The 57,671-nt window shown below is 45.6% G+C and carries 50 protein-coding genes and 13 tRNA genes (2 of these 63 running past the window's edge); 35 read left to right on the forward strand and 28 right to left on the reverse strand.

The genetic code is table 11. The features are described from left to right. The 5 genes from ACH19P_RS06920 to kdsA all read left to right on the forward strand — a co-directional run. Positions 1-851, forward strand: the 3' portion of a protein-coding gene (locus ACH19P_RS06920) for a DUF3369 domain-containing protein (RefSeq protein WP_462157793.1). Its footprint begins 700 nt before the window's first position; only the last 851 of its 1,551 coding nucleotides appear in the window; its start codon lies beyond the left edge, outside the window; the stop codon is at positions 849-851. A gap of 8 nt (positions 852-859) precedes the next feature. After that, positions 860-1,231, forward strand: coding sequence for a SirB2 family protein (locus tag ACH19P_RS06925; RefSeq protein ID WP_462157794.1), 372 nt, complete (start codon positions 860-862; stop codon positions 1,229-1,231). Positions 1,232-1,431: 200 nt separating this feature from the next. Then, complete coding sequence (locus tag ACH19P_RS06930) at positions 1,432-2,229, forward strand: tetratricopeptide repeat protein (protein WP_462157796.1); 798 nt, start codon at positions 1,432-1,434, stop codon at positions 2,227-2,229. Positions 2,230-2,246: 17 nt separating this feature from the next. Next, positions 2,247-3,500, forward strand: a complete 1,254-nt coding sequence (locus ACH19P_RS06935) for a DUF819 family protein (RefSeq protein ID WP_462157797.1) — start codon at positions 2,247-2,249, stop codon at positions 3,498-3,500. A 10-nt stretch (positions 3,501-3,510) separates the two neighbouring features. Further along, complete coding sequence (kdsA, locus tag ACH19P_RS06940; RefSeq protein WP_462157798.1) at positions 3,511-4,365, forward strand: 3-deoxy-8-phosphooctulonate synthase; 855 nt, start codon at positions 3,511-3,513, stop codon at positions 4,363-4,365. 9 nt (positions 4,366-4,374) lie between these two features. Here kdsA and ACH19P_RS06945 read toward each other — a convergent pair whose 3' ends face one another. Then, a complete protein-coding gene (locus ACH19P_RS06945) occupies positions 4,375-5,262 on the reverse strand; it encodes a hypothetical protein (RefSeq protein WP_462157799.1) in 888 nt (295 codons plus the stop codon). Between the two features lie 243 nt (positions 5,263-5,505). Between ACH19P_RS06945 and ACH19P_RS06950 the strand changes: the two genes are divergently transcribed. Genes ACH19P_RS06950 through rlmM form a run of 4 tightly spaced genes read left to right on the forward strand, consistent with a single transcriptional unit; the run spans position 5,506 to position 8,492 of the window. Then, positions 5,506-6,405, forward strand: coding sequence for a transcriptional regulator GcvA (locus ACH19P_RS06950; RefSeq protein ID WP_462157801.1), 900 nt, complete (start codon positions 5,506-5,508; stop codon positions 6,403-6,405). Further along, entirely contained in the window at positions 6,406-7,035 is a 630-nt protein-coding gene (locus ACH19P_RS06955; protein ID WP_462157802.1) for an alpha/beta family hydrolase, read from the forward strand. Beyond that, a complete protein-coding gene (locus ACH19P_RS06960) occupies positions 7,032-7,397 on the forward strand; it encodes a DUF423 domain-containing protein (protein WP_462157804.1) in 366 nt (121 codons plus the stop codon). Before ACH19P_RS06955 ends, ACH19P_RS06960 begins: the two co-directional genes overlap by 4 nt. Positions 7,398-7,406: 9 nt before the next feature. Further along, on the forward strand, positions 7,407-8,492 hold the full coding sequence (rlmM, locus tag ACH19P_RS06965; RefSeq protein WP_462157805.1) for a 23S rRNA (cytidine(2498)-2'-O)-methyltransferase RlmM: 1,086 nt from the start codon (positions 7,407-7,409) through the stop codon (positions 8,490-8,492). Between the two features lie 25 nt (positions 8,493-8,517). On the opposite strand, the gene ACH19P_RS06970 is transcribed toward rlmM, so the two are convergent. The 5 genes from ACH19P_RS06970 to ACH19P_RS06990 form a co-directional block, all read right to left on the reverse strand. Continuing rightward, entirely contained in the window at positions 8,518-8,925 is a 408-nt protein-coding gene (locus ACH19P_RS06970; RefSeq protein ID WP_462157806.1) for a VanZ family protein, read from the reverse strand. An 18-nt stretch (positions 8,926-8,943) separates the two neighbouring features. Continuing rightward, a complete protein-coding gene (gene cysZ, locus ACH19P_RS06975; protein ID WP_462157808.1) occupies positions 8,944-9,669 on the reverse strand; it encodes a sulfate transporter CysZ in 726 nt (241 codons plus the stop codon). Positions 9,670-9,790: 121 nt separating this feature from the next. Then, positions 9,791-11,707 (reverse strand): hypothetical protein, encoded by a 1,917-nt coding sequence (locus ACH19P_RS06980; RefSeq protein ID WP_462157810.1) that lies wholly within the window; start codon positions 11,705-11,707, stop codon positions 9,791-9,793. A gap of 29 nt (positions 11,708-11,736) precedes the next feature. Next, entirely contained in the window at positions 11,737-12,750 is a 1,014-nt protein-coding gene (locus ACH19P_RS06985; protein ID WP_462157811.1) for a M48 family metallopeptidase, read from the reverse strand. Positions 12,751-12,754: 4 nt separating this feature from the next. Further along, positions 12,755-13,861 carry a YjgN family protein gene (locus ACH19P_RS06990; protein WP_462157812.1) on the reverse strand — a complete coding sequence of 369 codons (1,107 nt, stop codon included), beginning with the start codon at positions 13,859-13,861 and terminating at the stop codon, positions 12,755-12,757. A 206-nt stretch (positions 13,862-14,067) separates the two neighbouring features. Here ACH19P_RS06990 and ACH19P_RS06995 point away from each other — a divergent pair, with 206 nt between their 5' ends. The 7 genes from ACH19P_RS06995 to ACH19P_RS07025 all read left to right on the forward strand — a co-directional run bounded on the left by ACH19P_RS06995 (position 14,068) and on the right by ACH19P_RS07025 (position 22,440). After that, on the forward strand, positions 14,068-14,811 hold the full coding sequence (locus ACH19P_RS06995) for a TrmH family RNA methyltransferase (RefSeq protein ID WP_462157813.1): 744 nt from the start codon (positions 14,068-14,070) through the stop codon (positions 14,809-14,811). A gap of 56 nt (positions 14,812-14,867) precedes the next feature. Continuing rightward, a complete protein-coding gene (locus tag ACH19P_RS07000; protein ID WP_462157815.1) occupies positions 14,868-18,263 on the forward strand; it encodes a chromosome segregation SMC family protein in 3,396 nt (1,131 codons plus the stop codon). A gap of 29 nt (positions 18,264-18,292) precedes the next feature. Beyond that, the gene (gene zipA / locus ACH19P_RS07005; protein ID WP_462157816.1) at positions 18,293-19,039 is read left to right on the forward strand and encodes a cell division protein ZipA; all 747 of its coding nucleotides are present in this window, start codon (positions 18,293-18,295) and stop codon (positions 19,037-19,039) included. Positions 19,040-19,126: 87 nt separating this feature from the next. Then, on the forward strand, positions 19,127-21,145 hold the full coding sequence (ligA, locus tag ACH19P_RS07010; RefSeq protein WP_462159325.1) for an NAD-dependent DNA ligase LigA: 2,019 nt from the start codon (positions 19,127-19,129) through the stop codon (positions 21,143-21,145). Between the two features lies 1 nt (position 21,146). Then, entirely contained in the window at positions 21,147-21,491 is a 345-nt protein-coding gene (locus ACH19P_RS07015) for a DUF3392 family protein (RefSeq protein WP_462157817.1), read from the forward strand. Further along, the gene (locus ACH19P_RS07020; RefSeq protein WP_462157818.1) at positions 21,488-21,991 is read left to right on the forward strand and encodes a DUF2919 domain-containing protein; all 504 of its coding nucleotides are present in this window, start codon (positions 21,488-21,490) and stop codon (positions 21,989-21,991) included. The genes ACH19P_RS07015 and ACH19P_RS07020 overlap by 4 nt, the downstream gene beginning before the upstream one ends. Then, entirely contained in the window at positions 21,991-22,440 is a 450-nt protein-coding gene (locus ACH19P_RS07025; protein WP_462157819.1) for a hypothetical protein, read from the forward strand. The genes ACH19P_RS07020 and ACH19P_RS07025 overlap by 1 nt, the downstream gene beginning before the upstream one ends. Positions 22,441-22,469: 29 nt before the next feature. Here ACH19P_RS07025 and ACH19P_RS07030 read toward each other — a convergent pair whose 3' ends face one another. Both ACH19P_RS07030 and ACH19P_RS07035 read right to left on the reverse strand, forming a co-directional pair. After that, positions 22,470-22,805: a zinc ribbon domain-containing protein YjdM gene (locus ACH19P_RS07030; protein ID WP_462157821.1), complete on the reverse strand. Its 336-nt coding sequence runs from the start codon at positions 22,803-22,805 to the stop codon at positions 22,470-22,472. 125 nt (positions 22,806-22,930) lie between these two features. Then, complete coding sequence (locus tag ACH19P_RS07035; protein ID WP_462157822.1) at positions 22,931-23,431, reverse strand: lactoylglutathione lyase family protein; 501 nt, start codon at positions 23,429-23,431, stop codon at positions 22,931-22,933. 92 nt (positions 23,432-23,523) lie between these two features. Here ACH19P_RS07035 and ACH19P_RS07040 point away from each other — a divergent pair, with 92 nt between their 5' ends. Further along, complete coding sequence (locus ACH19P_RS07040) at positions 23,524-24,414, forward strand: LysR family transcriptional regulator (RefSeq protein WP_462157823.1); 891 nt, start codon at positions 23,524-23,526, stop codon at positions 24,412-24,414. Between the two features lie 45 nt (positions 24,415-24,459). Further along, a complete protein-coding gene (gene msrB / locus ACH19P_RS07045; protein WP_462157825.1) occupies positions 24,460-24,906 on the forward strand; it encodes a peptide-methionine (R)-S-oxide reductase MsrB in 447 nt (148 codons plus the stop codon). A gap of 4 nt (positions 24,907-24,910) precedes the next feature. On the opposite strand, the gene ACH19P_RS07050 is transcribed toward msrB, so the two are convergent. Together ACH19P_RS07050 and ACH19P_RS07055 are read right to left on the reverse strand one after the other, a co-directional pair. After that, entirely contained in the window at positions 24,911-26,209 is a 1,299-nt protein-coding gene (locus ACH19P_RS07050) for a sensor domain-containing diguanylate cyclase (RefSeq protein ID WP_462157827.1), read from the reverse strand. Between the two features lie 186 nt (positions 26,210-26,395). Continuing rightward, positions 26,396-26,845 carry an Lrp/AsnC family transcriptional regulator gene (locus tag ACH19P_RS07055; RefSeq protein WP_462157829.1) on the reverse strand — a complete coding sequence of 150 codons (450 nt, stop codon included), beginning with the start codon at positions 26,843-26,845 and terminating at the stop codon, positions 26,396-26,398. 100 nt (positions 26,846-26,945) lie between these two features. Between ACH19P_RS07055 and ACH19P_RS07060 the strand changes: the two genes are divergently transcribed. After that, a complete protein-coding gene (locus ACH19P_RS07060; RefSeq protein ID WP_462157831.1) occupies positions 26,946-27,548 on the forward strand; it encodes a LysE family translocator in 603 nt (200 codons plus the stop codon). A 62-nt stretch (positions 27,549-27,610) separates the two neighbouring features. Here the strand turns inward: ACH19P_RS07060 and ACH19P_RS07065 are convergent, their stop codons facing one another. From ACH19P_RS07065 to ACH19P_RS07100, 8 genes are all read right to left on the reverse strand, one after another. Beyond that, positions 27,611-29,467, reverse strand: a complete 1,857-nt coding sequence (locus tag ACH19P_RS07065) for a DUF885 domain-containing protein (RefSeq protein WP_462157832.1) — start codon at positions 29,465-29,467, stop codon at positions 27,611-27,613. An 89-nt stretch (positions 29,468-29,556) separates the two neighbouring features. After that, positions 29,557-31,188: a response regulator gene (locus ACH19P_RS07070; RefSeq protein ID WP_462157834.1), complete on the reverse strand. Its 1,632-nt coding sequence runs from the start codon at positions 31,186-31,188 to the stop codon at positions 29,557-29,559. 520 nt (positions 31,189-31,708) lie between these two features. Further along, positions 31,709-31,784: transfer RNA gene (locus ACH19P_RS07075), tRNA-Val, on the reverse strand. A 118-nt stretch (positions 31,785-31,902) separates the two neighbouring features. Beyond that, positions 31,903-31,978, reverse strand: a tRNA-Val gene (locus ACH19P_RS07080). A gap of 23 nt (positions 31,979-32,001) precedes the next feature. After that, a tRNA-Val gene (locus tag ACH19P_RS07085) sits at positions 32,002-32,077 on the reverse strand. A 128-nt stretch (positions 32,078-32,205) separates the two neighbouring features. Then, positions 32,206-32,281, reverse strand: a tRNA-Val gene (locus ACH19P_RS07090). Positions 32,282-32,389: 108 nt separating this feature from the next. Next, positions 32,390-32,465 (reverse strand) — tRNA-Val (locus ACH19P_RS07095). 32 nt (positions 32,466-32,497) lie between these two features. Next, a tRNA-Val gene (locus tag ACH19P_RS07100) sits at positions 32,498-32,573 on the reverse strand. Positions 32,574-32,859: 286 nt separating this feature from the next. Between ACH19P_RS07100 and ACH19P_RS07105 the strand changes: the two genes are divergently transcribed. From ACH19P_RS07105 to ACH19P_RS07155, 11 genes are all read left to right on the forward strand, one after another. Then, the gene (locus ACH19P_RS07105; protein ID WP_462159373.1) at positions 32,860-33,141 is read left to right on the forward strand and encodes a hypothetical protein; all 282 of its coding nucleotides are present in this window, start codon (positions 32,860-32,862) and stop codon (positions 33,139-33,141) included. Continuing rightward, on the forward strand, positions 33,086-33,340 hold the full coding sequence (locus tag ACH19P_RS07110; protein WP_462157835.1) for a DODA-type extradiol aromatic ring-opening family dioxygenase: 255 nt from the start codon (positions 33,086-33,088) through the stop codon (positions 33,338-33,340). Before ACH19P_RS07105 ends, ACH19P_RS07110 begins: the two co-directional genes overlap by 56 nt. Before the next feature lie 516 nt (positions 33,341-33,856). Then, positions 33,857-33,932 (forward strand) — tRNA-Ala (locus tag ACH19P_RS07115). A gap of 109 nt (positions 33,933-34,041) precedes the next feature. Beyond that, a tRNA-Glu gene (locus ACH19P_RS07120) sits at positions 34,042-34,117 on the forward strand. 52 nt (positions 34,118-34,169) lie between these two features. Beyond that, positions 34,170-34,245 (forward strand) — tRNA-Glu (locus ACH19P_RS07125). Positions 34,246-34,297: 52 nt separating this feature from the next. After that, positions 34,298-34,373: transfer RNA gene (locus ACH19P_RS07130), tRNA-Glu, on the forward strand. 52 nt (positions 34,374-34,425) lie between these two features. Next, a tRNA-Glu gene (locus tag ACH19P_RS07135) sits at positions 34,426-34,501 on the forward strand. A 52-nt stretch (positions 34,502-34,553) separates the two neighbouring features. Beyond that, positions 34,554-34,629, forward strand: a tRNA-Glu gene (locus tag ACH19P_RS07140). Between the two features lie 143 nt (positions 34,630-34,772). After that, positions 34,773-34,848 (forward strand) — tRNA-Glu (locus tag ACH19P_RS07145). A 297-nt stretch (positions 34,849-35,145) separates the two neighbouring features. Further along, positions 35,146-36,234 (forward strand): sugar ABC transporter substrate-binding protein, encoded by a 1,089-nt coding sequence (locus tag ACH19P_RS07150; protein ID WP_462157836.1) that lies wholly within the window; start codon positions 35,146-35,148, stop codon positions 36,232-36,234. Continuing rightward, complete coding sequence (locus ACH19P_RS07155) at positions 36,234-38,450, forward strand: ATP-binding protein (RefSeq protein WP_462157837.1); 2,217 nt, start codon at positions 36,234-36,236, stop codon at positions 38,448-38,450. The genes ACH19P_RS07150 and ACH19P_RS07155 overlap by 1 nt, the downstream gene beginning before the upstream one ends. 35 nt (positions 38,451-38,485) lie before the next feature. Here ACH19P_RS07155 and gloA read toward each other — a convergent pair whose 3' ends face one another. The 3 genes from gloA to ACH19P_RS07170 all read right to left on the reverse strand — a co-directional run bounded on the left by gloA (position 38,486) and on the right by ACH19P_RS07170 (position 44,402). Continuing rightward, positions 38,486-38,884, reverse strand: coding sequence for a lactoylglutathione lyase (gloA, locus tag ACH19P_RS07160; RefSeq protein ID WP_462157838.1), 399 nt, complete (start codon positions 38,882-38,884; stop codon positions 38,486-38,488). 195 nt (positions 38,885-39,079) lie between these two features. Continuing rightward, entirely contained in the window at positions 39,080-40,090 is a 1,011-nt protein-coding gene (locus tag ACH19P_RS07165; RefSeq protein ID WP_462157840.1) for an Ig-like domain-containing protein, read from the reverse strand. After that, a complete protein-coding gene (locus ACH19P_RS07170; protein WP_462157841.1) occupies positions 40,050-44,402 on the reverse strand; it encodes a S8 family serine peptidase in 4,353 nt (1,450 codons plus the stop codon). Before ACH19P_RS07170 ends, ACH19P_RS07165 begins: the two co-directional genes overlap by 41 nt. Before the next feature lie 193 nt (positions 44,403-44,595). On the opposite strand from ACH19P_RS07170, the gene ACH19P_RS07175 reads away from it, so the two are divergent. Genes ACH19P_RS07175 through ACH19P_RS07185 form a run of 3 tightly spaced genes read left to right on the forward strand, consistent with a single transcriptional unit; the run spans position 44,596 to position 48,310 of the window. Then, positions 44,596-45,711, forward strand: a complete 1,116-nt coding sequence (locus tag ACH19P_RS07175; protein WP_462157843.1) for a ligand-binding sensor domain-containing protein — start codon at positions 44,596-44,598, stop codon at positions 45,709-45,711. Continuing rightward, on the forward strand, positions 45,684-47,666 hold the full coding sequence (locus ACH19P_RS07180; RefSeq protein WP_462157844.1) for a sensor histidine kinase: 1,983 nt from the start codon (positions 45,684-45,686) through the stop codon (positions 47,664-47,666). Before ACH19P_RS07175 ends, ACH19P_RS07180 begins: the two co-directional genes overlap by 28 nt. Then, on the forward strand, positions 47,663-48,310 hold the full coding sequence (locus ACH19P_RS07185) for a response regulator (RefSeq protein ID WP_462157846.1): 648 nt from the start codon (positions 47,663-47,665) through the stop codon (positions 48,308-48,310). The genes ACH19P_RS07180 and ACH19P_RS07185 overlap by 4 nt, the downstream gene beginning before the upstream one ends. Before the next feature lie 41 nt (positions 48,311-48,351). Here the strand turns inward: ACH19P_RS07185 and ACH19P_RS07190 are convergent, their stop codons facing one another. After that, entirely contained in the window at positions 48,352-49,296 is a 945-nt protein-coding gene (locus tag ACH19P_RS07190; protein ID WP_462157848.1) for a GlxA family transcriptional regulator, read from the reverse strand. 134 nt (positions 49,297-49,430) lie between these two features. On the opposite strand from ACH19P_RS07190, the gene ACH19P_RS07195 reads away from it, so the two are divergent. After that, a complete protein-coding gene (locus ACH19P_RS07195; RefSeq protein WP_462157849.1) occupies positions 49,431-49,829 on the forward strand; it encodes a rhodanese-like domain-containing protein in 399 nt (132 codons plus the stop codon). A gap of 28 nt (positions 49,830-49,857) precedes the next feature. Here the strand turns inward: ACH19P_RS07195 and ACH19P_RS07200 are convergent, their stop codons facing one another. Beyond that, a complete protein-coding gene (locus ACH19P_RS07200; RefSeq protein WP_462157851.1) occupies positions 49,858-51,123 on the reverse strand; it encodes a sulfatase-like hydrolase/transferase in 1,266 nt (421 codons plus the stop codon). A gap of 133 nt (positions 51,124-51,256) precedes the next feature. Between ACH19P_RS07200 and ACH19P_RS07205 the strand changes: the two genes are divergently transcribed. After that, positions 51,257-52,276, forward strand: a complete 1,020-nt coding sequence (locus ACH19P_RS07205; RefSeq protein ID WP_462157853.1) for a YncE family protein — start codon at positions 51,257-51,259, stop codon at positions 52,274-52,276. 94 nt (positions 52,277-52,370) lie between these two features. Here the strand turns inward: ACH19P_RS07205 and nth are convergent, their stop codons facing one another. The 5 genes in view from nth to rsxC are tightly spaced (at most 43 nt apart) and all read right to left on the reverse strand, a layout consistent with a single transcriptional unit that may run on beyond the window. Then, positions 52,371-53,003 carry an endonuclease III gene (gene nth / locus ACH19P_RS07210; protein WP_462157855.1) on the reverse strand — a complete coding sequence of 211 codons (633 nt, stop codon included), beginning with the start codon at positions 53,001-53,003 and terminating at the stop codon, positions 52,371-52,373. 43 nt (positions 53,004-53,046) lie between these two features. Continuing rightward, positions 53,047-53,748 (reverse strand): electron transport complex subunit E, encoded by a 702-nt coding sequence (locus ACH19P_RS07215; protein ID WP_462157856.1) that lies wholly within the window; start codon positions 53,746-53,748, stop codon positions 53,047-53,049. Next, positions 53,741-54,385, reverse strand: a complete 645-nt coding sequence (gene rsxG, locus ACH19P_RS07220; RefSeq protein ID WP_462157857.1) for an electron transport complex subunit RsxG — start codon at positions 54,383-54,385, stop codon at positions 53,741-53,743. The genes ACH19P_RS07215 and rsxG overlap by 8 nt, the downstream gene beginning before the upstream one ends. Further along, positions 54,382-55,440, reverse strand: coding sequence for an electron transport complex subunit RsxD (gene rsxD / locus ACH19P_RS07225; protein WP_462157858.1), 1,059 nt, complete (start codon positions 55,438-55,440; stop codon positions 54,382-54,384). Before rsxD ends, rsxG begins: the two co-directional genes overlap by 4 nt. Then, positions 55,437-57,671, reverse strand: the 3' portion of a protein-coding gene (rsxC, locus tag ACH19P_RS07230; RefSeq protein WP_462157859.1) for an electron transport complex subunit RsxC. It continues 327 nt past the right edge of the window; the window shows 2,235 of its 2,562 coding nt (coding positions 328-2,562); its start codon lies off the right edge, out of view; it ends in the stop codon at positions 55,437-55,439. The genes rsxD and rsxC overlap by 4 nt, the downstream gene beginning before the upstream one ends.

The raw sequence follows: 57,671 nt of genomic DNA on the forward strand, positions 1-57,671 counted from the left end.
AATGCGAAGGCAAACCGCTTAAAGAAGTGCTCAATGACGAACAATATGCAGCATGCTCCCAAGCGCTATCAGAGCAAGGTATTGTCTATAAAGACAATTATCTTTTTGCTCATTGCCTTAGTAAATATAATAACAACGCCATGTTATACATGTCGGGTGTGCCCAAAGAACTCACCGCGACTCAGCGCAATTTAATCGAAATCTTCACTCAGAACGTGCAAATTGCGTTTGAAAATGTGCAGTTGCAGTCTGAAATAGAAAATACTCAGCAAGAGCTGGTGTGGCGTCTCAGTGAAGCACTTGAACAACGCAGTAATGAAACAGGTAATCACGTTCGTCGAGTGTCGCATATTTGCTATGAACTTGCTCAAGGCTACGGCTTGAGTGAACAAGAAATGGATTTGGTGCGCGATGCGTCACCATTACATGATGTTGGCAAAGTGGGCATTCCGGATGCGATCCTACACAAACCTGGGAAGCTAGATGATGACGAGTGGGTGGTGATGAGAAGTCATGCTCAGCGTGGTTATAATATTTTGGCTAACTCTAAACGACCGCTTGTTGAAGCGGGGGCAATAATCGCGAAGGAACACCACGAATGGTGGGATGGCAGTGGTTATCCAGACGGTAAAAAGGGCGAACAAATTCACATTTATGGCCGTATTGTTGCTCTGGCCGATGTGTACGACGCTCTGAGACATAAGCGTTGTTACAAAGAAGAGTGGGGTGTCGATGAGGTCGTCGCTGAAATCAAACGCCTCAGTGGCGTGCAGTTTGACCCTAAACTCGTAGAAGTTTTTGTAAGTAAATTAGACGTGCTTGAACAAATACTGGCACGTTTACCTGATTAAGGAAAAATATGGATTACATGGCATTGAAGCACACTCATATGATGTTCGTTGTATTGAGTGTAGTGCTGTTTTACACCCGTGCATTTTCGCGTTTAAGCTCTGGCAAATTGGCGGCCAACAAAGGCGTATTTATTACCAGCCACATAGTTGATACCTTACTTTTACTCAGTGCTATTGGTCTATTAATCGTAGCTAGCATGAATCCTTTGACCATTCCTTGGCTGTGGCAAAAAATCATTTTAGTCATTGCTTATATTGTTATCGGTTTTAAATTGTTAAAAGCGCAGAGCAAACAGCAAAAATTAATTTGGTTGGGTGTGAACACGTTAGTTTTATTAGGGATTGGCTATTTAGCGGGAACTAAATCTGCATTTTTCTGAGTGTCATCCCTCGCACAAAAAGCGCGGCATTGTGGCTGCGCTTTTTTGTTTGCTAACTCGCCTTCGTAGGAAGTGAAATACGCGGGTAGCCAGTGCTTAAAATCAGCAGCAATTTTCCCTTTATAGCATCCATATTGGTAACTTTGTGCGATCCTAGGTAAACTAGGCGCCAATTTACAGTGCGTGAGAAAGACCGATCTATGTCTGATGTTTGGTTAGATGACCAATTTGATTTAGAGCACAGCTACAGCGTGAGTGCGATTAAACAATGCATTGAGGCACAATCTCAATGGCAAGCGCAAGCTAAGGTGCAGGACGCGTATGACCAATTAGCGCAATTGACCCAAGAGGCGGCATCAATAAGCCAGCGTTTTGACGACCCGCATCAAGCGCTTAATGCAGTAGTGGATTGTTTTTATACCCATTGGGGCTTTAGTGGTACACACCAAGACGTCCCTGAATTTCGTTTGAACAGTGTGTATTTCACCTTGTTATACCGCACTGGTAATTCACTTGCGCTTGGTATCGTGTTACATGGAATTTTGAGTGATATCGGTTTCGACGCTGAATTAGTGCTTGTCGACCAAGCGGTGATGGTGCAAGTTAACTTCAGTGAACAAGAGCAGTACCTTATCGAGCCTGCATCGGGGCAACAGCAGTGGCATCTCCAACCGGAAAATGAAGAAGCTGAGCAAGGCCCAGAATTACTAGTCGATGAGGAAATTTACAAGCTGTATCTTGCGCACCAGAAATGGGCGTTTATTGCCGCCGAACGTTTTGGTAGTGCGTTAGCATGTGCAGATTTGTTGCTGGATTTAGTTGGTGACGATCCTTATGAACGTCGCGACAGAGGCTATTTGCTCAATCAAATAAATCGTCCCGAATTGGCAAAAGAAGATTTGCGCTTTTTTGTCGATGAATGTCCGGATAATCCCGGCATAGAAATAGTGCGTCATCAGATAGACGAACTCGAAAATAACAACAATACGCTTCATTAAGTTAGGAAGGAATTTTTATGACTCAACCTCATGAGGGTTTGATCACTAACCCTGCGGTGACCATGGGCTTGCTTGCCATCATCCTTGGGCTTATTTTTAAAACAGCACACAGCCAAAATCACTTCTGGCGCAAGTTCTATAAGTATGTACCTGCGCTACTTCTGTGCTATTTCATCCCGTCTTTATTGAACACCTTTGGTATCGTTGATGGTAAAAGTGCAGATGCCGTATACCACGTGGCTTCGCGTTATTTATTGCCAGCATGTTTAATTTTGCTAACAATCAGCATTGATTTAAAAGCCATTTTAAATCTCGGCCCAAAAGCATTGATTATGTTCTTAACTGGTACTGTGGGTATCGTTATCGGTGGTCCGTTAGCTATTCTCGTTACTAGTGCAATAAACCCAGAAATTGTGGGTGGTCATGGCCCTGACGCTGTATGGCGTGGTATGACGACTATTGCAGGTAGTTGGATTGGTGGCGGCGCTAACCAGGCATCAATGAAAGAAATGTTTGAAGTTGGCGGCGATATCTTCTCTGCGATGGTAACCGTTGATGTAATCGTTGCGAACTTGTGGATGGCCGTATTATTACTCATGGCGGGTAACCATAAAGCGATAGATGCGAAAACAGGCGCAGATACCTCTGCCATCGAAGATTTGAAAAAACGCGTAGAAGCCTACCATGCAGAACATGCACGTATGCCAACGTTGAACGACTACATGACTATTATTGCTATCGCCTTTGGTATTACTGGTCTCGCGCATTTCTGTGGTGATGTACTCGCTCCATACTTTGATCAATTTGCTTGGGCACAAGAATACAGCTTGAACAGTAAGTTCTTCTGGCTAATCGTGATTTCAACCACGATTGGTATTAGCCTATCGTTTACTCGCGTTCGCCATATTGAGGCATTTGGTGCGTCAAAAGTAGCGTCAAGTTTCTTGTATATATTGGTCGCCTCTATCGGCTTGCACATGAACATCACCGCAATTCTAGATACGCCTTGGTATTTCTTTATTGGTGTAGTTTGGATGCTTACTCATGCAGCCTTGATGTTGATTGTGGCTAAATTTATCAAAGCACCCTTGTTTTATATGGCTGTTGGCTCACAAGCCAACGTGGGTGGTGCAGCGTCGGCACCTGTGGTCGCTTCAGCGTTCCACCCATCACTGGCACCTGTGGGTGTGCTATTAGCTGTACTGGGCTATGGTGTAGGTACGTACATGGCCTATATTTGCGGGCTGATCATGCAATCAGTTGCTTCTTAAGGATATTAAAATGACGATTAAACAAATCAATATCGGTGCCATTGAACTGGCCAATGATAAACCGTTCGTACTGTTTGGTGGCATGAACGTGCTGGAGTCTCGCGATCTGGCGATGCGCATTGCTGAGCATTATGTAGAAGTGACCACCAAGCTTAATATTCCTTATGTGTTTAAAGCATCTTTTGATAAAGCGAATCGTTCATCTATTAATTCTTACCGTGGCCCTGGCATGGAAGAGGGCTTAAAGATTTTTGAAGAAATCAAAAAAACCTTTAACGTACCTTTGATCACAGATGTACACGAACCGTATCAAGCTGCACCCGTAGCAGAAGTTGTTGACGTTATTCAGCTACCCGCATTTTTAGCACGCCAAACAGACTTAGTGATGGCAATGGCAAAGACTGGCAACGTGATTAACGTCAAGAAACCTCAGTTTTTAGCGCCGCATGAAATGCGTCATATCATCACAAAGTTTGCAGAGGCGGGTAACGAGAAAGTGGCTCTGTGCGAGCGCGGCACCAGCTTTGGTTACAACAATCTTGTTGTGGATATGCTTGGCATGGATGACATGAAAACAATGGCTCCGGTTATTTTCGATGCAACGCATGCGTTACAGCGTCCAGGTGGTCGCAGTGACAGTGCTGATGGTCGTCGTGCACAAGCTGCAGAATTAGCACGCAGTGGCATGGCATTGGGTATAGCCGGCTTGTTTATTGAAGCGCACCCAAATCCGAATGAAGCAAAGTGTGATGGTCCTTGTGCACTGCCTTTGGCGAAGTTGGAAGGCTATTTATCGCAGATGAAAGCGATTGATGAATTGGTGAAGAGCTTTGCGCCTCTAGACACCAGCGCAAGCGATTTGTAATTCATAAAATTACTTTCGGTCTACTTCTAAACCAGCGCTTGGCGCTGGTTTTTTATTGAGTAATTGCTCGTCATAAAGCTGAAAGTAATTTGAAAAGTAGTGCCCTAGCCAGCTATTTTGATGTTTTCGATACTTTTCGCTCGGCAGGATGTCATTGACGAGAATAGTATTTATTTCATTTAAAAAGGATTGTGCAAATTGCCCTGGAGCTTGTTCTGAACAGCCAATTGCGCCAAGGACAAATTCATTTTCGGTGCCTAAAATACGGGTGCTAGCAAGTACATCTTTACCTTTTAGCTTATTGTAATAGTCAGCAATAAAAGGGTAGTCGATGCCATAGTCTATGCGGTTGTTAATCAACATATCCCCAAGTACAGCGGCTTGGTCAGTTGAGCGGTAATTAAAAGACACGGTGTCGTTGTCTTTGATGTTATCCAATAACCCTTGAACCCAATGTGTATATTTCCTTCCTTTAGCTTGCCCGTATCGAAAGTCTTTGTCTGCAAACAACGATTGCAAGGCGATAGGATCCTGGTGCTTTTGTGTCAGACTAGACTTCTTTTCTTCAGTGCTGATGACAGATAACTGAGGGTACACGTTGGTACTGACCGAAAATCTTACGACAGGTGTATTGGTACGTTTTATCAAGCACGGTGCGCAAACATTTTGACCTTGTTCGAAAAAGGCACGCAAACGTAGTTGTGGCAATGTGATGACCTTGTGATTGTAATTTGGTGTTCGCGCCACTAACTCATCAATGAGCAAATCACAAATACCACTTTGGCCTTCATCTTGGGCTATTGAGAAAGGGGGAGCGTCTATTTTTAGCCAAGTAATATCCTGACTAAGTGCAGCCAAGGGAAAGAGGGATAATAAAGGGACTAACACACACTTCATTTAGTCAGCCTATTTGCTAAGAATAAAAGGTCTAGCATTAATTGTGTTTACCAAAGAGGGTGTATACACAAATCACTTCCAGCTTATAGCGCGCAGCGGCTTTAAGCAAGTCGAGAGTGACTTACCACTGTTACTAACACCGGTATAAATTGCATCTGCATGTCGTCAATTTGGAGCGTAAACTGGCTTATAAATCTCCTTTGTATATAATCAGTTCAAATAAAAAAATCTAATGTGTAGAACATGGCTCGGCGACTCCCTCCTCTCAATTCTCTTAAGGCATTCGAAGCAGCTGCAAGGCACTTAAGCTTCACTAAAGCGGCTGAAGAGCTTTATGTCACTCAGGCGGCGGTGAGCCATCAAATTAAAACTTTAGAAGAACACCTTGGATTAAAGTTATTTTTACGAAAGAACCGCTCTTTACTGTTGACCGAAGAAGGTCAGGGTTACTTTTTAGACATTAAAGAGATTTTCGCCCAGCTGGTGGATGCAACGGATAAGCTTCTGGCGCGGGGGGCAAAAGGCTCTTTAACGGTCAGCTTGACGCCCAGTTTTGCTATTCAGTGGTTGGTACCTCGATTGAGCTTGTTTCATGAAAAACACCCTGACATTGACGTAAGAATTAAAGCCCAAGATCAAGACGAGAACTCTCTGCAAGACGATGTAGATGTGGCGATTTATTATGGGCGGGGCCATTGGAGTGGTGTGGAAACTCACAAGTTGCACACCGAATATTTAGTGCCCTTATGTAGCCCGATGCTACTTACTGGTCCTAAGCCGCTAAATGAGCCGCAAGATTTACAAAATCACATCCTACTGCACGATACCACGCGACGCCCTTGGAAAGTGTGGATGAAAACGGCAGGTGTGAGAAATGTGCAGGTGAACCAAGGCCCCATCTTCTCACATTCTTCAATGGCAATGCAGGCCGCGGCCCACGGTCAGGGTGTCGCGCTGGGTAACTTAGTGCTCGCCAAACCTGAGATTGACGCGGGGCGCTTGATTGTGCCTTTCAATCATTCTTTAGAAAGCAAAAATGCCTATTACTTGGTGTTCAGAGAATCACAATCTGAGCTGGGCAAAATTGTGTCCTTTAAAGAGTGGATGCTTGGGCTCGTTGAAAAAGAACAGGAACAATTTTAAATGCAGTGGATACACGCAGAAAAACCCGTCGCACAGTTTATTTTTGCCCATGGCGCGGGTGCTGGATTAGACAGTGATTTCATGCAGGAAATCGCGCGACTTATTGCGCAACAAGGCATCACCGTCGGGCTATTTGATTTTCCTTATATGCAAAGAGCAAAAGAAGAAAATAAGCGTCGCCCACCGGATCGCGCGGATAAACTTCTGGCGAGCTTTAATGATGCCTTGTCATCTGCACAGCAAGATTTACCACTGTTTATCGGTGGTAAGTCGATGGGCGGGCGCATGGCCAGTATGCTGGTTGCGGGCGGCGATATTGAGCTGACTGCAAGTGTTAAGGGGATTATCGCGTTTGGCTATCCATTTCACCCACCGGGTAAAAAAGACAAACTCCGCGTTGCCCATTTTGGTGATATCACGGTTGGGTTTTGTGTTATTCAAGGTGAGCGCGATACCTTTGGAAAACAAGATGAACTTAGCTCTCTTGCTGATACATCTCCGGCAATTATTCATTGGCTTGCGGATGGTGACCATTCATTAGTGCCGCGTAAAAAGAGCGGTTTTACCCAAGAGCAGAATTGGCAACAGGCGGCAGATATCGCCGCGGCATTCATTAAGGAGCAGCTGTGAGTCAGATATTTTTAATGGTAGGCGCGATTTTCGCCAGTCTCGGTGTTATACTCGGCGCCTTTGCCGCTCATGGCTTAAAAAGCCGTCTCAGTGAATATGCCCTTGGGGTCTTTCAAACCGCGGTAGAATACCAAATGTATCATGCACTTGGCCTCATATTAATTGGCGTTCTTGGAAAAATGGGGATGCAATTAAACATCAGTGGCTACTTTATGATCGCGGGTGTTCTATTATTCAGTGGTAGTTTGTATGCCTTAGCGTTAACAGGTATCAAATGGTTTGGGCCCATTACACCAATTGGCGGCGTGTGCTTTATTGTCGCTTGGGCGGCGATGGTTGTTAAACTTTTACAAATGAAATAAGTCATTACCATGTCCTGTATCGTTATTTATTGTCGCGCTGGCTTCGAAAACGACGCCGCTGCAGAAATTACTCATCACGCTGCCAACTTAGGTGTAGGCGGTTATGTGAAGACCAAGCCAAATTCTGCGCTGGTGGCTTATCACTGCTACAGCCACGATGAAGCTGAATATCTTTTGAAGAAAATCCCATTCAAGGACATGGTGTTTGCGCGTCAATGGTTCGTGGGCAAGCAAATTTCAAAAATGCCAATTGATGACCGCGTAGGCAGTATCTGTGAAGCTGCAAAAGAGTTCCCTTTGTGTGGTGAACTGCGTGTTGAAACGCCTGATACTAATGAAGGCAAAGAGCTGTCTAAATTCTGTAAGAAGGTCAGCAACCCGTTAGCGAAAGCACTTGAGAGCCAAGAAACGCTGTTACGTCAGCAAGTGAAAAACCGTCCAACCTTGCATGTACTATTCATTGCAAACGACACAGCATATGTAGGTTATTCATTTAGTTTCAACAACTCGCCGTTGTTTATGGGTATTCCGCGTTTACGTTTTCCTAAAGACGCGCCGAGCCGTTCAACGCTCAAGCTTGATGAAGCGTTTATGACCTTTGTGCCTGAAAGTGAGCGTGAAGATCGCGTGGCATCGGGTATGAAAGCGGTGGACTTAGGAGCATGTCCTGGTGGTTGGACTTACCAACTTGTTCGCCGTGGTATGTTTGTACAAGCGATTGATAATGGTCCGATGGACGATGCCTTGATGGAAAGTGGACAGGTGAAGCACTATCGCGAAGATGGCTTTAAGTTCCGCCCTGAGCGTCGTAACATCAGCTGGCTGGTGTGTGACATGGTTGAAAAGCCGAGTCGTGTAACCGAGTTAATGATTGATTGGGCGGTAAATGGCTTTGCCAAAGAGCTGATATTCAACCTTAAACTACCGATGAAAAAACGTTTTGACTGTGTGTATGAAAACATGCAGCGTATTCGTGATGAATTACATGAGTATGGCGTAAAGTTTAACCTCCAAGCCAAGCATCTGTATCACGATCGCGAAGAGGTCACTGTGCACCTAGAAGTGCTGCGCGTGCCACAGAACGTCTACAGTTAATAAATAAATTCAAAGAAAGCCAGCGTTAATGCTGGCTTTTTTTATGCCAAAACACCAGCTTGCTAACGAGCCAGCTGGCCACACAAATACCAAGGATATCGGCGCTTAAATCAATCAAATCAAAGGTGCGAGTGGCCACGAAGGCTTGGCTAATCTCTTCACCCAACGCAAATGCAAATACTGCTAAGGCTCCCCAATAGAGCTTAATTTTTTTGGCTATTAATAGGTACTTCGCTTTGAGTGCGATACTGGCAAGCACTGTTAAGGTGCCAAACAACACGAAATGGCCAATTTTATCGCCGTAAGGAAGCACCTTAACCAAATCGAAAAACACACTGGATTGGCTGGTATTGGCGAGGTAGATAATCCACAGCAGGAAGCCAAAAAAGCTCACTGCTGCGATAGCCACTAGCGGAAAAAACGTCCCTTTCATCATCGTCCTTTTGATTACCTAGCGGTAACTTGTGCGGTAGTTTTCAACCCATAGTTTGGTTGCGCCACATACGGCAACAGGCATCACTATCATGTTGAGGATTGGGATCATGGCGCACAGCATCACACCTGCACCGAAGCCGTAAGATAAGCCTTGATGTGCCTTTAAATCGCGCTTCATATCACGAAAACTCACTTTGTGGTTATCAAACGCATAATCTTTGTATTGAATTGCGAACATCCAACAGGTGAACAACGCCCATAAAATTTGCCCGATCACCGGTAGAATCCACAGCAGAATAAAAAAGCCGATTGCGCGTGGGAGGTAATAACAGAGTTTGGTCCATTCTCGACCAAGCATACGTGGTACATCACGCATAGTGTCCATCAAGCCGTCGTCATTGATGCGTTGGCCAGTTAAGTGCAACTCCACTTTCTCACTGAGAATGCCGTTGAATGGGGCTGCTATAAAATTGGTGATGACCGTGAAAATCATGGAATAGCTAAATAACACCACCATGAGTGCCAGTGGCCACAATAACCATTCAAGCCAGCTTAGCCACTCGGGTAATTGCGCATTAATCCAGGCAAACGCGTCGGTTAGCCAACCATAAATGAAAAACAGTGAAGTGCCGAAAATGACAAAGTTAATCAATAGCGGGATCAAAACAAAACGTTTTAAACCTTTTTCAGTGATCATCGAGAAGCCACTAAAAAAGTATTCGAATCCACGACCTAACTGCATGGTTTACCTCTAAGTTTGGTACTTTACTGTCGTTAGTATATCGAAGGTGCGGGTTTATTAAAGAGTTAAGTAGTAAACAAATATTGCAGAAAAAGCCCCGCGGTGCGGGGCTGTCTTCGAATCACTTGTCTTCTAGTAATTCATCACTTTGCTGTTCACGCTCACGATAGGCCCCAGCTTGCTCTGACTCGAGAGCTGGAGTGTGTGTTTGTGAACGCGACACCTGATTCATTTTCAAAATGTTTTCGGCATTTTGTAAATCCGAGGTATTACTGAATCCAGCAATGTTTTCACGCGCTTTTAAGAAGCTGTGAATCTCATCAACAATGGTGTTGAGCTCTTGCTCGTTCTTCTTCATGGTCATGACGTAACGAGGCATCTCGACGTTGTCTGCACCGCTGGTAGCGAAGGTGCTTGAGTTGATACGCGAGCTAATGATCCATGGTGTAATGGATGATTTGATCACCACGTTTTCACTGCGTGTTGAATCGTGAATCGACATACCTGTAGACACTTTAGACTCAGTAAAAGTCCCCTCGGTTTTAAGGTACAGCAATAGCGAGCTAAACTGCATTTCGGCCCAAAACACGTGGCTGAAGTTTTCCAACATCCGGCCAATCGTGCTGAATATCTGCCACATGAAGAAGGTACTTAGTAGCGCCACAACAAATGTCGATAATTCACCTAACCAGTTTTGTAAAGGCTCCATGACACCACGATTTGCTGCGCGAGTTAAGTCATTAAGTTGTCCGCCTTGTTCAGCCAAAAAGTGGTATAGCGCCACGATGTCACCAGCAAATGAATACAGCAGAGCGGCGCCAATCAATAAACAAATTTGCGCTGCAAAGGTGCTCACTAAGCGGGTAATTTTAAAGCCTTTGTTATCGTTGCGAGGGTTGTATTCTGGCTGCGTTTCAATCAATAGCTCTCCACGAAAATCGCCTTTACCATTGCTTTGTTCATTAAGTACTGGATCAAAGTCAATGTACGTACGGTTTGGGATCTCTTTGTAGCGGCGGTTAGCAAGGACTATGCTCTCAATATTGATAAAAATCTCGTTAGGATGCACTTCTTCTTGCAAGTTAGCACGATACTCACTGACCTCCGTGGCGACTTCATTTTGCTTTGAACGCGCGTTAATCAAATAGAAAACGGCCACACAACACAGCGCGCCCAAAACCAATAATGTGATTAGGCTAGGCCATGCAGAAAACACGTTCACTTGATTGGTCAATTCAGCCCATTTTGCCAACTCGCTTTGATTCGGAGCGAACACATGGTGGTAAACTAAGCCTATAGTGACAGGGAAGATGATCGAAAAGGCGATGATTTTTGCCAAAGATGCGGCACCCACGTCCTTGAGTTTTTTCACACTTTTGAGGCTGACTGCATTGGCAGCGCTTCGCCAACACATCAGTAGGTAGACCAAAATCAGCGCCGAGAATACCGGCACAATGATGTGGCCTGCTTGGCCCGCTAAACCTGAAGAGGATACGAAGTAAGTCAAACCAAAAGCCACGAATGCCAATAGTGTTTGCAGAATAACGGAAATCACTTCCTGAGCCACGTTACGCATTGGGTAGGGCAAGAAAATAAGCTTTGGTAACACTGAGTGGGCAAAACGACCGACCCAACCTTTGGGCTCGGTGAAAGTGGCATTCTTACGGCCCATCAACATAGATTCAAGGGTTTTCGAACTGTACGCCAATGACCCTTTTTTTTGTTCAAGCGCTGAATTCTCGAGTTCACTCTTGGTTAAATTAGGAGCCAAAGAACTTGGCACCGAGCGGCCAACAAAAAACTTAAATAATTGGAACAGCCCGCTGCCACAGCGCTTGAGACCTATGATCATAAGAATCAGGCCCACGCCAGCGTAAACCCATGCAGAGACCATGTCGGTTTGCGTTAACGATGTAACCTTAAAAAGGCTAAAAAGACCCAATAGCGCAATAATCGCGCCGCCCGCGGTACGCATCGTACCTTCAATTTTAAATGGATTAGAAATGCCTAGCCCTTTTGAGCCAAAATCATAAGCCATGTTGAGATTTCCTCGGTGTTTAAAATTCGTTATTGAGCTTGGTTTGCTCTTTCTATTCGTTCCGAAACAGATGGGTGAGAAGACATGTATTGAAGCAGTGTATTACCCAGTTCGCTATCCATTTTGTGCTCTTGTGCAAGTGCTTGCATGGCCTCGGCGAAAGCGGTGGGCGAATAGCCTAACTGCGATAATTGTTCGAGCGCGTAACTATCTGCTTCACGTTCCATGTCCCTAGAAAATTGCTGTTGTAACAACGTCGAACCGGTACCCAGCACGATTTCGGCAAAACCCTCTAGATCACCGAACAGCAATGCTAAAGCAACCGACGCACCCGCCGACTGCGCAGCCAGAGTAATACCGTGTTGGTACTCTACGTGGCCAATCTCGTGTAGTAAAATTGCCAGCAACGCTGTGTCGTTATCTTTTAGCAGCCTAGCCAATTCGTCCGTTAACACTACTTGTCCGTCAGGCAAAGCGAACGCGTTTGCACCAATTTCAGGCGCTTGATAGTGATGCAAAATAAGGTTAGGTGGTGGATTCTCAATGCGCTTAATGTGGCTTTGCCACAGTGATTGAATATGTTGCTGTTGGTGACTATCTAACTGTGTGGGCTCAAGATACACGAGCTCAATAGCTTTGAGTGTTTGCTCTGACGTTGTTTGTTTTACAGAATCAGGTAGTGCTTTGGCTGCTACCGCAGCACCGTTAGGTATGATTTTAAAAAACAGTAGCCAAACAAACACGGCACTTACTATTACACAGCTCAGCAACGCTAATTTATGGCGCTCGATTTTCTCCACCCACGCATCCCAACTTGATTGTGAAGGCCAGCGATGAGAACAACTATGTGGCACAAAGCGACTACCGTCTTCGAAGCTTATTTCTACAGGCAGTCCGCTAATTTGCTGCCCTTGTTGATACTCAGAATACTGCGCGAGCACTGTGCCATATTCATACAAGGTAACGCCGAGTTCGCTTAAGCGAAGCTCGACGTCTTTACTCTGGCTTTGATTCTTGGGGTAGTAGATACCACTGACATGCATGTGATTAACCCAGTGATAAGTCGATATCAAACATGTCAGCCGCTTCTTCTGCGAATGAAGACTGTTGTTCACCCAGTTGGTCGTGTAGTCGCTGCGGATCACATAACACCGTGATTTCAGTCGCGTTTGCCAACATGCGGGTTTTGCGCACTTTAGTCCATGGATAAGCCAAGCCTAGTGTAAACACGATGGCCAATGAGTTTGTGAAAATGAGCAGGGTGTAATCGATCATTTTTAGATCAGATTTGAAATTCGCAATGCCGTCAATTTCACTGCTATTTAAAATATGGTTACGAATGTGGGTTTGATAAATACCGGTACCTACAGCCAACGCCACCATATACACCACGGATATCATCACTAACACCACAATGCCCGCCGCGGTTGTCGCAGCTTCATTAGATTGGTCAACCTGAGCAAGCGCCTCAAGGCCCACACCAAATATGCCAGCAATCGCGAGCAAGATAACACCAACAATTGCCGCCGCCACATAGGCCATAAGCGCGGCTAAATAATATTCTCCGCCACGGGTTTCAACGGTAATAGGGGTGCCAGCAAACTCAATGTTACTGTGTAAGTACTGATCTATTCGTTTAAACACATAAGGAAGCAGCAAATACAGCGTGAACACACTTAAAAAAGGTAACAACAAGAACACTACGAAGGCTTCGCCATAACTGCCTCGGAAGTTAAAGCGAATGTTGCGATAGCGGCTCATGCGCATGTTGAAGCGCATACCTGTGTTGACAATCCACGGCATCAAAAACATGAGAACGAACACAGCGATTAGGCCAAGAACGGGCACAAAATTGACAAAGAACATATACAAAGCGAAACAAATAAACGCGAGTATACGACCTTTGAGAATTTGTATCGGTGTGGCGAGGTAATCAAAGCGATGACCATCAAATTGAGTGTGGCCATAAAAATAGCGATAGGTGCGTACTTTGGCCCATGCTGAATAGATACCGAAAGTGAGTAGGGTCAGCACGATATTCACAATCCAAATCGAGAAAAACTCGCTGGCATTACCGCTAAATTCTACGCGGCGAGAATAGGGCTGAAACGGGGTATTTTGCTGCTGGGTTGGGTCATTCGAATGTAAGTCCATTTAAAGCATTCCAATTATTTTTATTTTGCTTTCATTAATTTAACGTTAAGGAAGGCGTAATGCAACTAAACAGGACGTTGTACGCATGTTCGCTCCAAATCCACGCGCTTTTTGTGAAAAGTCCATCGTACCTGTGAAACATGTATTTTATGTTGTTTGCGTATACAATAGCGCGAACTCCATCTTCTCAGCTAGGTCAACGCTTCATGCTATCGAAAAATCAGCAAAAGTATTTGCGTCAATTGGGTCAAAAAAAATACCGTAAACAAACTCAAGAGTTTTTGGTACAAGGAACGAAGAACGTAGTGGAGTTACTGCAAAGCCAGCACCCTATTGCCCAACTATTTGCGAGTGAAGCGTTTATTGATGAGCATCGTGCGTTAATTTCATCACGTTTGGATGTTCGTAGCATCCATGAAGCTGATGAGACTGAGCTGTCAAAAGTGAGTACCTTAGTGACCAATAATGACGCTATTGCCGTGGCGCCCATGGCGCACACCGAGCTGCAGAATACACCTTGGCAAATTGCATTGGATGGCGTTGGTGATCCAGGAAACTTAGGTACGATTATCCGTTTGGCGGATTGGTATGGTTTTTCGCAAGTGCTTTTATCGGCAAATTGTGCCGACCCATATAACCCAAAAGTGATCAGTGCCACTATGGGATCATTTACCCGAGTATCGTGCCAAGAAGTGGATCTCCCTGCCTATTTGTCACACGCTAATAAGCCCATTTATGGCGCTTTTCTAGGTGGCGAGAACCTACATACCACACTCTTTTCAGAACAAGGTATTTTGGTAATGGGGAGTGAATCGCATGGTATTAGTGACGAGGTTGCTGAGCATATTAGCCAACGTATTACCATCATGGGGTACGGTGGTGCAGAGTCTCTCAATGTTGCTATTGCCAGTGGCATAATTTTAGATAATATAAAACGTTGTCGCGGTTAATTCTTTCTTACTAACTCTGGGCCGCTCAAAAGAATAATCATAATAATGAGGCGTGGATGCGCTTAAGCAGCATAAAACTGGCAGGGTTTAAATCATTCGTTGATGCCACAAAAATACCTTTCCCCGATGCAATGACTTGTGTCGTTGGGCCTAATGGATGTGGTAAATCGAACGTGATCGATGCTGTGCGTTGGGTGCTTGGAGAAAGCTCGGCCAAGAACCTCCGTGGCGATGCCATGACCGACGTTATTTTTAACGGCGCAGCCACGCGTAAGCCCGTTTCCCAAGCCTCAGTTGAACTTGTGTTTGACAACACCCAAGGGCGATTGCCTGGCACTTTAGCGTCACGCAACCAAGTCGCGATAAAGCGTGTGGTGACCCGTGACGGACAATCCCTTTATTATCTTAACGGCAGTAAATGCAGAAAACGTGATATCACGGATATCTTCCTCGGTACAGGGTTGGGACCGCGCAGCTACGCGATTATCGAGCAGGGAATGATCTCTCGTCTTATTGAGAGTAAGCCGCACGAACTTCGTGTGTTTATCGAAGAAGCCGCGGGCGTATCAAAATACAAAGAACGTCGCAGGGAGACGCAAACACGTATTAAAAGTACCAAGGAAAACTTGGAACGTTTACTGGATGTACGCGCTGAATTGCAAAGCCAACTCGACAAGCTAGAGCGCCAAGCGCAACAAGCTACCGACTATCGTGCGCTTAAAGCACAACAGCGCACGCTCAAAAGTGAATTAGCGGTCCTCAAATGGCAAAAATTGCACCAACAACAATTGCAGCAATCTGAGCAATTAGCCAAACTAAAAGACGAACTCAACTTTTTTAAAGATGCTCATCGCGGTGAACAAGATGTACTCGGTGCTTTTCAACAACGCCTGGATGACACTAATGCCGCACTGCAATTAACACAACAACACATTTTCCAAACCGATAACCAACTGGCGCGTCTAGAACAACAGCAAATTCACGCCAAACAACGAGCGCATCAGTTACAAACACTGATTGCCCAAAACCAACAACAAATAGAGCAATTGAGTGACGCGCAACTGCAGCAAGCTGAGCATGTACAAAGCCAAGAAATAAAGTGCGAAGAGCAGCAAATTGTCTGTGAGCAGCTAAATGACTCATTGATAGAAGCCCAGGCTGTGCGCGAAGAAGCCAGTGAGCAATTTGAATTACTGCAAGCGCAGCAACATGATAGCCGCGAGCGCCTATTTCAATCGCAACAGCAACTTCAGCAAAGTCGCCATGAGCACCAAGCCATCGCATCTAAATTACAAAGTGCACAGCAACTGCTCAGTGATAATTCTGCGGCTTTATCGCGTCACCACAGTGCAACCATTAAACAACAGTTGCAAGAAAGTGAAGTGCAAAGTAAGGAACTCACCGCCCGACTTGCTAAAGCGCAAAGCGAACAGCTGCAACACGAGCAAGCGTTGCAGGCAAACACCGAAGACCTCGCCCACGCTAACGACAATTACCAACGTACGGTGCAAAAGCGCCAAGAGCTAAAGGCAAAACACGATGCCATTCAATCGGTATTGTACAGTGATAGTGACGACCAAACTGACGACATCTTGTTTCAACTGGACGTACAAAAAGGCTTTGAACAGGTTGTTGAAGTTGCTTTAATGCAGCTCAAACACTTAAAAGTAAATGCCCAGCAGCAGGGAAGTTGGCTGAGTGCACCAAGCAGTGATGCGCCCAATCACAGTGTGGCGCAGTTGATAAGTGCAGGCTTATACCCAGACTTGTTACATCGTATCGCTTATCATGAACAAGGTGACACCGCTTTGCTAAGCGACCCGCTTTGGCTCTGTGTGATTGATAAAGCAGGCACGCTGCACGGGCGTCACTGGCGTTTGCAGGCCAGTGACGAGCAAGTTGGGGTGCTGGCACAACGTCAACAACTGCAAGAGTTGGAAGCTAGTTTACAGGCACTTGAACAACAGTTCCCTGGGTTTGAGCGCGAGCTCAGTGAACTTGAGGGTGAACGCACCGACATAAAAGCGGCGTTAGAAACAGCGAAGCACACTGTGCATGAACATTCCAAAGCGTATGCCAGCATGCAAACTCGCCAAGAGCTGTTTAAAGAGCAGGCGCAGCAGTGGCAACACGAACTCACACGGCTAGAGCAGCGTGAACTAACGTTGCAAGTGCAAGTTGAAGATGCCGAGATGGCATTGGAGCAACAGCAAGCTTGTATTGAACAAGCACAAGAGCAACTGGAAACGATTGAACACAGCAGTGCACAACAAAGAAGTGCTTTTGAACAAGCGCAGCAAGCACTTAAGCAGGCTCAGCTACGTGCCCAAGAGCAGCAGTTACAGCTAAACGATGCGAAAATCATCACAGAACGCCTGCAAAGTGAGTTGAGCCTGAGCCTTAACAAACAAGCTAATCTTGGCCGAGAATTACAGCAGCTACAACAAACTCTTGATGACGCCATTGTCGAGCAGCAAGAGGCCGCAGAACCCATCGCTGTGCAAGGCGAACAGATAGAACATTTACTTGAACAAAAAGAGCAGTTGAGTGCGCAGCAAAGTGAATTGCAGCAGCAGCTCGAGCTAGCACAAGAACAGTACCAGCAAAATAAAGAGAAACTGGCACAGGGCGAGGAGCAACGCGAACGGTTACAAGAGCAAATCCAACAAGCATTGCTCGAAGAACAAACACTGACGCTCAAAGCACAGCAAGCGCTAGCGCCGTTGGAAGAGCTTAATGTGACCCTAAAATCTGTATTAGATACGATAACGCAAGAAGCGTCTATTGGCCGCTGGCAGGCACAACTTACCGTCATTGATAAACAGTTAAATGACTTAGGTGCGGTAAACTTAGCGGCGATTGACGAGTTCACCAGTGCCAAAGAGCGTAAACAGTATTTGGATGACCAATTAGATGATTTAACAGCGGCTCTGGATACCTTAGAAACAGCTATCGCCAAAATTGACAGACAAACCAAGGCGCAATTCAAAGAGACCTTTGAACAAATTAACGAAGATCTCAAAGAGTTGTTTCCAAAAGTGTTTGGTGGTGGCTCTGCCTATTTAGAATTGACCAGTGATGACTTGCTGGAAAGTGGTGTTGCCATCATGGCGAGGCCACCAGGTAAGAAAAATTCCACAATCCATTTGTTAAGTGGTGGAGAAAAAGCGCTGACCGCATTATCATTGGTGTTTTCGATATTCAGGCTCAATCCAGCCCCGTTTTGTATGCTTGACGAGGTTGATGCCCCGTTAGATGATGCCAACGTCGGACGCTTTTGTCGTTTGGTGGAAGAAATGTCGCAAACGGTGCAGTTTGTCTATATCAGCCATAATAAAATAGCCATGGAAATGGCGGGCCGTTTGACCGGCGTGACGATGGCTGAACCCGGTGTGTCACGCATGGTGGCTGTGGATATTGAGCAAGCGATGGAAATGGCTCAGGCCAGTTAATTGAACAAACTAAGAATAAAGGTGAGGGGATGGCCGAAGATCTCAGATGGGTGTTAATTCTAATCAGTGCACTAGTGATTGGTGGTTTATTGATACATGGCCTATGGTCAGTACGTAAGCGAGCCAATGGTGTAAACAACAAGCCCGCGACAAAGCCAGTTGCACAATCGACTGAACCAACGGCGAGTGTGCAAAATGAATCCACGGTTGCAGCGCAAACAAAGCCGGAACCTGTGCATGAAGAGCCTAGCTTTAGTGCCCTAGATGACGATGAGCCGAGTATGGGCAGTTTCGACATCGATGAAGATACCAGCACTCACGTTGACAACGCCGATACACAAGCCCCTGAACAAGATGATCAAGTACAACCTGAAGATTTTGTGATCATTCACGTTCACATGCCTGAAGGTCTGCAAATGCAGGGCGCGAAGTTACTACCATTGGTGCTGACGTTAGGCTTTAAATACGATGAAGATGGTTTCTTCCATCGCCATGAGCAAACAAGTGGTCAAGGCCCTGTATTATTCCGCATGGTCAACATGTATAACCCAGGCACGTTTGACATCGATAACATGGAACAATTCGCTACGGCAGGTGTGAGCTTGTTTATGACGTTGCCCAATGAAGGTGAAGCCATGGCTACCTTTAACATGCTGCACAGTGCCGCGAAGAAGTTAGCCGATGAATTTGGTGCCGAATTGTTGGACCACAAACGTGAGCCTTTGAGTGTGAACACCGTGCGCGAGTACGTAGAAAAAGTTCGCGAGTACGCTTAATTCAGTAATGTTATCTCGGCATTGCTGAGTGCTAAATAACAGTTTTTAATGAAGCCACCAATCGGTGGCTTCTTTATCGAGGTAGATATGAGTCTTACGCCCGAGCAACAAGTTGCACAATTACGCACCACGCTAGAAGAGCACAATTACAACTATTACGTATTAGACAATCCAAGTATCCCTGATGTTGAATACGACCGCTTAATGCGTGAGTTACAAGCGCTAGAAACAGCACATCCACAGTTATTAACACCCGATTCACCGAGCCAGAAGGTGGGTGGCGAAGCGCTGAGCAAGTTTTCCCAAGTCACTCACCAAGTGCCGATGTTGTCATTGGATAATGCATTTGATGAAGATGAATTTAATGCCTTCAACAAGCGTATCCAAGATCGCCTAGCTGTTAATCACGAGCAGGTATTCTGCTGTGAACCTAAGCTCGATGGTCTGGCAGTATCTATTTTGTATCGAGATGGCGTGCTTGTACAAGCGGCAACCCGAGGTGACGGGCAAGTGGGTGAGAATATCACCGAAAACGTTAAAACCATTCGTAACATTCCATTAAAATTGCGTGGCGATTTCCCGCAAGAACTGGAAGTGCGCGGCGAAGTGTTTATGGACTTAGCGGGCTTTCATCGCCTCAATGACCAAGCCAAAGAAAATGACGGCAAGGTGTTCGCAAATCCACGTAATGCCGCAGCGGGCAGTTTGCGCCAATTGGACTCAAAGATCACAGCAAAGCGCCCATTGATGTTTTACGCCTACTCAATGGGGCAAGTAACAGGTGCCGAACTGGCCAATGGTCACTATGAGCAATTGCATCAATTAAAAGAGTGGGGCTTACCACTGTGCCCTGAAACCAAGCTGGTGAAGGGGGCGAGCGAAGCGATTGCTTATTATCAAGATATTCTCACCCGCCGTGGTGATTTGAAATACGAAATTGACGGTGTGGTGATTAAAGTTAACGACAAAGACGCGCAAGAGCAGCTTGGTTTTGTTGCCCGTGCACCGCGTTGGGCCATTGCCTTTAAATTTCCGGCACAAGAAGAAATCACTGTGCTGCAAGATGTGGAATTCCAAGTGGGTCGTACTGGTGCAATCACGCCAGTTGCCAGATTAGCTCCTGTTTATGTGGGCGGTGTCACCGTATCGAACGCAACGTTGCATAACGGCGATGAAATCGCACGATTGGGTGTAAAAGTTGGGGACACCGTAGTGGTTCGCCGCGCGGGGGACGTGATCCCGCAAATAACCCAAGTGGTGTTGGAACGTCGCCCAGATGATGCCAAAGACATCGTGTTTCCAGAGCATTGCCCTGTATGTGACTCACATGTTGAGCGTATCGAAGGTGAAGCCGTAGCACGTTGCAGTGGTGGCCTTGTATGCGGCGCACAGCGCAAAGAAGCAATTAAACACTTTGCTTCTCGCAAAGCGATGGATATCGACGGTCTGGGTGACAAAATTGTTGAACAGCTGGTGGAGCGCGAGCTCATTCATACGCCTGCTGAACTCTTTCAACTTCGCCAAGGGCATTTCGAAAGCCTCGAGCGCATGGGGCCTAAATCAGCGGCTAACCTGGTGACTGCATTAGAAGCTGCAAAAACAACGACCCTCGCTAAGTTCATATACTCTTTAGGAATTCGCGAAGTAGGTGAGGCGACAGCACAAAACCTTGCGAATCATTACTTATCGCTTGATGCGATTATGGTTGCCAGCATCGACAACCTCCAAGAGGTGAGTGATGTGGGTGAGATTGTGGCGAAACACATTCATAGTTTCTTTAGTGAAGAGTCGAACCAAAAAGTGGTCGCTGCGTTGCTTGAAGAAGGCATTAACTGGCCAGCTTTGGAAGTGAAAAATGAAAGTGAGCAACCACTAACCGGGCTAACTTATGTGGTCACGGGTACGCTAAGCAACATCAGTCGTAACGATGCCAAAGCGCGTTTACAGGCTTTAGGAGCGAAGGTAGCGGGCAGTGTGTCAGCGAAGACTCATGCCTTGATTGCGGGTGAAAAAGCGGGCTCAAAACTGACTAAAGCTACCGAGTTAGGTATTGATGTACTCAGCGAAGACGATTTAATCGCGCTACTAGCACAACACGGGGGCTAACATGGCGTCCTTTGTTGCATGGTTGGAGTCCGGTTTATATCGTTTGGGTCAATGGCTCTCGCCGTACCTGGGTGATATCGCCTTGGTGTTTGTTGTGTGTATTATTGGTTTGTACGCAGGTGATGTGATTAAAACCATCAAGCGCATCGTTGCGGGTAAGCACTTTTTGCTGCGTACTTTGGTGTTTGTGTTGGTGAGTGCATTCGGTTTGGGGCTACTTACGCTGTGGGCCAGTCCTTTGATGGCGAAAGCATTAATGTTGTTTGGCACCACCTATCTACCGATTACTGCGCTGGTCGCCTTTTTGCTTGTGGGTGTACTGGCGGATAGGAAATCACAACTGTGAAAGTGTTTGGCCCTGAATATTGGGATAAGCACGGCGTTTACAAAACACCCATTGGCTTTAGTCTCACGCTCATCGTGCTGTTAAGGCCTTATCTCATCTGGGTGTTTGCAGCTATTTCACGCCGACCAGAGCTTGATTTAGTGGCCTTGGTTTATGCGCAAAAGCATGACTTCTTTGTCGCTCTAGGGATTGGCGCTTTGGCTTTGCTGCCCGCTACTGTTTACTCGTTGCGCCGTCCAGGGAGTAGCCAAAAACTAAGGCCAATATGGGCGAAGATGCGTTGGCCGCTGATTATATGTGCCTTACTCGATTTGTCTTGGCTGATTATTCAAGCAGCTGGGCAGTACTATAAATTTTCTTTTTATATTGCTATTCAAGCGGTTGCAGTGGCTTGGGTGTTACTTTACTTAGTCCGGAGTCGGTATCTGAAAGTGTTTTTAGCGGATTGGCCTGATGAACTGGAAAGTAAAGCATCCAGCGACAGTGACAAGAGGCAGTGATGCACAAAAGCAGAAGCATAGATAGAACCTTATTAAAGGTGTCGTTAGTGGCCATGCCTTTGGTGATTACCTTGGTGTGGGCGCTGTCATCTTGGCCATTACTGGCTGTGACTGTGCTTAGCGTGTATGGGTTAGCACTCGCCTCAAGTGTATATCGTTTAAGTGAATACTTTGTACGTCGAAATTCCGTTGATAACTTTGTAATTCGTGAGCAAGGGCAATTACGCGTATGTTCGCTCGCAGGTTTTTTTGACTTACGTGGGGAATGGCAAAGTGTGGCTTTGGGGGATATCAAACGTGTAGAGGTGGATGACCACGTCATTTCTATTCGTACTCAGGAAGAAGATCTGACATTGAGTGTTGTTGGCAGTGCTCAGGAAGTGTTGGATTATATGTGCTCTGTGCTCTCGGATACGTCAGTGACCGTGATGTTAAAAGAGCGAGAGTAGGCCCGTTATTCCGAGCCCAATCAACGTACTTAGGCTTTTTTCACAAATGCCGCTGTGACCATCATTTCACCAATGCCGTCGACTTTACAGTCAAGTTCATGGTCTTTCTTATCAAGTACGCGTCGAATAACAGCTTTAGTGCCAATCTTAATCACTTGTGAGCTACCTTTAATTTTTAAGTCTTTCGCCACGGTAACCTTGTCACCATCGTACAGTAATGTGCCGTTTGCATCTTTTGCTGTGATGGTATCCTCATCTGAATTATCTGCAGGATTCCATTCATGCGCACACTCAGGACACACAAGCTGAGTACCATCTTCGTATACATATTCTGAGCTGCATTTAGGGCAAGGAGGGAGTGACATATCTATAATCTCGGTAACGGTATAAAACCAGCATGATAATCGCATCGGCCCAAGATTTCGAGCCCATCAGAAGATAATACGCAAAATAGACGTACAAAAAGTACGTCTATTTATAAATTGGTGATTTAGTAGGCACCTTCGCTGTAAATTAGCTCGTAACTGTGACTATAAATTTCGAGAATGTTTCCAAAAGGGTCTTCCATATAAATCATACGATAGGGTTTTTCACCAGGGTAATAATAACGCGGTTTCTCCATACGCTTTTTACCACCTGCCGCGACGATGCGCTCGGCTAAACCCTCTACATCTGGGTCTTGTACACAGAAGTGGAATACGCCAGTTTTCCAATATTCAAAGTTATCTTCAGGATTAGTTTGGTTAGCGAATTGAAACAGTTCGACACCGATGCGATCGCCCGTTGATAGGTGCGCAATGCGAAAGCTGTTCCAACCGGCACCGAACACGTCTGTGCACATTTCACCGATAGCGCTGTCGTCTTCTTCTATCAATGTGGGTGTCATAATGAGATACCACCCTAGCACTTCAGTGTAAAACTGAACGGCTTTTTCAGAATCAGGTACTGAAATGCCAATATGGGAAAAGTTGCGCGGATATACATGACTCATAAGTAAGCTCCTTTGTCTGTGTGGGTATACCTTACAAACCACCTTTGATTATGTACAATTATGATTGTTCATCATAATGAGTATGAATTGTAATGATAAACCTGAATTGGTTACGCACCTTTTGCACCCTTGTTGATGTTGGGCATTTCACTCGCACGGCAGAGCGTCTCTACATGACTCAATCTGGCGTCAGCCAACACATTCAGAAACTTGAGCAACAACTGGGCGTTGCGCTTCTTTGTCGCATGGGAAAGCAATTTGAATTAACCGAAGCTGGGCAAAGGTTGTATTGCCGCGCTGATTCCGTGTTTATGGCAATGGCTAACCTTGAACAAAGTGTGGTCGCTGATCCCGAGTTTGAAGGGGCGGTGCGACTAATGTCGCCAGGCAGTATTGGCTTGAAACTGTATCCACAGCTACTCGATATGCAATGTCGGCACCCTAAACTGTCGATTGACTACCGATTTGCTCCTAATTCCAGTGTCCAAAACGCAATCGAAAGTGGCGATGTGGATGTTGGCTTAATGAGCCGTCCATCCAACTCAGCGCAGGTAAAAAGTGAAGCTATCGCTGATGAGCCTTTATTGCTCGTAACGCCCGCTCACGTCAAAGAACCCAGCTGGCAGCAGTTGTGTGAGTTGGGTTTTATTGACCATCCTGATGGTGCTCATCACGCTCAAATGTTACTGAGTGCGAACTACGCGCAATTTCAGCACAGCGATTTGTTCGTTAAGAGTGGCTTTTGTAATCAGGTACACTTAATTTTAAACCCTGTAAGCAGAGGTTTGGGCTTTACAGTGTTACCTGCATATGCGGTGGACGCGTTCCCAGAGCAACAAGGTATCAGAATTCATCATCTAGCGAAGCCAGTAAGCGAACCATTGTTTATCTGTTGGCAACGTGACAAAGTGATGGCGAATAGGGTGAGATCGGTTATGGGCGAAATACGTACTGTTTTAGATGATGTTGGACCAAGCCCCTAATCGGTAAGTTACGCACAGATTTCAATTTTCAAAGAGGTAAACACTATGCTCAAGTGGCAAGATATTTTATTAATGAGTGAAAAGGGCACCCCTGAACCTGAGCGCCGAGTTGAAAAATCGCCAGAGCAATGGCGGGAGCAACTCTCAGAGGAGGCATTTTACGTTACCCGTATGCGTGGTACAGAGCGCCCTTTTAGTAGTGATTCGTGCACCTTATTTGAACCAGGACGATATCAATGCGTGTGTTGTGACAATGTACTCTTTGATGGTGATGAGAAATTTGATAGCGGCAGTGGCTGGCCTTCATTCACACAGCCCGCGTCAATAAATGCCATCGCATATATTGCAGATAGCAGCCATGGGATGAGTCGAATTGAGGCAATTTGTAATGTGTGTGATGCCCATTTAGGGCATGTTTTCCCTGATGGCCCAGCACCGTCTCATTTACGTTATTGTATCAATGCGGTCGCCATCAAAAAGGCTGATGATTAACGTGTTACTCGTTGCTTAGGTTCGTATCTTCTTTGATAACGAGGCAATTGCGTCCTGATGCTTTTGCTTCGTACAACGCTTTGTCAGCAAGGTTTAAGGCGTGTTCAAATGACGTACTTTTTTCATTGATATGAGTAATGCCAACACTCAATGTTATTCGTAGCGTGTGACCACTATCCAATACTAAATCAGTGTTTGCGATGCGTTCACGAAAATCATCTAATTTTTGTTTGCTGTCTTGCAAGCTGGCGTTGGGCAGCAACACCACAAATTCTTCACCGCCATAACGACAAATGAGATCACTTTCTCGGAATGACGATTTCAATTGTTTCGCAATCAACACAAGGGTTCTATCACCGCTTTCATGGCCGAACGTATCATTTACGTGCTTGAAATGGTCTAGGTCAATCATCGCAATTGTTGCATCGCTGTGGATGGGATGGGTGCCAACCAGCTTTTTGGCTGCATCATAGAAGCCTCTGCGGTTTAATAATTCGGTAAGTTGGTCTTTTGCGGCGATGTCTCGCAGCTCAGCTTCCATTTGTTTTTGTTCAGTGACATCACGTTCCACAGCGGCAAAATGGGTGACCTCACCGATGGCGTTGCGAAGCGGGAAGATGTTCATGTCGAGCCAGTAGGGCACGCCTGACTTTGAGTAATTGAGTATGCTTTCGCGGATCGGCTCATTATTCAAGATAGCATTGCGTACTCGCTCTCTGGTCTTTTGGCACGTATCCTCGCCTTGAAACATGTTTGGACTTTTACCAATTACTTCATCAGGGAGGTAGCCGGTAAGTGTTGTAAAGGCATGATTGACGTACACAATCTTCGGCGCTTCACCTGAATTCTTGACTGCTTCAGTAATGATAATGACGTCATTGGCATTGGCGAATATTGCCTCGAATGGCAGCATGTATTTGTCAGCAGCCAGTTCCCAAAACGTGACAATAATGTGCTCCACATTGCCTTGTTTATCGCATTGCGGATAAGCATTACATAAAACCCAGGTGATTTTTTCACTAGAGCTATCTTTGATACCTAATTCAATGTTTGACACAGCCGCTTGGGAAATCATGACACGGTTTACAGGGTAAGCATTGGGTGCCATGTCGATTTGTTCGTTATCGACAAACCGCCATTGAGGATCGAGCGCGTCTTTTCCAAATGCTTGCTCTTTAGTGAGCCGCAAGATTTGTAGTGCTCTTGGATTGGCGTACACAATTTCAGTTTTAGCATTATGAACAACGACGCCTTCTTCGAGCGAGTCTATCAATTTGGAAGCGTCAATGTCTTTTAATTTCATACAGGCTCTGGGAGAAATAAATCGTGCAATAACATCGAGCATCACGGTGATTGCTTGACTGTTTTTGTACCTAAATTAACTAAAAAGGAGTGTTGTATCTCTATGATAAAAATAGCATAAATTCATTTTTTTGAGAGTGTTATAGGGCCTTCACAGAGAAATAAGACAAAAGCTAATGCTTTAGTCTTATTTACGTTCATCTTTGGGTGAAGCCATGACCACATGCGAGGTGATGGTGCGTACTTGTGGTATTGACCCTAAAACGTCTCCGTGAAATGCCTTATAAGCTTGAATATCGGCTGTTTCAACCCGCAATAGGTATTCGAAAGTACCTGTGACATTGTGGCACTCTTTGACCTCTTCAACATGCATTAAGGCTTGTTCAAACGCATGTTGAGAGGCCAATGAATGTTCATTGAGGCCAACGCTCACATAGGTTGTAAACCCTTGTCCAATCGCATTAGTATTGATAATTGCACGGTAGCCACTGATTACTCCGGCTTTTTCGAGTTCTTGAACGCGACGTAAACAGGCGGAGGCAGACAGCCCCACGCGCTCTGCAAGCTCTGCATTGGGTAAGCGGCCATTGTTTTTTAGCTCTTGCAATATTCTGTTGTTTATTCTGTCTATTTTCATTGATTGTTGTTCATTTGTTCTTTGTGGTAGAAATAAAGCGCATTAATTGCTTTAAGTAAAGTTTATAATTGCGTTAATGTCTTATCTGGAGTTAGGTGTCATGAGTTTTGAACTGATCCCTGCACTGATGTTGTTTGCATTGGTGTCTTCAATTACCCCAGGGCCAAACAATTTGATGTTGATGAGCTCAGGGGCAAACTTCGGTTTTCGTCGTACGTTGCCACATATGATGGGTGTGTCGGTGGGCTTTCTTCTTATGCTCGTGCTGGTCGGTATTGGCGTAATGCAATTGTTTGATGCCGTACCTTACAGCTTCGAGGTTTTGCGAGTCGCATGCTTGGTGTACTTATTCTATTTGGCTTATCGTATCGCCACGAGTTCACAGATGGTGAGCAAGCAAGATAAAAATGAACAAGCGAAACCTTTTACGTTTATCCAAGCGGTGTTATTTCAATGGGTCAACCCCAAAGCGTGGACGATGGCCTTAAGCGCCATTAGTGTTTATGCACCTTCTAGAGATGTATCTGCGGTAATACTCGTGGGAGTGGTGTTTGTTTTGGTTAATTTACCCTGTATTAGCTCATGGACACTGGCAGGGCAAAAGTTGAGTGTTTGGTTACATTCAGCCGCTCGGTTGCGCGTGTTCAACATGACAATTGCAACACTATTAGTGTGCTCAGTAGTACCAAGCTTGCTGAGTTAAATGCACGTAAAAAGGGCCGCATGAGGCCCTTTTTAGTTTTCATAATGTTAATGTCAACAAGACTACTTTTGTTTGGCAATCCACGCGTCAACATCTTGCTCTACAGTAACCATAGGGCGAGCACCAGGCAGTAAAATAACATCGTGGAATGCTTTGATATCAAACTTATCACCCAAAGCTTGCTGTGCACGGTCACGCAACTCAACAAATTTCAGCATACCAAGTTTGTAGCCAAGCGCTTGACCTGGCCAAGCAATGTAGCGGTCAATTGCGGGGACTACGTCACCCATAGGACTGCCTGTTGCCTCTGCAAAATAGTATATCGCTTGTTGACGAGTCCACTTTTTGAAGTGTAAGCCTGTATCTACCACTAGGCGTGCTGCACGATAAACTTCTGCTTGCAAACGGCCAAGGTCACCAAACGGGTCGTTTTCGTACATGCCCATCTCATAGGCCACGAGTTCGGAGTAAAGTGCCCAGCCTTCAACATAGGCGTTGAACGGTGCATTTTGACGCATTAGGCCTATATCTTTTTGCAGCATGTTTAATGCGATTTGGAAGTGGTGGCCTGGTACAGCTTCATGATAGGTAAGCGTTTTCAAGCCGAAACTAGGCACGGCCTTCATATCCTTAAGATTGATGTAGAAAACACCAGGACGAGAGCCATCCAAAGATGGGCCATTATAATAACCACCTGCAGAACCCGCTTCTACAGCAACTGGAATACGGCGAACTTCTACTTTTTGCGGAGGTAGCGTTGAAAAGTATTCAGGGGCTTTGGCCATAATAGTGGTTATTTCGCCGCGCAAGAAGGCTAATAGCTCCTCACGGCCTTCATCACTATCGGCATATAAGAAGCGTGGCTCTTCGTTGAGCTTCTCCATACGCTCTCTAACACTGCCTTCAACATAACCATTCGCTTTTAAGATTTCGTCCATACGAGCGGTAATGCGCTTTACTTCATCAAGACCGACTTGGTGAATTTGCTCAGCAGTCATATCTGAATCACCTAAGTATGTGATTTCATGTTGATAGAATGCTTCACCGTTAGGTTGTGCCCAAATCCCCACTGCCTCAGGTGCATCTTTTTCAAGTGCTTGCATGTCGTGTAACACCGATGCAAACGCGGGGTATATTTTACTTTTAACAACCTCTTCAGCTTGCATTATGTAGCTTTGCTTTTCTTGTTCGTTAAGGGAATCAAGCGCTGCTAGCTTGTCTTTAAAAGAGCTTACAAGAGGGTGTTCACTGACTTCTGGAGCCGTAAAGTTCTCAAGATAACCTAATGTATTTGGGAACAGTGCTTTTGGCAGTACAACGCCGAGTTTGGCATCTGCATTTACTTTTTCTTGCACTTGTTTTACGACATCACTAAACGCATCTAAACGCGCAAGATAATCCTTAGCATCGGCTTCACTCGTAATTTCATGCTGGTCTTTTAGCACCGTCGGCAAATCTATGAGTGGGCCCGAAAGCTGATTTACGATATAGGGTAGGTGGCCACCCCAAGTATCGATGTAACCTGCGGCAAACTTTTCGTCACCCGCGTAGTAGCTGGCGATTTCTTCATTTACTTTGAGGTGCAAAGAGTTCTGGTACGTTAACCCGTCTTTTTGCAGTTCTGTTAGGCTTTTTGCCGCTTTTTTCATATCTTTTTGCAAACGCTGCATTCCGGCCACCGAGTAGTCCGGTAATTTGGCGCTGTAGTGGCCATATTTATCCACGGGCAATTTTAGTGAAGTGGCGAGTGCACTTTGATGCGAAATAAAGGTATGCGTGTACTCATCAACAGCTGCGTTTATTTGCGATTGAGTAGGGACTTGTTGTGCAACTTCTTGTGTTTGTTGAGCTGTTGGCGCTTCCTGACAGCCAGCTAATGCAAGAGCTACCCCAAGCGCGAGAGCATTTAATTTTTTCATTTTGGACTCGCTTGTTATTGATTATGGTATCAATATACAGGCTTTATCATTGAATGCTAGGTACGTAAGCACTTACCCTGAACTTAGGACTAGCTAGCTTGCGGATGTGAGTTGATATACTTGTCCTTAATCTTGTTGTAACGCGCGGTCATGTCTTCATCCAGTGATGCATGATCGAGCAAAGTTGTACACTTTTTCGCGAGCTGTTGATTAAAGGTCATGCCCTGACGCACACTGCCTTCGTATAAACACTGTAATAAATTCAATGCAATGCTACGGTTTTTTGGCATGACTCTAAATGCTTGGGTAAATGCCTCAAGTGCTAATAGGTAATTGCCTTGCTTGAACTTTTCTACCGCATGGTTGTTGAGCTCTCTTGGGCCCATTCTTAACTCTTTACGTTCAGTCTGTTGCTGGATGACGGTTTTTAGCTGTAATTCAGAACTTCTTTCAGGATAACGTTCGCAATGTTCAATAATTTTGTTATACAAAGCCTGTGCTTGAGAGTGAAAACCGACTTCATGATAAGCTTTTGCTTGGTCCAACGCGGCGTCTATTGAGCGAATAGGGGCATCGTCTATCGTGAGCTGCTCGAGCAACATTTTTGCTTTTTGGTGCTCGTCTTTTAAGTAATAAAGGCGTGCATTAAGTACATCAACTTGGGCATGCTGTTGCGCATCTGGGAATTGCTGCTTGAGGTCATTTAAGTATTGTGTGGTTTGTCTTGCAACACGAGAGACGTGATCACTTTGGTCTGTGGTGAGCGCATAATCGATACTTGCACGCGCAGCGTTGAGATAAACTTCGGGAGAATCATGAATAGAGTGCTGGGCAAATTTGGCAATGTCTCTGCAGGTTTGATAATTCTGTTCGTAATCATGATTGATTTGTGCAACTTGCGATAAACTTTCTTGGCGCTCAATATTGCGAGGGGCCATGCTTGTAGCAGCTTCAAGATACTCTTGAGCTTGTTCATACTGGTTCAGTTTTATTTCGAGTTGCCCGAGTAAGTCGTAGGCTACAAGTCGCGTTTCTGTGCGCTCTAACATGGTTTTTAGCATTCGGTGGGCTAGATTGTGTTCATTGTTACCTATCAGCGCCTGCACCATGCCTATGCGTGCCCAAGTAAACTTCTGAATATCTAATACTGACTTGAAAAACTCTTTCGCTTGCTCCCATTGGCTCTGCAATAACAGTACCTCGCCTTTGAGGCGCAATAATACGGCTGCGTAACCTTGATTTGCGACGAGTTTAGTGTCGATTGCTTTGAGTGCTTTAGAGTAATTTTCATCGTCTATAAGTTGATAGATTGCTTTAAGAGCCTGTTTGCGCTTAACGATGCGTTCGATACGGCTTTTCAGTTCAAGAGTATTAAACGGTTTGACCAGAAAGTCATCTGGGTGAAGTTCCAAAACACTGTGTACTAACTCACCAGACGTTTCTGCTGAAATAAAAATGAAGCCAGTCGCCCCACGTATGAGTTTTTTGACTCTCAGCTCTTCGTACAACTGATAACCATCTTGATGTTTACTTAAGTTGAATGCGCAGATAATCAGGTCAAAGCTGTTCTCAGTACAAAGCTCTTTTGCGGTTACCGCGTTTTCCGCAAAGCGAAGGGAGCGATACCCCAATCGTTCAAGGGATTGCTTCATATAGCTTAAAGCTAAAGGTTGCTCTTCAACAATAAGGATATTTGCTGAACTGGTAACTTGTTGGGACATACTTTGACTAAGAGTTCATCATTTGATTTGACTATATAAACTAGTCTAGCCGCTGACAAGTAAATCGCGAGTAATGTGACTAATTGGTTGTTTTGCGAACTCTTTTTAGTGCGTTGGTGTAAAATTAATCGTTTTTAGAGTGTCACAAACGTGTTGAATTTTAAATAAAAATATCGAGTTCGGATTCATTAGCAACATCGACAAAAGCGTAAAGTGAGACACATGAAGTTAAATAAAGTTAGCCTAATCGTACTAGCGCTTAATTACTGACAAGGAGGAATATTACGATATTAAGCATCGTGAGACAGAAATATGTATGAGGAATAGGGGGTGTTGTACTGTATTAGAACCAGTGATACTCGCCTTGCTGAGGATAATAGCGCGATGCAGAGCATCGTGAGACAGAAATATGTATGAGGAATAGGGGGTGTTGTACTGGATTAGAACCAGTGATACTTGCCTTGCTGAGGATAATAGTGCGATGCAGAGCATCGTGAGACAGAAATATGTATGAAGAATATGGTGGGTTGTACTGGACTTGAACCAGTGACCCTCGCCTTGTAAGGGCGATGCTCTCCCAACTGAGCTAACAACCCGCAGAATTTTACGTTTTAGTGGATGGAGGGTTGTATTGGCTTGAAACCAATAAACCTCGCCTAGCTAAGGATAATAGTGCGATGCGAGCATCGTTTTCCTTAGTCATCATCAAAATGATGGTGGGTTGTACTGGACTTGAACCAGTGACCCTCGCCTTGTAAGGGCGATGCTCTCCCAACTGAGCTAACAACCCAAAACGTAATTTTGATTTCTATATGGTGGGTTGTACTGGACTTGAACCAGTGACCCTCGCCTTGTAAGGGCGATGCTCTCCCAACTGAGCTAACAACCCATATAGAATAATAGATGTGTCACTTAAAAAATGATGCTTGGCTATACTGGTCTTAACCAATAAGCCTCGCCTTACTAAGGATAATAGTGCGATGCGAGCATCGTTTTCCTTAGTCACCATCAAAATGATGGTGGGTTGTACTGGACTTGAACCAGTGACCCTCGCCTTGTAAGGGCGATGCTCTCCCAACTGAGCTAACAACCCGAGTCTTGTCAATTCTACATGCTAGGTTGTACTGGACTTAACCAATATACCTCGCTAAGGATAATAGTGCGATGCGAGCATCGTTTTCCTTAGTTACCATCAAAATGATGGTGGGTTGTACTGGACTTGAACCAGTGACCCTCGCCTTGTAAGGGCGATGCTCTCCCAACTGAGCTAACAACCCATATAGAATTTTCAGATGTGTCACTTTTAAAGTGGTGGGTTGTACTGGACTTGAACCAGTGACCCTCGCCTTGTAAGGGCGATGCTCTCCCAACTGAGCTAACAACCCACATCTGTACAACGTTGCTTTTTAACTTTGTTAAATCACCGCGTTGCTGTGGGGCGCTATTATAGATAGAGAGAAAAGACTGTCAACACTTGAATCATACATTTTGTTTCGTGTGCGGGATTTATAGCCAATCAGTTGCTGATTTAACCAGTTGTCGGTTGATTTATGAGTAAATGCATACTCGTGCATCTAATAACAGCCTCTGTGCACGTAGCGCGTGGTATTAGCAAACAAATAGCATAACAATAATCCAAAGAGACGAATACAAAATTGAGTGGGGTAGGTTATGAACTATAGTGCGTTTATTTCACATGGGGGCGGTCCTTTACCTTTGTTAGGACATGAGGGGCACGTTGACATGGTGGCGGTGTTAAAAAAACTGGCAGCTTCTATTGTTAAGCCTAAAGCGATTATAGTGATAAGTGCGCACTGGGAAACTCCAGGTATTTTTGTAAATACATTAAAGCAACCGGAATTACTCTATGATTACTACGGATTTCCTAAACAGGCTTATGCAATTGACTATCCAGTGTCAGGGGGCCCCCCAACTTGCTCAGACAATAATTGATGAACTAGTAAAGCTAGATGTGCGTGTTGAAGCCCAAACTCAACGAGGCTTAGATCATGGTGTATTTGTTCCACTTGCAATCATGTATCCATCAGCAGATATCCCATGTGTGCAAGTGTCATTACATCAAGATTATGAATCCGCAACTTCATATAGAAGTAGGGAAGTGTATAACTGCAGCAATTTCACATTTAGATAATGTTCTTGTATTGGGGTCGGGATTTTCGTTTCATAACATGAACGCGTTCTGGCAGCCGAACGAGCCTCAAGCTAATGATGCCAACCGTGCATTTGAAGCTTGGTTGGCTGAATTGTTGACAGGGCCAATATCAAAGCAGGGAACGAAAAGAACAACTTATAGCATGGGACAAAGCTCCTGGAGCAAGATTTTGTCACCCTACTGAAGAGCACCTTTTACCTTTGCATGTAGCCTATGGTGCTGCTCAATCAACACCAATGACGATTGAACAGGTATATGTCGTAGGTAAATTGGCAACATTTGCACTGTGGTCGATACCAAATAATTCTGAAACAGAACAATAAAAAGCCACAAATACCAGTGCTTTGCACAAGGTTTGTTCTCTTTGGCTAAAATTGCTTCGGTCAGTAAAAAGTTACCGAAAAAGTGTTGACTTTGTTTGGGGGGCTGCATAGAATGCGCCCCGCACTAAGCGAGATGGCAACGGTAAGTTGTGTTTCTTCGCAAGCTAGGTTTGGGGCTATAGCTCAGCTGGGAGAGCGCTTGCATGGCATGCAAGAGGTCGGCGGTTCAATCCCGCCTAGCTCCACCAAAAAAGCTTGGTGCATACGCTGTTCCACGTTGTGGGCTAAACTTCGAATGTTTAAACGCGTAGCTCGTATGGTAAGAGTTTAAATAACCAGTCCTAGTGACACATTTGTGTCCCCTTCGTCTAGAGGCCTAGGACACCGCCCTTTCACGGCGGTAACAGGGGTTCGAATCCCCTAGGGGACGCCACTTTATCTCGTATGGTAAGAGTTTAAATAACCAGTCCTAGTGACACATTTGTGTCCCCTTCGTCTAGAGGCCTAGGACACCGCCCTTTCACGGCGGTAACAGGGGTTCGAATCCCCTAGGGGACGCCACTTTATCTCGTATGGTAAGAGTTTAAATAACCAGTCCTAGTGACACATTTGTGTCCCCTTCGTCTAGAGGCCTAGGACACCGCCCTTTCACGGCGGTAACAGGGGTTCGAATCCCCTAGGGGACGCCATTTTATCTCGTATGGTAAGAGTTTAAATAACCAGTCCTAGTGACACATTTGTGTCCCCTTCGTCTAGAGGCCTAGGACACCGCCCTTTCACGGCGGTAACAGGGGTTCGAATCCCCTAGGGGACGCCACTTTATCTCGTATGGTAAGAGTTTAAATAACCAGTCCTAGTGACACGTTTGTGTCCCCTTCGTCTAGAGGCCTAGGACACCGCCCTTTCACGGCGGTAACAGGGGTTCGAATCCCCTAGGGGACGCCACTTTATCTCGTATGGTAAGAGTTTAAATAACCAGTCCTAGTGACAAAAGCATGTGTTTTTGTAATTAGGCCGCTTAGCCTCGCAGGCTTGGCTGTCGCACTTACAAAAATCACTCGAAGCAGTGCTTCGAAATGCAGATTTTTGTCCCCTTCGTCTAGAGGCCTAGGACACCGCCCTTTCACGGCGGTAACAGGGGTTCGAATCCCCTAGGGGACGCCACTTTCTTATACATCCTATTGTGTGATATCCATCTTTAAGTAACTTCCTGTTTTTTAGTTAAATCACCTCAATATCTTTGCTCATCCTCCGACTTTGCGTTAACTTAATCTTTAATCCTGAAAAACAATCAGTATCAGTGAATTACGAGTAGTCATTTCTGGCGATTGATGTTATCTGACTTATTCTTATTTTATGATTGGTAAAGTTTGGTCTGTCGTGATTTTTAAAGTATTTAGCAACGCATTCTTATTTTTTATAGTGACCAGTGTTTCTCATTACACTCATGCCGCTATAACCTTGACGTACTCAATAGAAAACCCAGATTTTACAGCACTGCTAACTGATGTGACCAAACACTCTGATATCGAACTCGATGCAAAGTGGGTTGATCAAAAAATATTAAAAGTACGATTGATTCAAAGTGCTGAGTCGGGTGCTAAAGCAGACGCGATTATTGTGCCGTCGGATCATTTGGGCATGGATGAATTTGTCGACTTCAGCGTGATACCCGATGGCTTTGTGTCATATCCGCTAACACCCATTTTTGCAAAAAGTGGTGAAGTTAATAATAAGCGCATTGGCATTCCAATCGTAGGCGGTAATCATCTCGTTTTGTATTTCAATAAATCTCTCGTTGACTCCCCAGCGGCCACTTGGCAAGAAATTGAACGCCAACAAGACAAAGGCGACAAACCAATTATTGGTTGGAGCTTTATGGAAATGTTTTGGTTTATACCTTTTATAAATGCGTTTGGCGAATCGCCAGTACTTGACGGCCAACCAAATTTAAATACCAGCTCTATGCATCAAGCGTTAGAATTTGTTTGGGGGTTGGCGAACAAAGGAATTGTCGACTCAAGTTGTGACTACGCGTGTAACGACAAGCGTTTTCTATCACAACAATCCACATATAGCATCAATGGTATGTGGGCATACAATCGCTATAAACAAGAGTTAGGGGATAATTTAGGGGTCGCCTCGCTCCCTAATATTAATGGTAAGCCCATGAAGCCTTATTCCACTTCGTTTGTGTTGGCTTTTCCGAATAATTCCTTAAATTCTGATAAAAAAGCTGAATTACAAAAGCTGGCAGAGCTATTGTTGAATGCGAATGTGCAGACTGAATTTTGGCAACAAAGGGTAGGTATTCCGGTTCGAGAAGACGTGTATAACACTATCTTAAACGATGCCAATCAAGACGCGAGAGTATTTTTGCAAACTCTCACCACGACCCAAGCCATGCCCAACACGCGCGCAATGGTAATTATTTGGGAGGTAATGTTGAAAGGGTACACACGCTTCGGAGCGCAAGCTATGAGTGCCCAACAAACAGGACAATTCATGCAACGATTAGCTGAGCGGTCAATCGTGACACAGGAAGAGTAATGCGAACGCCTAAGTTTAGTGCTGCACTTTTTAGAACGATTGTTTTCATAAGCATTTTGCCGATGCTAATTATCGTTGTGTTCTTCGCAAATCAGTTTTACAGCAGTACGTTAGAACAAGCGCAGCAAACGTTAACTTGGCGCGCAAAAAATGATGCGTTGGCAATTCGACAAATATTGTATAAAGCGACAATTGAAAATGAACGTTTAGCGACATCGAAAGCGATTGCTCAGCTTCCTGTGCGGATCCTTTATTCTCAATTTGCGCTGACGCAGTTGCAATCATATGTAACAGGGAGTGCGAACACTGCCGCAGCGATGGTTATTGATAGCGATGGTTTCATCGTAGAAGGCTACCCTCTGTCTGCATTAAATTTAAACCCTAAGGTAACCCAACCAATAACACAGCAGGTGATGGCAAACAAATCTTCCATCTATTTTGTGCTGTCGTTACCGGATGTCAATGGCAACGACAATGAACTAGTTACTTACATCGGTGTGGCGACAATGTTGAGTTTAGAACAAGAGTCGCTTAGCACACCTTTTAAAAATACGGGTGTACTGCTAACGCTTAAACCAGCATCTGGCCTACTGGGTGAAATCAAACTGATTGAACAACAAGAATCTGATTTAGGTGAACGTGATTACTTTTTAAGGTATGCGGATGAGGTTATCGGCGTATCTGAAAAACAGCTTCGAACAGACTCTCTCTCGGCTCGCAGCCCAATTGTGGATGTATCGCATCGTAACAACAGAATCAGTCTCGAGTTGGGGATTTCTGAGCTGCAAAGTCCTCATCTCGAAGCACTCAAACACAGTTTAGCTTTTTCTGGCATATTACTTATCTCTCTTGCATTGTGCGCGATACTTTTAGCTCGATGGTTTGTACGCAAACTAAACCAGCCCCTTAATGATATTGCAGTGTTGAGTCAGGAATATGCAAAAGGCCGTTATGAATCTCATGTGAGGAAATTTAACTACAGTGAATTTCAAAATCTTAGCGATAATTTGCAAAGCATGGCCGGTACTATTGAGCATCAAATAGAGTCATTACAAGAAGAAAAGCACAGAGCGCAAGTATCCGAAAGAGCAAAAAGTTTATTTTTAGCGAATATGAGCCATGAAATTCGTACACCAATGAACGGTATTTTTGGCTATTTGCAGCTATTGCAAAGCTCAACGCTTGAACCTCAACAGTCCGATTACATTCGCCAGATTCGTTTATGCACCGAAATGCTATTAACCGTTATTAATGATGTGCTTGATTTTTCGAAGATTGAGGCCAATAAAGTCATTTTGGAAAAGCGCCCTTGTGATGTGAAGCGAATAATCCAGGATGTACTGTCATTGTTTCAACCGACATGTGAAAGTAAGGGCATCAACTGTAAGTCTCAATTGGATGATGATATCCCAGTGTATGTTTTGTGCGATGAAATTCGTGTTAAACAAGTACTTATCAACATAGTGTCCAACGCGGTGAAGTTCACCAGTAAAGGCGGTATAGAAATCGGATTGCATAACCGTATTGAAGGTAACAAATGCCTGTGCTTATTTTACGTTAAAGACACAGGGGTAGGGATAGCAAAAGAAAAGCAATCGAAATTATTCCAGCCATTTGTGCAAGCACAGGACAGTACTACGCGAGAGTTTGGTGGGACGGGTTTAGGTCTTACGATATGCAAGCGGCTTGTTGAATTAATGGGTGGTACTATTAATTTAGAGAGTGAGTTAGGTGAGGGCAGTAAATTCACCATTGAGCTTGATTTTGAGTTATCTGAGACCGCGCCAGCGATTGCTGATCTAACAACTGACACTACGTTAGCCGATCACTTCAGTGGTGCTCACGTCCTTGTTGCTGAAGATAACCCTATCAATCAATGTGTGATAGAGCGATTCTTAGAGGACTTAGGGATACAAGTCACCACCGTTGAAAATGGACAAGAAGCAATTGTAGCGCAAACCGAGCAACGTTTTGATTTGATCTTAATGGATATTCAAATGCCCGTAATGGATGGTTTGAGCGCAGCAAAAGAGATTTGTGCACGTGATCCAAACCACGAACCGATCATCGCTGTGAGTGCTAATGCTATGAGTCAAGATGTAGATGAGGCGCTGCGTGCAGGGATGCAAGATCATTTAGCTAAGCCGATTGAGCACCCGGTGCTTGTGGCGATGTTATCGAAATGGCTAGTGAAAAAAGAGGCAAACCAAGCTTAAGTTAGCCTCTTTTTAAAACGGGAAATGGGATGGTATCAGAAGGTGTTGTCACCCTTTTTTTGAATTAGCTCAATAGCATAACCGTCAGGGTCTTTGACAAATGCAATTTCTGTGGTGCCACCTTTAACTGGGCCTGGCTCTCGGCTGATCACGCCACCCGCGGCGCGAATTTCATCACACGCTTTATAGATGTCGTCGTATTCAATAGCGATATGGCCATAAGCTGTGCCAAGGTCGTAGCTGTCTTGGTCCCAATTGTAAGTTAATTCCAATACTGTATGGTCTTTCTCCTCACCGTAGCCCACAAAAGCGAGCGTATATTTATATTCTTCGTTATCGGCGCGACGTAGCTCTTTCATCCCGAGTACCTGCGTGTAAAACGCAATAGAGCGCTCTAAATTGCCCACGCGCAACATGGTGTGTAATAAACGCATAATGTTTCCTCTATTTGCCACATGTTTAAATCACAAAAACCGCTATTCAATGGCAGCCAAAAATTTTATACAGCGTAAAAGAGTCATACTCTAACGCTTATAACTCATAGCGGCAACCGCCAATACACGCACAAAAAAGCCGCTCACGAGGAACGGCTTTGGCTGACACTAACTAGTATCGGGTTTATGAAGTCATTATTTCTGGCGACGGAGCCAAGCAAATGGAAGCAGTAGCATTAACCAAGCGAATGAGCCGCTCGAGCTTTTCTTCTCTGCCACTGTCGCTTGCTCACTTACATTCACAGTCACATTTGATGTTACTTGCTCAGTGCCATCAGATACGCTCAAAGTGAACGTATGAGCACCCACGCTAAGCCCAGTTACTGATGTGCTCGCAGCATTTGCATCAGCAATAGAACCTGGGCCTTCCCACAAGTAAGTCAGTGCATCACCATCTACATCACTAGCATCCGCAGTTAACGTCACAGTTGAACCGACAGAGACTTGTGTGCTGTTGGCTTTTGCTTGTGCTGTTGGCGCGTCATTAACCGCTTCAACTTTGAGCATAAAGGTAGTGCTCATCGCATCAGTCGCATAGTTGTTATCACTGACGGTAACGGTTACAGGTGTTTCACCGCTAAAGTTCACATCAGGTGTGATATCAATCGTTGCGCCGCTGTGATGACCGTTTACTTTGGCAGTAAAGCCTTCACCACTTACAGAGATAGTATTCGACACATTGTCATTATCCATGTAATCAACGCGGATACCTGTGACAGGCTGCTCTTCCATTGTGGTCACATCATCAATTGAGAAAACCGTAATGTTTGAAGGGAAGCTGATGGTTTGGCTCATCGCCATCATAGGTTCACCTTCAATATCGGCATTGACTTGAACATCAAAGTCTTGACCGATAGATTCAGCGTTAGAGCTTGCAACAACATGCACTTTAAACGCGGTGACTTCAGGGCCATCGTAATCAAGACACACAACCATGTCATCTTGGAGGAACTCATCAAGAAGACCGAAATTGTCATCCCACGGAACGATACTTTGGTTGGTCCAGCCATAGAATGGCGTACGTTGATCCATCGGCCCTCTGAAACCACGCACACCCGCTGTGGCAAATTCCATCACGCCTAACTCTGCTTGCAGTCGCGTACCATTACCATCCCCAGTCTTCAAAATGTAGGTTATCGTAAGCATAAATGACCTCATACGCACCAGGAGAATGGTCGTAACCACGCGCAATAATGGCTTGCGTATCCACACGCATATCATTGCCTTCAAGCGGCTCATATTCAATGTCTAAACCACAGGTCCAGTAGTCACAGCCATCCTTGCCTTGCATATGCTGGAGGTTATCCCACTCCACAACGACATGAGTTCCTGAGCCAGAGGCTGGGTCGATTAAGCGAGATACCGTGATACCCGCAACTTCGCTATCAGGTAATGCTTGACCTTCAGCGTCTGTGATTTGATAAGGGGCTCCCCATGCCATTTCTTTAGACATTACAGGGTGGAAGCGGTTATACCAGAATGCTCCCATAAGTTGAGGTGGGCTGTTAAAGTTATCATCAGCGAAGCGATAGTTAAATGTCACGGCACCAGTGAAGTCAACAGCTCCCGTAGGGTGAATGTAAAGACTATCTGAGCCATTACCGTGTTCATAGTTATGGAATAGGGTAAATTGCTCACCTTCCTCTTTGTCACTAAAGAGCGCTGCGAAAGGTACTTCCCAAGCACCATCGGTTGGGATTACAGGTGCACTTGGTTCTGGCTGTAAACCATATGACAGTAGGTCAATATAACCGCCATTGCCTACAGGCGTTTTACATGATTGATCAGTAATGGAGTTGGTGATGTTATACTTCGACTTACGGCCCAGGCTGTTGTTTTGTAGACCAGACACGGTAAAGCTATTGCCATCAACTGCCACATCACCTGTGATAAACCCGTTGTTTGATAAGTATACATCTTCAAGAGTCAAGCCATCTGGCAGCTCACCGCTGATGTCGAACAAGCGATCGCCACCCGATGTATTAGGTAATACGTCAAGTTCGAAGGCAATTTTATCACCCGCGATAGCTCGTGCTTTGTCGCTGTGGAAGCTCACCACATCGTCACCACGATTCACATTGATAGAAACAAGACCGATGTTGCTTGGATTTTGGCTATCAGAGCCAATCTCGATAGCGCTGTAGTGGCGTTCACCTGTTTGTTGTTCAAGGCTGTTAAACTTCACAGCAATATCAGACAACACCTCAGAGTCAGCTACTTTGGTAACTGTGCTTTGTGCACTTTCGGCAACATCACCGAGTACTACCGCAGTGGCCACTTTATGCGGGAACCATGCATCTTCCTTGCCTTGCCAACCCCATTTATTTTGATTGTTTTCTTCCCACACAACCCAGTAATTTCCAGCTTCGGGGTAGGGAATATTACAAAACTCTGTTATCTCTGTATTTTTCACAGTTGATTTACAGATTACTTCATCATCATATTGGACTTGGTTATCGCCGTTTGCATCGATACCCACATAAATACTGATGTTACCCTTAGGTGCGGTACGCTCATCGTAGACCGTAGCAGGGCCAGCACTAACATGTTCTGCAATCAGGCGCACTGCATTTTCAGGCACATCAACCCAACTGACATGCAAGGTCTCACTGGTAATATCCTGCTTTGCACTGAACATTTCCGAACCATTACCATTTGGCAGCTCTTTCAAAGTAAATTCTTCAAACTGCGCTTTTACAGGCTCATAAACAGTCACTTGTGGTGCAGTCGCTTTGCCTAGAGGTTGGTTGTCAATTCTAAACGTTGGCGCATCTGTATGTGAGGTGTATTCCATAATTTCAGGTAATTTACCGCTATCTAGCGACATCTCAACATTCATTTGCGAAACAGGCACACTTGGGTCTTGCGCTGTTAGTTGAACTTTGCCAAAGACGGTCGCGCCGCGCGCACTGTTAGTAATACTTTGCGCGTTCTGCCAACTGCCGGTAATCGTAAGTCGCTGTGTTTCGCCTTTTTTCAAGGTGAACTGTTTAGGCTCAACATCGACTTGTACGCTGTATTCATCCGTTGAGGTTGTCACATCCCACGTACCATCAACGGTTGCAGTGACTTCTCGGATCCAGCTACAGCGATAAAAGCAGCGCTCATCCACCATATTTGGGGTGTTTAATGCACCTAGATTACCGCCGCCATACGGGTTAGTAAGTTGATAATGCTCCACAGGAACATGCATGACGAGTCCAGCATTCACTGCTTTATCAACTTGGGCGATACCTGAACCATGGAACCATGGGTGGATATTTTCTTCGCGGCCCAAGGCATTCTTAACAGCGTCGTTTGCCGTTAGCTGTATTGCAGACATAACCTCTGACGGTGACCAATGTGGGTGCGCTTGCTTTACAAGTGCCATCGCACCTGCAATGTGCGGGCTTGCCATCGATGTGCCACTTTTTACGCCGTAATCAGCAGGACCCATTGAGCCTACCGCAGCCTGCGCGGCGTATGTAAATGGTTGATCAGTGGTGTCTGCAGCAAAAATATCACTGCCCGGTGCAGCAATGCCTGGGGCGGTTGCTTCACGATATTCCGACACGGCAGCATGGCCAATTGAACTGAAACCAGATATTGCATCGACCATGGTTTCGTTCATCTTTACGGTGTTGTTTGATTGTGGAATGGTAAAGCGGTGATCAGAGCCTTCACTTAGCCAAGCTACAAGCTCTTTGGCATTACTCTCAGGGGTCATACCCAGCGGGATGTCACTCTCTAAGGTGTAATAAAGATCAGCGTTAGAGTTCTCGGTGTTGTAAACAACTAACGCCGCTGCACCTGCATCCTTGGCATGTTTTACTTTATTGGCAATTGCACCGTTTGCACTATTGCTGTCAGAGCGAGCACAGAAAACAATTTCACCGTTGGTGAATGTATGGCTAAATGGCTCTTCACAGAACTCGTTGCCGTAATCTGATGCCAGTACCACAGGGCCAGAAATATCACTTGTAAAGGTACCAAAGATATCTGTGCGCCAACTACGAGGTGGTGTTACACCGCCTTCTAAGTTTATAGCACGTGATGATTGCGCTATTGAAAATGTGCGGCCCGTTTGGGTTGAACCTACAGACAGTACCCATGGTGAGATGTGTTGTACTGATTGATATGTACCCGCATTACCCGCGGAGGCCGATACGTTAATACCGGCTTCATGCGCAGCGAGGAATGCCAGTTCTACGTCATCATTGTGGGGGTCCCAACCACCTGAAATCGAATAGTTGATAACATCTACGCCATCGATGATAGCTTGCTCAATTGCCGCAACAAGAGGTACAGACGAGCAGCCAATGTATTTGTCTAATGAAGGAACATTACCAGGCGAACATGCTTGGTAAGAAATAATATTCGCATGCGGAGCAACACCTGAAACTTGATCTAGCGTAATACCGGTTTCAATCCCTGTTGAGGTCATCGCCAGCGCGGGTAGCTTATGCTTGACATTGTACACGATGTTACCGGCAGCAGTACTGGCTGTGTGTGTGCCGTGGCCTTGGTAATCTATACCAATTGCTGGGCGTGTCACACCATAGGGGCCAGCTTCTGGATCGCTATACGCTGCTGTTATTTCTGGGTGTGACCAAATACCGATGAGCTTGTCATTACACAGATCTTCAAAGCCTTCAATCGTACAATCATGAAGGTAGTTACCACTACCAAGAGGGTTTACGACTGTGTAGCCATCATCACCTGTAGCTTGAAACATAGGGTGGCTCGGACTGATACCAGTATCGATAACGCCAACCAACATTCCTTCACCTTTGAGGCCTGAACTGGTGCCATATTGCGTATTCATCCATGCGTTTTCAGTGCCGATACGGCCATGACTCGTATCAGTTAGCAAGTCATATGTTTGTACCGCGCGCACACTCGCTACCTCTGGCAATTTAGAGAGACGTTCAGCGTCCTCATTACTCAGATGCGAGGCGATTCCGTTGATAGCAATTTGGAAGCTGTGCTGGGCAACGACATCAATGCCTGTTTTACGTTTTGCGTTGACAACAAAGTTCGTTTGTTGCTGTTTTAGCTGTTGAATGTAACTCGCTACTTCTGGTTCTGACAATGGATTTTGCTGACGCGCACCGAGTGTATTTGTTGCGAACAAGGGCATTTTTGTGCCGTCGTTTTGCATCGTCTTATGCAGTGCCGCAGGTGTATCACGAAGGCGAATAAGGTAAGTATGAGAACCACTATCTGCCGGGCCAGCGATAAACTTTTGTGGCGGTTTAATCATCACATTGCGGCCGTCACCTTGAACGAGTAATGGCTCATCAAGGCTAGTTCTGTGTGATTCCATCTGGGCTTTAATGGCTTGTGAGTTAAAAGCCACTTTTTCTACTTTCAGTGTGTTGGTCTGTGGCGAGGAAGTCGTTGCGCCGAGACTGGCAACGTACATCGCTGTTAAGGTTGCTAATGCAGTTTTAGCAAAAACCTTGTTAGAACGTTTCATGTCTGCATCCTGTTGAATAGATGATTGTTATTGGATTTTGTGAATAAATATTCACGCTAGGGAGTTATAGCAACTTCAAAAAGTGGTGGGTATTAGGGGAAACCCTAGTATGAAGTGTTTCCAACTCATTATCTTGACGATGATTTGGTGAGCGGGGTATGGTTGCGCAACGAATTATTACGTAGAAAAAATATTGAAATTTCTTGCATTTATTGTCTTTTTATTGGGGATGCACAATGCGGCCGCGAACATGAGTTTTCGCCATGTTGGCGTCGATGTAGAGTCAATAATCGATATAGAGTTTGATAGCGTAGGAATTATGTGGCTGGCTACTCGTGAAGGAGTATATCGATTTGATGGCAGTCGGTTGAAACATATCTCTTCTGAGAGCGGTTTATCGGACGATGATATTCGCTCCTTGACTGTAGATAAGCACGACAATATTTGGATAGCGACCAATGCAGGTGGCCTCAATGTTTTTAACCCGCGTACCGGTTCAGTGAAGGTGTACCGGCATGCCCAAAGCAAACAGTCATTGTCAAACGACTCTGTGTATGACGTGGCATTCGTTGGTGATGATACAGCATGGGTAAGTACGCAAAATGGACTAAATCGACTCGATATTAGCCAAGGTACATTCACTCGCTTCTTTCATAACAGCCAAGACCCAAATAGCCCTTCGTCCAACTATGGGTATTCATTGTTTGTAGATGATGTACAAAGGTTATGGTTGGCGACACTTGGCGGTGGTGTGTCGGTATACGATGCCAGCACCCAAAAGTTTGAGCAAATATGGCTGAGTAAACACACAGGCATAAAGGACAGTGATGGCGTTTTCGCGATAAGACAGCTTGGCACTGATCGCTTTGTATTTGCTACTCGGTCTGGCTTGTTTACCTATGATCATAGGCAACATTTGCTTGAGGCTGTTACTGTTTCAGATTCGTTCACAGACACACTCGGCACGGTGACTGACTTAGCCCAAGATGGCGATAAGATTTTTGTGTCTACTCTTGGGCAAGGCGTATTTATTTTTGATAGCGTAACCGGCAATTTAGCGCCCGCTAGTTCAGTGGCGCTAGGAGTACGATTACAACTACCTGCTGTGCCTATTTATAGCCTTGCCTTACACCAGTCACAGTTGTTTATCGCCACGCTAAGTAAGGGGCTGTTTAGTGCCCGTACTAACTACAATGACATTCAAGCGCACTTGATGCGCACGGATGCTATGGGGATCTCACTAACATTACCAGCGCACTTACACTCGCCGAAGGCCAACAGGTGTTTGGTAGTTTTGGTGCCGGATTAATGGGCGATGATGGTCTAGGTGGCTTGCAAAAAGTAGGGCAAGCAGTCGCAAACACGCTTGCTGATAAGCCGATTAAGCGCCTTATGGCGCAGTACCCAGAGCTCACTAAAACGGGCATTTTGGCCGTTGAGTATGACCACAACAGACAGAAATTTTACTTGGGTACCACCTTGGGATTATGGGTGCTTGACCTCAATGCTGAGCAAGTGGCCAAATACAGTGAATATCGGCAACTTGATATTGGCTACGTTAACGCTGTACACATTGATAATAATGGAGATGTGTGGTTTGGCAGCGGTGGCTTGGGATTAATGTTGTTATCAGGAAATAAAGAAGTGCTAATTCGCTTTAACGAGCCACAGGCACCCAGTGCTGGCCTGTTAGGCGACTATGTTACAACGCTTCTTCGTGACGGCCGAAATTTATGGGTTGGCACACGCTCTAATGGGTTGAGTCGATGTCAAATACAGCCGTTAAAATGTACTACAATAGAGGCGTTAAGCGGCCAAGCATCACATTTTAATATTACCTCAATTACCAAGCTTCGTAACGGTAATATCATGTACGCAACACGTGGTGGCGGCGCGTTCGAGGCTAGCCACACAGGCACACAGAACGTTCACTTCACCGTGGAGCAAGGGCTTAGTTCAAATATTGTGCTGGCCATTGAAGAAGACAGTGATGGCAGTGTGTGGCTAGCGACGGCTAAAGGACTGTCTCGTCTGAGTCAATCTCGCCAAGAGGTTGTTAATTACCCTATAGATGAGTTGGTTGGAGCCTCGCAATTCAATGCGCATGCGAGTACGCAAAACAATACCCACCTCTTTTTTGGTGGCCTTCAAGGGGTTGTTAGGATAAATAAACATACCCAGATGCCAACGTATAATGAGCACCCTCTGATCCTTGGCGCCAAGATCACAGAACAACAACGAACACGCGTGACAAATACCAACAACGCCTTGTCGGTTGGTCCAAGAAGTATTGTGGAGTTGGACTTTGCGCTATTAGATTACGCGCTAGGCACAAAGGAATACGAATACCGCTTGAATACCCATGAACCTTGGCAGGCGATTGGTACAACACACCAATTTTTGTTGCACCATTTATCCGCTGGTCAATATCAAATCCAAGTACGAAGTCGAGACTTCGCTGGACGCTGGCAGCACAGCAAACCTTTATTTATCACGGTCACCCCCCATTGGTGGCAGACTACTTGGTTTGCCTTAGCTGTTTTTGGCAGTGTGTTTGCTGTTATGTGGTGGTGGCACACAATGAGAACGCAAAAGCTACATCAACGTAACCAAGGGCTATTGCGTCTTCAAGAGCTAAAGCAGCGTACAAAAGAGCAAGAAAGGCAGCACCTTTCCAGAGAACTGCATGATGAGATAGGGCAGAACTTAACAGCTTGTAAGCTAGGTTTGCAGATGCTCAATCTTCAAAATGACGGCACGCTGATTTATAAACAAGTAACGGGCAGTGTATCATTGCTCGATAAAATCATTATGCAGACCAGAGATTTAACTCAATCTCTACGGCCGCCAATGTTGGATGAATTAGGGCTATATGCCGCACTAAGCAATTATATTGCAGACGTGAAAAAACGTACCGCCATAACGATTTCGCTGAATTTAGAGCCCGACATAGAGTCGCGAATAAGCGCGCATGCGGAGCTGGTTTTTAGAGTTGTGCAAGAGTCGGTTAACAACGCCTTAAAGCACGCACAAGCGACCAAGATTGCAGTAACTATATCAGCAGACAACGCAGTGATAATTTTGCGAGTGAGTGATGATGGTGTAGGAATTGATCTTAAAAGCATAGAGCGTTGTATACGTAGCGGCAAACACCTTGGCTTGCTTGGAATGCGAGAGCGTTTGCATCACGTCGATGGCAACTTACATATCGGCGCAGGACAGCGAAATGGCTGTGTTATAACAGCAAGGATCCCATTTGAATGACAGTGATAAACAGCTTAGTCATGGCAGACGACCATGAGCTTGTACGATCTGGGCTAAAGAGCCTTATTCAACAAGCGTTTTGTGACACTCCGATAATCGAAACAGGTCGAGGGGACGAGGCTTTGGCGCTGATCCTAGCTCATAAGCCATCTTTGGTGCTGCTTGATGTTACTTTGCCATTGATGAATGGGTTGGATGTGGTCGTCAATGCGCGTAAATCAGGCTTTAAGGGTAAAGTGATTATGTTGTCTATGCATCATTGGCCTAAATATGTGGCTCGGGCGTGGCTCAATGGAGCAAACGGCTATGTGCTAAAGGACTCAGCGTTTGAGGAGTTGCTGGTGGCAATCGACAAGGTCATGGCACATGAGCGTTATTTGTCTCAAGGGATCAGTTCTCAATCTGTTGAAGATGTATTGGAGTATATGGACTCTACTCAAGAGGAGCTGCTGACACCAAGGCAACGACAAGTATTGCAATTGGTCGCCGAAGGTCACTCGTCAAAGTTTATTGCCGAGCAGCTCAATGTCAGCATAAAAACGATTGAGGCCCATCGTAGCTCTATTATGAACCGCTTAGGTATCCATGACTTAGCGGGGTTAATCAAGGCGGCGATTAGTTTAGGCATTACGCAAGTAAACTAATCACAGTGTTTGTGCTGATACTGGCGCGGGAGTTTTTTACGTTATTTATGCCCAGTTGCTTTAAAGCGCACACGGTATTCTCGCGGTGAAATCGACAGGTATTTTTTAAAGTTGTGTCTCAAGGTAACAGCTGACTCAAAACCGGATTGCTCAGCAATGTATTCAATCGAGTGTTGTGTACTTTCTAAAAGGGCTTTTGCCACGTCTAATTTGCGCTGCATGAGCCAATGCAGCGGCGTCATCTTGTAGTGTTTTATGAACTGTCTATCGAAGGTACGTCGGGTCATATTTGCCTGGGCGGCGATGTCAGTAATGCTAAGCTGGGGCGTTAAATTGAGTACCGCCCAGTCTAAGGTGCTGGATAACACAGACTTGGCAGTTTCTAGCGGCTTTTCGACAAACTGAGCTTGCCCTCCGCTTCTATGCGCCGGTAACACCAGCCGGCGGGCGACACTGTTAGCAATCTTGTGGCCGTAATCTTGGCGGATAACTTCAATGCCAAGGTCAATCCCCGCCGCGCTCCCTGCCGAGCAGCCGATAGCGCCGTCGTAGGTGTATAAAATATCTTCCCGGTAAATAACATCAGGGAAACGTGCACGAAATTCATCGCTGTATCGCCAGTGCGTAGTTGCCTCGCGAGCATCCAGTAAGCCCAAAGCGGCTAATAAAAATGAGCCTGAGCAAAAGCTGATAATACGCCCGCCAGCGTTGAAGTGTTTCAATACTTCTTGGCGAACTGTGTCATCAATCTTTTGTGCTTCCATCGGGAAACTCGGGATAACCAATAAATCACATGGCGCTAATTGATTGACGTGCTCGCATATAAAGTGCGAGCTGCACAAACCTTCAAACGTGCTGTTAGTTAAAGACACTATCTTAGTTTGATACCAATCTTTGATGTCTTCTCTTGGTAGGGCAAATAACTCGACGGCACAGGCAAGTTCGAACAAAGATAACTTTTCTAATAGCAAAATGGTGACCTTCATTGCTCAGTGCAGCCTAGTGTTGGTTTGTCTATATATTATCGATACTAGTCTAATTGGACGATTTTATGAAGGCTTGTTTAGTTCAATAATGTCAGTGTGAAAGCAAGCAGATGAATAAAAAAACTGGAGTGACTATGAAATCGAATGTGATCAGACCCAGACCTGCATCAAGTGATGAAGCGTTAGCGTATTTTCAGTCGAAGCTGAGATTTGAAACGGATTGCTGGGATGTGCATTACGCAATGAATAACAATCTATTTGATTTTGTGTTGTTGGATGTCAGAGGATTAGAGGTCGCCAAAAAAGGTTACATCGAAAGCGCGATCTTGATGCCTCATCCCACCATTACCCAAGCGCGTTTAAAAGATTACCCCGAAGACACCGTGTTTGTTGTGTACTGTGCGGGGCCTCATTGTAACGCCACGGAAAAGGCGGCGATTAAGCTAGCTAGGTTGGGGCGCCCAGTCAAAAAAATGATTGGTGGGGTAACGGGTTGGCTTGATGAGGGCTTTACTCTGACTACTGGCGTATAATGTGTTTATAAAGCCCTGCGCAGACAAATTACTCCCAACTGCTCAGTTTTTTCCTTAAGGTTTCAGTTTTGTCTGGGTAGGTGTAAATCAGATTTTTACGTTCACCTTCATCTTTTTTTAAGTTAAATAAAAATTGTGAGTGGTTGTCTACAAGGTATTTCCAATCACCTTGAATGACCGCTTCCATGCCTCGAGCACGCCAGTACAACGCTCTGTCATGCGAGCTTTTTGATTTTGTCGTGCTTGGCAAGAGGCTGCGGCCGTCAAGCTCACCTATTTTTAGTTGAACATTGGCCGCATCAAGCATTGTCGCTGTTACGTCCATGGCAATGGTGTTTTGCGTTACCACAACACCTTGCTTTATTTCTTTTGGCCAGCGGATAATTAGGGGAACACGAATACCGCCTTCCCAAAGTGTGCCAAAGCCATGAAAAAGATTGCCTGAATTGACAAGGTTTCGCCCACCATGATCGTAGGTAAAAATGACGAGGGTGTTGTCTGTGATGGACTCTTTATCGAGCGTGTTTAATATCTTTTCAATTCCAGAGTCCATTCGTTCAATCATGGCAATGTAGTCAGCTCGTTTTGCTCCCTCAGCGCTCCAATCCTCTCGCCATTGCTCTTTTGCTAAGTCGGGATGTTGGTAGGGTGGTAATCCTCCATTATAAGAAAGCATCACGAAAAATGGGTTAGCTGATTTTTCTTCGATAAACTGGATTGCTTCTGCTGTAACTAAGTCAGCTAGGTAACCGTCTCGGTGCGTCAATGAGTCATTTAAAAGCAAGCCTTGTTGGCCCCTAGAAGTTAGATGAGTATGCTGATTAAGCACCCAAGAATCATAACCAAAGAAGTGATCAAAGCCATGATCATTAGGACTAAAGCCAGATTCTGAACCCAAATGCCACTTACCTAACAAAGCGGTCCTATATCCGCTGCTTTTAAGTCCCGTCAATAATTTATTGTCATCTCGATGAAGTCCGACACCACGTGATTCGTCGAATCTACTTAGCACTCGATGCGGATACTGACCACTGAACAGCGATGCTCTCGCTGGTATGCAAGAGGGTGCAGAACTATAGTGATGAGTGAATTTTATACCCTGCTGAGCAAGGGCACTAAGTGCGGGCGTTTTTATGTCGGTGCCACCAAATGGCTCAGTATCTGCGTAACCCATATAGTCAGCGACGATGAACACTATATTAGGAGAGGAAGACTGTTGCTTAGACCAACAAGATGTGGCGTTTAAGCTGCATATAACCATACAGCATGTGAGCAGAATCTGTGTCCATTTCATTTTTAAACGTTCAATCCATTTTTTAGTTGAGACATTTCACATGTTACTTGGTCTTGAATTTAAATTCGCATAAATTTTGATAGGTAATTTGTTAGTCTTTTTATATACCTACACAAAAAGGAATAAGGCTTTTATGTTCTTATGTTCACTTAACACCGCTTCTTTAAGGGCATGGTTATTTAGTCTTGCCACGTGCATTACATTCACTGCGACATCCGTTTTGGCAGAAGATACTCAGTTCTCTGGCACTTTGGTGGTTGTAAATAAAAAAGCGGACACGGTCAGTTTTATTGACCTTCAGAGCAGGAAAATTAAATACACACTGCCGACTGATAAAGGTCCTCACGAACTCGCAATGAGGGCTGATGGACAGTTGGCCGTCGTTACCAATTATGTCGGTGGCAATAGCTTAACGGTTTTCGATGTTCAACAGGCGAAGAAGATAAAGAGCATTGATTTGTCTCGTTATCCAAGACCACACGGTGTACTGTTTTTTAAAGACCAGACCAAAGTGGCGGTATCGTCTGAAAACTCAAACAGCGTGGTCATTGCTGATATTGAATCAGGCGAGATTGTTAAAGTGCTCAACACCCAGCAAAAAGGCCCTCACATGGTTGCTTTGCCAGAGTCTAGCGCACGTGTTTACACCACGAATATGGGTTCGAATACGGTGTCTGAATTAGACGTTGAATCTGGAGTGTTACTTCGCAAAATAACCACGCCTAACGTGCCAGAAGCAATCACTATTAATAAAGATGGCTCAGAGCTATGGGTGGGCAGTAATGAGGGCGGCTTACTCACTGTTTATGATTTGAAAACCGAAAGTGAGGTTAAGCAATGGCAAGGTTTTAGTTTTCCCTATCGCGTACTGCTCACACGCGATGAGCAGTTTGCCGTTGTTCCTGATTATAAAAACAATACTCTGGATGTGATCGATGTAAAAAATAAAGAGAAAGTTCATCGCATCGACTTCGCCGAGGGTACGGGACCGAAAGGCGTGACTTTGCACCCTAATGACCGCACGTTATTTCTATCTGCCTATGGCAAAAATAAGGTTATGGCGATCGATATATTAACGGGCAAAGTCGTGTTCGAACTACCTACAGGGGATGGGCCTGATGGCATCGGGTATTCATCATACGTATTGCCATAGTCGATAGCTAAATTTGATAAGTATAGGCTTAGGATACGCCTTGGAATCGCTTACTGGGTATGAACATGAGTACTAAGATCATGCCCAAAGGGCGCTACTCAGTCTTCTCTTTAAATTCACACAAATCTTCAATGATGCAGGAGCCACATTTTGGTTTTCGGGCTACACACGTGTAACGGCCATGGAGAATGAGCCAGTGATGCACATCAACTTTAAACTCTGCGGGAACCACTTTTTCCAGCTTTTGTTCAACCGCCACCACATCTTTACCCATGGCAAATTTAGTGCGGTTTGAAACGCGAAAGATATGGGTGTCTACCGCAATGGTGGGCCAGCCAAAGGCCGTGTTGAGAACTACATTTGCGGTTTTGCGGCCTACGCCTGGAAGGGCTTCGAGTGCTTCTCGATTTTCAGGAACTTCACCGCCGTGTTGCGCCACTAAGATCTGACACATTTTGTATACGTTATTGGCTTTTGAGTTGAACAGGCCAATGGTTTTGATAGCTTCTCGCAGCTCTTCAAGCCCTAAATCGAGAATCGCTTGCGGGGTATTTGCACGGGGAAACAGTTTACGCGTGGCTTTGTTTACGCCCACATCAGTCGCTTGCGCAGATAAGGTAACAGCGACCAAAAGTTCAAACGGCGAGCTGTATTCAAGCTCAGTTTCCGGATGCGGATTTGCTTCACGTAAACGTTCTAAAATAACGCGTCGTTTGTCTTTATTCATTACCTTGCCCCTGTTTTTGTTCTATTTTTCCTAGTTGAGCGCTTTAATCTAAGCTGGTGACTCGTGCTCGTGGTCCTTTTACTTGCTCTGCACTCGGTGCCAATTGTTTTGCCTTAATTTGGGCATCGATCACATTTTTTGCGGCAATCAATAATCCCAACCCAAGAAACGCACCTGGCGGCAAGATAGCAAGTAAAAACTGATTGTCGAAATGAATGAGGTCCATACGCAGACTCTGCGCCCACGGACCCAGTAGCAAATCAGCCCCGTCAAACAAGGTGCCTTGACCAATTAGTTCACGCATGGCACCAAGTACAACCAGAATAAGCGCAAAACCCAGTCCCATCATTAGGCCGTCCCAAGCGCTTAGAATCGGGTTGTTTTTTGATGCGAATGCTTCAGCACGGCCGATAATGGCACAGTTGGTTACGATTAATGGAATAAAGATCCCTAACGATTGATAAAGGCCAAAGGTGAAGGCGTTCATCAGCAACTGGATGATGGTTACGAACGCGGCGATGATCATGACAAACACCGGAATACGAATGTCTTTGGGCACCCAATTACGGACAACCGATACCGTCACGTTAGAGCCAACTAACACTAATAACGTTGCTAGGCCTAAGCCTAACGCGTTAGTCACCGTGCTACTCACTGCAAGTAATGGACACAGGCCGAGCAGTTGCACAAGCGCTGGGTTGTTTACCCAGACACCATCTTTGAATAGGGTTTTGTAATCACTCATTAGATTGTGCCACCTCACAACTGTTTGCAGCGTTTGCTAACTCAGAGAAATGCGCTTGAGCATAGATAACGGTGTTTTTTACAGCGCCGACAACCGCACGGGGCGTGATGGTTGCCCCCGTAAATTGGTCAAACATACCGCCGTCTTTTTTTACTGCCCAGCGTTTGTCGCCTTCGTTTAGCACTTGTTGCTGGCTAAAGCTATTGATCCAATCACTGCGTTTGGGTTCGACCTTATCGCCAAGGCCCGGCGTTTCGTTATGTTTAGTCACACGCACACCCGCCACAGTGCCATCAGGGTAAATGGCGCTGAGTAATTCAATGTTGCCGCTGTAACCGTTCGGTGCCGTACTTTGCATAACCAGCGCGATGACCTCGCCTTGGTTGCGGGCACGATACACCGTGTGTGGCTCGTTGGAGCCCAGCTCTGGGTCGGTGACCACTGTGCAATCTAAGTACAGTTCGTTGTCATAGGCTGATTCCGGTAACACTTGATGTAATAAGCCTTGCAGTTGTTTCTTTTCTTGAACTGCAATGGTAGGAGCTGTGAATTGCTGCACCAGTGTTACTGCACCTGTGGTGACCAACGCGAATGCCGTTAAAATGGCACCGTTTTTAACCATTGATGAAACAATCATGACTTCGCTCCATGGCCATACGTGCGCGGCTGGGTGTAGTGGTCAATCAAGGGCACGGCCATATTCATCAGCAATACCGCGAACGCGACTGCATCAGGGTAACCGCCAAAACTACGAATGAGGTAAACCAACAAGCCAATGGCGGCGCCGTAGATTAAGCGGCCGCGATTGGTGGTAGAGGCTGACACGGGATCAGTAGCGATGAAGAACGCCCCTAACATGGTCGCACCGCTTAGCATATGAAATGCAAGACCCGGCTGATTCCCTGAATCGAAAATATAGCCAATGCTCGCGCACAACCCAAGTGAAGCGAGCATTGCCACTGGTATATGCCAGTTGATCACGCGTTGTTGTAGCAGGACCAAACCACCCAGTAAGTAGGCTGCGTTGACCCATTGCCAACCTAGACCAGCACTTTGGCCAAAAATAGGTTTAGCCATGCTTTCAGCGACAGTCAGCCCGTGGCTAACATCTGTTTTTAGCGTGTCTAACGGAGTTGCCATGGTGACGCCATCTACGCTGGTGCGCAGTTGTTCAACACTGAAGCCTGATTGAGTGTAATTGGTAAATACCACCGATAACGCATCAATAAAACCAACAGGGCTACTGGCAAGTTCCGACACAGGCAGCCAAGCGGTCATTTGCACCGGAAAGGACACCAATAACAGCACGTAACCCGCCATCGCAGGGTTAAACAGGTTAAAGCCCAAACCGCCGTATAGCTGCTTTACAAAAACAATGGCAAAAAAACAGCCTATGACCACAATCCACCAAGGTGCCAGAGGTGGGATGCTAATTGCCAACAGCAAACCGGTAAGCCAAGCGCTGCCATCTTGAAGTGTTGGCCAAACCTTGCGGCCACGGATCACCAGCATTGCGCTTTCAAATACGGTGACGCACACCAAGGCGAGCGCCAGTTGAATTAACACGCCAGTGCCGAAAAAGTAGCATTGCGCGAAAATGCCAGGAATAGCGGCGATGGCCACCATTAACATAATGCGAGTGACGGACTTTTGGCTGTGTTTGTAGGGTGAACTCATCATATTGAGTTTCATGATGGATCCTCGTTATCTGAGTTGTCCTGCGCTTCGCGAGCGGCCTTTTTGGCTTTTGCGCGGGCGATGGCTGCGGCAACGGCCGCCTTTTTCTTGTCGTCGCCTGATTGCGCTTGTTTAGCAACATTTTCTTCGCTGCTGGCGTCATTTGCCGCTTCAGCTTCTTGTTCCTTTGCCTGCTTCTTCGCCTTAGCTCGCGCTATGGCTGCAGCGACAGCCGCCTTTTTCTTATCTTCTGCGGAACTTGGCTGTTCATCAGAGGGGTTGGCTTGGTTTGAACTAGCATTGCTATCATCAGCCTGTTGCTGTTCTTGTTGCTTTGCGAGTTTCTTCGCTTTCGCACGGGCGATAGCTGCCGCAACGGCCGCTTTTTTATCGTCTTCAGGTGATTGAGCGGATTCTTCAGCACTTGAAGCATCCGCGTTAGGTGTGTCTTCACCTTCTTGCTGAGCTTGCGCTTTGGCTAGCTTTTTCGCTTTAGCACGAGCGATGGCGGCGGCAACGGCCGCTTTTTTATCGTCTTCGGGTGATTGAGCGGGTTCTTCAGCACTTGGAGCATCCGCGTTTGGTGTGTCTTCACCTTCTTGCTGAGCTTGCGTTTTGGCTAGCTTTTTCGCTTTCGCACGGGCAATAGCTGCGGCAACGGCCGCTTTTTTATCGTCTTGTGCTGGAGCATCTGTGTCACTTGTTTCAGATTGCGCAGCTTTCTTCGCTTTTGCACGCGCAATGGCGGCGGCAACAGCGGCTTTTTTATCGTCTTGTGCTGGAGCATCGGTGTCATTTGGTTCAGATTGCTCCGCTTTTTTTGCTTTAGCGCGAGCGATGGCGGCAGCAACGGCTGCTTTTTTATCGTCTTTAGCAGGCGCGTCAGCCCCTTCAGACTCGTGCTTTTGCTCTTTATACAGACGTGCTTTTTCTTTACGAGCCGCGCGTTCTAGTGCGACTTCGCTGTTATCTGGCTCAAGTGCTGCACCGGCTTTTTTCGCTTTTGCACGCGCAATGGCGGCGGCGACTTTGTCTTTTTCATCGCCTGAGTCGGCCTTTTTCGCTTTTACGCGGGCCAGTGCTTCAGCCACTTTTTCTTTGCTTTGGCTATCTTTTGCAGCGCTTCGGCTTGGGCGTTTATGGCGATTACGACGTTCTTCTTGTTCACGCTCTAATCGCTCCTTGCGTGCTTCAAAACGCTCTTTGGCGCGATCTGACTTCACTTGTTCGATTTGCTGTTCACGAATTTCCGCTTTGGCAACACGGTAGTATTGCACCAAAGGGATTTCACTTGGGCATACATAGGCACAGGCGCCGCACTCTATACAATCAAATAACTGATGTTGTTCGAGTTTTTCATATTCTTTGTTTTTAGCAAACCACTGTAATTGCTGTGGCAATAAGGTTGCAGGGCAGGCATCTGCACACGCGCTACAACGAATACAGGCGCGCTCCGAGCCACTTTGCGGCATTTCCGCTTCAGTAGGCGCAAGGATACAGTTAGTGGTTTTTACTACGGGAATGCGCACACTGGGCAGCGTAAATCCCATCATCGGGCCGCCCATGATGACGCGTTGCATCGGTTCTGGTGTGAAACCTTGTTGCGTTAACAGGTGCTTTATTTCGGTGCCCAATAACGCCCACACATTGCGTTTTTGCGCAAGGGTGTCGCCGGTCACCGTCACCACACGTTCAATAAGTGGCTTGCCTAATTCAACTGCTTGCTGAATGGCATACATAGTCCCGACGTTCTGTACCAGCACGCCGATATCAGCGGGAATACCGCCAGCAGGCACTTCCTTGGAAGTTAGAATTTGAATAAGTTGTTTTTCGCCACCTGATGGGTATTTTGTTGGGATCGCTCTTACCTGCATATCATCTATGCCTTTACAGGCTTCTTGCATTGCAGCAATCGCGTTAGGTTTATCGTCCTCTATGGCGATAAGCGTAATTTTGGGCTGCAACAGATGGCGCAGCACATCGATGCCGCGAATAATTTCATCGCTGTGCGCTTGCATCAGCACATCGTCGGCGGTGATGTAGGGTTCACATTCGGCACCGTTGATGATCAGCACATCAATATCTTGTTTGGTTGCCGCTTTGATGTAGGTTGGAAAGCCTGCGCCCCCCATGCCGGATATACCGGCGAAATGCAGCACATCAATCAGACGCTCAGGGGTCATGTCGCGATAGTTAGGGTGCGGCACTAACTGACACCAAGTGTCTTCCCCGTCTGGTTCAATGAC

Source organism: Pseudoalteromonas sp. GB56 (assembly GCF_054923835.1).

Bases quoted from the DNA above. Each gene is read 5' to 3' on its own strand.
- ACH19P_RS06925 (WP_462157794.1), top strand. From the start codon at position 860: ATGGATTACATGGCATTGAAGCACACTCATATGATGTTCGTTGTATTG.
- ACH19P_RS06930 (WP_462157796.1), top strand. From the start codon at position 1,432: ATGTCTGATGTTTGGTTAGATGACCAATTTGATTTAGAGCACAGCTAC.
- ACH19P_RS06935 (WP_462157797.1), top strand. From the start codon at position 2,247: ATGACTCAACCTCATGAGGGTTTGATCACTAACCCTGCGGTGACCATG.
- kdsA (WP_462157798.1), top strand. From the start codon at position 3,511: ATGACGATTAAACAAATCAATATCGGTGCCATTGAACTGGCCAATGAT.
- ACH19P_RS06945 (WP_462157799.1), bottom strand. From the start codon at position 5,262: ATGAAGTGTGTGTTAGTCCCTTTATTATCCCTCTTTCCCTTGGCTGCA.
- ACH19P_RS06950 (WP_462157801.1), top strand. From the start codon at position 5,506: ATGGCTCGGCGACTCCCTCCTCTCAATTCTCTTAAGGCATTCGAAGCA.
- ACH19P_RS06955 (WP_462157802.1), top strand. From the start codon at position 6,406: ATGCAGTGGATACACGCAGAAAAACCCGTCGCACAGTTTATTTTTGCC.
- rlmM (WP_462157805.1), top strand. From the start codon at position 7,407: ATGTCCTGTATCGTTATTTATTGTCGCGCTGGCTTCGAAAACGACGCC.
- ACH19P_RS06970 (WP_462157806.1), bottom strand. From the start codon at position 8,925: ATGAAAGGGACGTTTTTTCCGCTAGTGGCTATCGCAGCAGTGAGCTTT.
- cysZ (WP_462157808.1), bottom strand. From the start codon at position 9,669: ATGCAGTTAGGTCGTGGATTCGAATACTTTTTTAGTGGCTTCTCGATG.
- ACH19P_RS06980 (WP_462157810.1), bottom strand. From the start codon at position 11,707: ATGGCTTATGATTTTGGCTCAAAAGGGCTAGGCATTTCTAATCCATTT.
- ACH19P_RS06985 (WP_462157811.1), bottom strand. From the start codon at position 12,750: ATGCATGTCAGTGGTATCTACTACCCCAAGAATCAAAGCCAGAGTAAA.
- ACH19P_RS06990 (WP_462157812.1), bottom strand. From the start codon at position 13,861: ATGGACTTACATTCGAATGACCCAACCCAGCAGCAAAATACCCCGTTT.
- ACH19P_RS06995 (WP_462157813.1), top strand. From the start codon at position 14,068: ATGCTATCGAAAAATCAGCAAAAGTATTTGCGTCAATTGGGTCAAAAA.
- ACH19P_RS07000 (WP_462157815.1), top strand. From the start codon at position 14,868: ATGCGCTTAAGCAGCATAAAACTGGCAGGGTTTAAATCATTCGTTGAT.
- zipA (WP_462157816.1), top strand. From the start codon at position 18,293: ATGGCCGAAGATCTCAGATGGGTGTTAATTCTAATCAGTGCACTAGTG.
- ligA (WP_462159325.1), top strand. From the start codon at position 19,127: ATGAGTCTTACGCCCGAGCAACAAGTTGCACAATTACGCACCACGCTA.
- ACH19P_RS07015 (WP_462157817.1), top strand. From the start codon at position 21,147: ATGGCGTCCTTTGTTGCATGGTTGGAGTCCGGTTTATATCGTTTGGGT.
- ACH19P_RS07025 (WP_462157819.1), top strand. From the start codon at position 21,991: ATGCACAAAAGCAGAAGCATAGATAGAACCTTATTAAAGGTGTCGTTA.
- ACH19P_RS07030 (WP_462157821.1), bottom strand. From the start codon at position 22,805: ATGTCACTCCCTCCTTGCCCTAAATGCAGCTCAGAATATGTATACGAA.
- ACH19P_RS07035 (WP_462157822.1), bottom strand. From the start codon at position 23,431: ATGAGTCATGTATATCCGCGCAACTTTTCCCATATTGGCATTTCAGTA.
- ACH19P_RS07040 (WP_462157823.1), top strand. From the start codon at position 23,524: ATGATAAACCTGAATTGGTTACGCACCTTTTGCACCCTTGTTGATGTT.
- msrB (WP_462157825.1), top strand. From the start codon at position 24,460: ATGCTCAAGTGGCAAGATATTTTATTAATGAGTGAAAAGGGCACCCCT.
- ACH19P_RS07050 (WP_462157827.1), bottom strand. From the start codon at position 26,209: ATGAAATTAAAAGACATTGACGCTTCCAAATTGATAGACTCGCTCGAA.
- ACH19P_RS07055 (WP_462157829.1), bottom strand. From the start codon at position 26,845: ATGAAAATAGACAGAATAAACAACAGAATATTGCAAGAGCTAAAAAAC.
- ACH19P_RS07060 (WP_462157831.1), top strand. From the start codon at position 26,946: ATGAGTTTTGAACTGATCCCTGCACTGATGTTGTTTGCATTGGTGTCT.
- ACH19P_RS07065 (WP_462157832.1), bottom strand. From the start codon at position 29,467: ATGAAAAAATTAAATGCTCTCGCGCTTGGGGTAGCTCTTGCATTAGCT.
- ACH19P_RS07070 (WP_462157834.1), bottom strand. From the start codon at position 31,188: ATGTCCCAACAAGTTACCAGTTCAGCAAATATCCTTATTGTTGAAGAG.
- ACH19P_RS07105 (WP_462159373.1), top strand. From the start codon at position 32,860: ATGAACTATAGTGCGTTTATTTCACATGGGGGCGGTCCTTTACCTTTG.
- ACH19P_RS07110 (WP_462157835.1), top strand. From the start codon at position 33,086: ATGCAATTGACTATCCAGTGTCAGGGGGCCCCCCAACTTGCTCAGACA.
- ACH19P_RS07155 (WP_462157837.1), top strand. From the start codon at position 36,234: ATGCGAACGCCTAAGTTTAGTGCTGCACTTTTTAGAACGATTGTTTTC.
- gloA (WP_462157838.1), bottom strand. From the start codon at position 38,884: ATGCGTTTATTACACACCATGTTGCGCGTGGGCAATTTAGAGCGCTCT.
- ACH19P_RS07165 (WP_462157840.1), bottom strand. From the start codon at position 40,090: ATGCTTACGATAACCTACATTTTGAAGACTGGGGATGGTAATGGTACG.
- ACH19P_RS07170 (WP_462157841.1), bottom strand. From the start codon at position 44,402: ATGAAACGTTCTAACAAGGTTTTTGCTAAAACTGCATTAGCAACCTTA.
- ACH19P_RS07185 (WP_462157846.1), top strand. From the start codon at position 47,663: ATGACAGTGATAAACAGCTTAGTCATGGCAGACGACCATGAGCTTGTA.
- ACH19P_RS07190 (WP_462157848.1), bottom strand. From the start codon at position 49,296: ATGAAGGTCACCATTTTGCTATTAGAAAAGTTATCTTTGTTCGAACTT.
- ACH19P_RS07195 (WP_462157849.1), top strand. From the start codon at position 49,431: ATGAAATCGAATGTGATCAGACCCAGACCTGCATCAAGTGATGAAGCG.
- ACH19P_RS07200 (WP_462157851.1), bottom strand. From the start codon at position 51,123: ATGAAATGGACACAGATTCTGCTCACATGCTGTATGGTTATATGCAGC.
- ACH19P_RS07205 (WP_462157853.1), top strand. From the start codon at position 51,257: ATGTTCTTATGTTCACTTAACACCGCTTCTTTAAGGGCATGGTTATTT.
- nth (WP_462157855.1), bottom strand. From the start codon at position 53,003: ATGAATAAAGACAAACGACGCGTTATTTTAGAACGTTTACGTGAAGCA.
- ACH19P_RS07215 (WP_462157856.1), bottom strand. From the start codon at position 53,748: ATGAGTGATTACAAAACCCTATTCAAAGATGGTGTCTGGGTAAACAAC.
- rsxG (WP_462157857.1), bottom strand. From the start codon at position 54,385: ATGATTGTTTCATCAATGGTTAAAAACGGTGCCATTTTAACGGCATTC.
- rsxD (WP_462157858.1), bottom strand. From the start codon at position 55,440: ATGAAACTCAATATGATGAGTTCACCCTACAAACACAGCCAAAAGTCC.